The 57,671-nt window shown below is 31.7% G+C and carries 55 protein-coding genes, 2 tRNA genes and 1 other RNA gene (2 of these 58 only partly in view); 30 read left to right on the top strand and 28 right to left on the bottom strand.

The genetic code is table 11. From position 1 onward, the window contains the following. Nucleotides 1–878, bottom strand: the 5' portion of a protein-coding gene (locus GFJ94_RS04615) for an EamA family transporter (RefSeq protein WP_153200411.1). The gene continues 22 nt to the left of window position 1, outside the view; the window shows 878 of its 900 coding nt (coding positions 1–878); it begins with the start codon at nt 876–878; its stop codon lies beyond the left edge, outside the window. Nucleotides 879–1,028: 150 nt separating this feature from the next. Between GFJ94_RS04615 and GFJ94_RS04620 the strand changes: the two genes are divergently transcribed. Continuing rightward, nucleotides 1,029–2,444: an L-serine ammonia-lyase gene (locus GFJ94_RS04620; RefSeq protein WP_153200412.1), complete on the top strand. Its 1,416-nt coding sequence runs from the start codon at nt 1,029–1,031 to the stop codon at nt 2,442–2,444. Then, nucleotides 2,444–2,818, top strand: coding sequence for a DUF2809 domain-containing protein (locus GFJ94_RS04625; RefSeq protein ID WP_153200413.1), 375 nt, complete (start codon nt 2,444–2,446; stop codon nt 2,816–2,818). The genes GFJ94_RS04620 and GFJ94_RS04625 overlap by 1 nt, the downstream gene beginning before the upstream one ends. Here GFJ94_RS04625 and GFJ94_RS04630 read toward each other — a convergent pair. After that, nucleotides 2,792–3,226, bottom strand: a complete 435-nt coding sequence (locus GFJ94_RS04630; protein WP_153200414.1) for a nuclear transport factor 2 family protein — start codon at nt 3,224–3,226, stop codon at nt 2,792–2,794. The two genes, GFJ94_RS04625 and GFJ94_RS04630, sit on opposite strands and share 27 nt — an antisense overlap. Before the next feature lie 59 nt (nt 3,227–3,285). Here GFJ94_RS04630 and panB point away from each other — a divergent pair, with 59 nt between their 5' ends. The 5 genes from panB (at nt 3,286) to GFJ94_RS04655 (ending at nt 7,709) form a co-directional block, all read left to right on the top strand. Continuing rightward, complete coding sequence (gene panB / locus GFJ94_RS04635) at nt 3,286–4,104, top strand: 3-methyl-2-oxobutanoate hydroxymethyltransferase (RefSeq protein ID WP_153200415.1); 819 nt, start codon at nt 3,286–3,288, stop codon at nt 4,102–4,104. Nucleotides 4,105–4,106: 2 nt separating this feature from the next. Then, nucleotides 4,107–4,802: a pseudouridine synthase gene (locus GFJ94_RS04640; protein WP_162523788.1), complete on the top strand. Its 696-nt coding sequence runs from the start codon at nt 4,107–4,109 to the stop codon at nt 4,800–4,802. A 77-nt stretch (nt 4,803–4,879) separates the two neighbouring features. Then, nucleotides 4,880–5,734, top strand: coding sequence for a neutral zinc metallopeptidase (locus GFJ94_RS04645; RefSeq protein ID WP_153200416.1), 855 nt, complete (start codon nt 4,880–4,882; stop codon nt 5,732–5,734). Nucleotides 5,735–5,876: 142 nt separating this feature from the next. Continuing rightward, on the top strand, nt 5,877–7,232 hold the full coding sequence (locus GFJ94_RS04650; protein ID WP_153200417.1) for a hydroxymethylglutaryl-CoA synthase family protein: 1,356 nt from the start codon (nt 5,877–5,879) through the stop codon (nt 7,230–7,232). Between the two features lie 27 nt (nt 7,233–7,259). After that, nucleotides 7,260–7,709: an SET domain-containing protein-lysine N-methyltransferase gene (locus GFJ94_RS04655; RefSeq protein ID WP_238989439.1), complete on the top strand. Its 450-nt coding sequence runs from the start codon at nt 7,260–7,262 to the stop codon at nt 7,707–7,709. A 2-nt stretch (nt 7,710–7,711) separates the two neighbouring features. Here GFJ94_RS04655 and GFJ94_RS04660 read toward each other — a convergent pair whose 3' ends face one another. After that, nucleotides 7,712–9,247 (bottom strand): YifB family Mg chelatase-like AAA ATPase, encoded by a 1,536-nt coding sequence (locus GFJ94_RS04660; RefSeq protein WP_153200418.1) that lies wholly within the window; start codon nt 9,245–9,247, stop codon nt 7,712–7,714. A 299-nt stretch (nt 9,248–9,546) separates the two neighbouring features. Between GFJ94_RS04660 and GFJ94_RS04665 the strand changes: the two genes are divergently transcribed. Both GFJ94_RS04665 and GFJ94_RS04670 read left to right on the top strand, forming a co-directional pair. Next, nucleotides 9,547–9,981, top strand: a complete 435-nt coding sequence (locus GFJ94_RS04665; RefSeq protein WP_153200419.1) for a GNAT family N-acetyltransferase — start codon at nt 9,547–9,549, stop codon at nt 9,979–9,981. 2 nt (nt 9,982–9,983) lie between these two features. Further along, on the top strand, nt 9,984–11,057 hold the full coding sequence (locus GFJ94_RS04670; protein ID WP_153200420.1) for an alanine/ornithine racemase family PLP-dependent enzyme: 1,074 nt from the start codon (nt 9,984–9,986) through the stop codon (nt 11,055–11,057). A 66-nt stretch (nt 11,058–11,123) separates the two neighbouring features. Here the strand turns inward: GFJ94_RS04670 and GFJ94_RS04675 are convergent, their stop codons facing one another. From GFJ94_RS04675 to GFJ94_RS04690, 4 genes are all read right to left on the bottom strand, one after another. Beyond that, on the bottom strand, nt 11,124–13,154 hold the full coding sequence (locus GFJ94_RS04675; protein ID WP_153200421.1) for a protein-disulfide reductase DsbD: 2,031 nt from the start codon (nt 13,152–13,154) through the stop codon (nt 11,124–11,126). Then, nucleotides 13,154–14,416: a tRNA lysidine(34) synthetase TilS gene (gene tilS, locus GFJ94_RS04680; protein ID WP_370513793.1), complete on the bottom strand. Its 1,263-nt coding sequence runs from the start codon at nt 14,414–14,416 to the stop codon at nt 13,154–13,156. The genes GFJ94_RS04675 and tilS overlap by 1 nt, the downstream gene beginning before the upstream one ends. A gap of 61 nt (nt 14,417–14,477) precedes the next feature. Next, nucleotides 14,478–15,374: a hypothetical protein gene (locus GFJ94_RS04685; protein ID WP_153200423.1), complete on the bottom strand. Its 897-nt coding sequence runs from the start codon at nt 15,372–15,374 to the stop codon at nt 14,478–14,480. 6 nt (nt 15,375–15,380) lie between these two features. Continuing rightward, on the bottom strand, nt 15,381–16,667 hold the full coding sequence (locus GFJ94_RS04690) for an anthranilate synthase component I family protein (protein ID WP_153200424.1): 1,287 nt from the start codon (nt 16,665–16,667) through the stop codon (nt 15,381–15,383). A 183-nt stretch (nt 16,668–16,850) separates the two neighbouring features. Between GFJ94_RS04690 and GFJ94_RS04695 the strand changes: the two genes are divergently transcribed. Continuing rightward, nucleotides 16,851–17,744 carry a DUF4349 domain-containing protein gene (locus GFJ94_RS04695; RefSeq protein ID WP_153200425.1) on the top strand — a complete coding sequence of 298 codons (894 nt, stop codon included), beginning with the start codon at nt 16,851–16,853 and terminating at the stop codon, nt 17,742–17,744. 161 nt (nt 17,745–17,905) lie between these two features. Further along, a complete protein-coding gene (locus GFJ94_RS04700) occupies nt 17,906–18,871 on the top strand; it encodes a transglutaminase domain-containing protein (protein WP_153200426.1) in 966 nt (321 codons plus the stop codon). A gap of 112 nt (nt 18,872–18,983) precedes the next feature. Here the strand turns inward: GFJ94_RS04700 and lpdA are convergent, their stop codons facing one another. Both lpdA and GFJ94_RS04710 read right to left on the bottom strand, forming a co-directional pair. Continuing rightward, nucleotides 18,984–20,387: a dihydrolipoyl dehydrogenase gene (gene lpdA / locus GFJ94_RS04705; RefSeq protein WP_153200427.1), complete on the bottom strand. Its 1,404-nt coding sequence runs from the start codon at nt 20,385–20,387 to the stop codon at nt 18,984–18,986. A gap of 100 nt (nt 20,388–20,487) precedes the next feature. Beyond that, nucleotides 20,488–20,940 carry an Lrp/AsnC family transcriptional regulator gene (locus tag GFJ94_RS04710; protein WP_008257670.1) on the bottom strand — a complete coding sequence of 151 codons (453 nt, stop codon included), beginning with the start codon at nt 20,938–20,940 and terminating at the stop codon, nt 20,488–20,490. Nucleotides 20,941–21,125: 185 nt separating this feature from the next. Here GFJ94_RS04710 and GFJ94_RS04715 point away from each other — a divergent pair, with 185 nt between their 5' ends. The 7 genes from GFJ94_RS04715 (at nt 21,126) to GFJ94_RS04745 (ending at nt 29,670) form a co-directional block, all read left to right on the top strand. Continuing rightward, entirely contained in the window at nt 21,126–22,328 is a 1,203-nt protein-coding gene (locus GFJ94_RS04715) for an aminotransferase class I/II-fold pyridoxal phosphate-dependent enzyme (protein ID WP_153200428.1), read from the top strand. Between the two features lie 114 nt (nt 22,329–22,442). Next, nucleotides 22,443–23,882, top strand: a complete 1,440-nt coding sequence (nhaC, locus tag GFJ94_RS04720; RefSeq protein WP_153200429.1) for a Na+/H+ antiporter NhaC — start codon at nt 22,443–22,445, stop codon at nt 23,880–23,882. A 138-nt stretch (nt 23,883–24,020) separates the two neighbouring features. Continuing rightward, the gene (gene katG, locus GFJ94_RS04725; RefSeq protein ID WP_153200430.1) at nt 24,021–26,201 is read left to right on the top strand and encodes a catalase/peroxidase HPI; all 2,181 of its coding nucleotides are present in this window, start codon (nt 24,021–24,023) and stop codon (nt 26,199–26,201) included. A 196-nt stretch (nt 26,202–26,397) separates the two neighbouring features. Beyond that, nucleotides 26,398–27,033 (top strand): peroxiredoxin, encoded by a 636-nt coding sequence (locus GFJ94_RS04730; protein WP_153200431.1) that lies wholly within the window; start codon nt 26,398–26,400, stop codon nt 27,031–27,033. A 94-nt stretch (nt 27,034–27,127) separates the two neighbouring features. Further along, complete coding sequence (locus GFJ94_RS04735) at nt 27,128–27,436, top strand: co-chaperone YbbN (protein ID WP_153200432.1); 309 nt, start codon at nt 27,128–27,130, stop codon at nt 27,434–27,436. A 75-nt stretch (nt 27,437–27,511) separates the two neighbouring features. Continuing rightward, entirely contained in the window at nt 27,512–27,769 is a 258-nt protein-coding gene (locus tag GFJ94_RS04740; protein WP_153200433.1) for a hypothetical protein, read from the top strand. A gap of 155 nt (nt 27,770–27,924) precedes the next feature. Next, on the top strand, nt 27,925–29,670 hold the full coding sequence (locus GFJ94_RS04745; RefSeq protein ID WP_153200434.1) for an alpha/beta fold hydrolase: 1,746 nt from the start codon (nt 27,925–27,927) through the stop codon (nt 29,668–29,670). A gap of 32 nt (nt 29,671–29,702) precedes the next feature. Here GFJ94_RS04745 and arsB read toward each other — a convergent pair whose 3' ends face one another. The 6 genes from arsB to rpsA form a co-directional block, all read right to left on the bottom strand. After that, nucleotides 29,703–30,734 carry an ACR3 family arsenite efflux transporter gene (arsB, locus tag GFJ94_RS04750; RefSeq protein WP_153200435.1) on the bottom strand — a complete coding sequence of 344 codons (1,032 nt, stop codon included), beginning with the start codon at nt 30,732–30,734 and terminating at the stop codon, nt 29,703–29,705. 4 nt (nt 30,735–30,738) lie between these two features. Further along, nucleotides 30,739–31,347, bottom strand: coding sequence for a low molecular weight phosphatase family protein (locus tag GFJ94_RS04755; RefSeq protein WP_153200436.1), 609 nt, complete (start codon nt 31,345–31,347; stop codon nt 30,739–30,741). A 1-nt stretch (nt 31,348) separates the two neighbouring features. Then, entirely contained in the window at nt 31,349–31,963 is a 615-nt protein-coding gene (locus GFJ94_RS04760) for a class I SAM-dependent methyltransferase (protein ID WP_153200437.1), read from the bottom strand. A gap of 58 nt (nt 31,964–32,021) precedes the next feature. Then, a complete protein-coding gene (locus GFJ94_RS04765) occupies nt 32,022–32,498 on the bottom strand; it encodes a DUF6428 family protein (RefSeq protein WP_153200438.1) in 477 nt (158 codons plus the stop codon). Nucleotides 32,499–32,576: 78 nt separating this feature from the next. Next, nucleotides 32,577–32,900, bottom strand: a complete 324-nt coding sequence (locus tag GFJ94_RS04770; RefSeq protein ID WP_153200439.1) for a helix-turn-helix transcriptional regulator — start codon at nt 32,898–32,900, stop codon at nt 32,577–32,579. A gap of 127 nt (nt 32,901–33,027) precedes the next feature. Then, nucleotides 33,028–34,794 (bottom strand): 30S ribosomal protein S1, encoded by a 1,767-nt coding sequence (gene rpsA, locus GFJ94_RS04775; RefSeq protein WP_153200440.1) that lies wholly within the window; start codon nt 34,792–34,794, stop codon nt 33,028–33,030. Between the two features lie 245 nt (nt 34,795–35,039). Between rpsA and GFJ94_RS04780 the strand changes: the two genes are divergently transcribed. Next, a complete protein-coding gene (locus GFJ94_RS04780; protein WP_153200441.1) occupies nt 35,040–36,164 on the top strand; it encodes a TlpA disulfide reductase family protein in 1,125 nt (374 codons plus the stop codon). A 165-nt stretch (nt 36,165–36,329) separates the two neighbouring features. After that, a tRNA-Tyr gene (locus tag GFJ94_RS04785) sits at nt 36,330–36,411 on the top strand. A gap of 72 nt (nt 36,412–36,483) precedes the next feature. On the opposite strand, the gene GFJ94_RS04790 is transcribed toward GFJ94_RS04785, so the two are convergent. From GFJ94_RS04790 to GFJ94_RS04820, 7 genes are all read right to left on the bottom strand, one after another. After that, nucleotides 36,484–37,152: an HAD family phosphatase gene (locus GFJ94_RS04790; RefSeq protein WP_153200442.1), complete on the bottom strand. Its 669-nt coding sequence runs from the start codon at nt 37,150–37,152 to the stop codon at nt 36,484–36,486. 135 nt (nt 37,153–37,287) lie between these two features. Then, nucleotides 37,288–38,193, bottom strand: a complete 906-nt coding sequence (locus GFJ94_RS04795) for a ribonuclease Z (RefSeq protein ID WP_153200443.1) — start codon at nt 38,191–38,193, stop codon at nt 37,288–37,290. Between the two features lie 66 nt (nt 38,194–38,259). Next, nucleotides 38,260–38,592 carry a ribonuclease Z gene (locus tag GFJ94_RS04800; RefSeq protein ID WP_153200444.1) on the bottom strand — a complete coding sequence of 111 codons (333 nt, stop codon included), beginning with the start codon at nt 38,590–38,592 and terminating at the stop codon, nt 38,260–38,262. A gap of 5 nt (nt 38,593–38,597) precedes the next feature. Then, nucleotides 38,598–38,882, bottom strand: a complete 285-nt coding sequence (locus GFJ94_RS04805; protein ID WP_153200445.1) for a hypothetical protein — start codon at nt 38,880–38,882, stop codon at nt 38,598–38,600. A 41-nt stretch (nt 38,883–38,923) separates the two neighbouring features. Further along, nucleotides 38,924–39,853, bottom strand: coding sequence for an aspartate carbamoyltransferase catalytic subunit (locus GFJ94_RS04810; RefSeq protein ID WP_153200446.1), 930 nt, complete (start codon nt 39,851–39,853; stop codon nt 38,924–38,926). A gap of 59 nt (nt 39,854–39,912) precedes the next feature. Continuing rightward, entirely contained in the window at nt 39,913–40,452 is a 540-nt protein-coding gene (gene pyrR / locus GFJ94_RS04815) for a bifunctional pyr operon transcriptional regulator/uracil phosphoribosyltransferase PyrR (RefSeq protein WP_153200447.1), read from the bottom strand. A 94-nt stretch (nt 40,453–40,546) separates the two neighbouring features. Continuing rightward, entirely contained in the window at nt 40,547–42,166 is a 1,620-nt protein-coding gene (locus tag GFJ94_RS04820; protein ID WP_153200448.1) for an ABC-F family ATP-binding cassette domain-containing protein, read from the bottom strand. Nucleotides 42,167–42,321: 155 nt separating this feature from the next. On the opposite strand from GFJ94_RS04820, the gene GFJ94_RS04825 reads away from it, so the two are divergent. Continuing rightward, nucleotides 42,322–43,725: a thioredoxin-like domain-containing protein gene (locus tag GFJ94_RS04825; RefSeq protein ID WP_153200449.1), complete on the top strand. Its 1,404-nt coding sequence runs from the start codon at nt 42,322–42,324 to the stop codon at nt 43,723–43,725. 64 nt (nt 43,726–43,789) lie between these two features. Here GFJ94_RS04825 and fsa read toward each other — a convergent pair whose 3' ends face one another. The 4 genes from fsa to ffs form a co-directional block, all read right to left on the bottom strand. Further along, nucleotides 43,790–44,446, bottom strand: a complete 657-nt coding sequence (fsa, locus tag GFJ94_RS04830; protein ID WP_026726663.1) for a fructose-6-phosphate aldolase — start codon at nt 44,444–44,446, stop codon at nt 43,790–43,792. 152 nt (nt 44,447–44,598) lie between these two features. Continuing rightward, nucleotides 44,599–45,402, bottom strand: coding sequence for an SDR family oxidoreductase (locus tag GFJ94_RS04835; protein WP_153200450.1), 804 nt, complete (start codon nt 45,400–45,402; stop codon nt 44,599–44,601). A 37-nt stretch (nt 45,403–45,439) separates the two neighbouring features. Then, nucleotides 45,440–46,438, bottom strand: coding sequence for an enolase C-terminal domain-like protein (locus tag GFJ94_RS04840; protein ID WP_153200451.1), 999 nt, complete (start codon nt 46,436–46,438; stop codon nt 45,440–45,442). A 67-nt stretch (nt 46,439–46,505) separates the two neighbouring features. Continuing rightward, nucleotides 46,506–46,604, bottom strand: an RNA gene (ffs, locus tag GFJ94_RS04845) — signal recognition particle sRNA small type. An 88-nt stretch (nt 46,605–46,692) separates the two neighbouring features. Between ffs and GFJ94_RS04850 the strand changes: the two genes are divergently transcribed. Together GFJ94_RS04850 and GFJ94_RS04855 are read left to right on the top strand one after the other, a co-directional pair. Further along, nucleotides 46,693–47,760: a glutaminyl-peptide cyclotransferase gene (locus GFJ94_RS04850; RefSeq protein WP_153200452.1), complete on the top strand. Its 1,068-nt coding sequence runs from the start codon at nt 46,693–46,695 to the stop codon at nt 47,758–47,760. A gap of 261 nt (nt 47,761–48,021) precedes the next feature. Continuing rightward, a tRNA-Arg gene (locus GFJ94_RS04855) sits at nt 48,022–48,095 on the top strand. 44 nt (nt 48,096–48,139) lie between these two features. Here GFJ94_RS04855 and GFJ94_RS04860 read toward each other — a convergent pair. Continuing rightward, nucleotides 48,140–48,811 (bottom strand): hypothetical protein, encoded by a 672-nt coding sequence (locus GFJ94_RS04860; RefSeq protein ID WP_153200453.1) that lies wholly within the window; start codon nt 48,809–48,811, stop codon nt 48,140–48,142. A gap of 121 nt (nt 48,812–48,932) precedes the next feature. Here GFJ94_RS04860 and GFJ94_RS04865 point away from each other — a divergent pair, with 121 nt between their 5' ends. From GFJ94_RS04865 to GFJ94_RS04895, 7 genes are all read left to right on the top strand, one after another. Beyond that, nucleotides 48,933–51,305, top strand: a complete 2,373-nt coding sequence (locus GFJ94_RS04865; RefSeq protein WP_153200454.1) for a TonB-dependent receptor — start codon at nt 48,933–48,935, stop codon at nt 51,303–51,305. 4 nt (nt 51,306–51,309) lie between these two features. Next, the gene (locus GFJ94_RS04870; protein ID WP_153200455.1) at nt 51,310–52,137 is read left to right on the top strand and encodes a DUF4249 domain-containing protein; all 828 of its coding nucleotides are present in this window, start codon (nt 51,310–51,312) and stop codon (nt 52,135–52,137) included. A 113-nt stretch (nt 52,138–52,250) separates the two neighbouring features. Continuing rightward, nucleotides 52,251–52,913, top strand: coding sequence for a thiamine diphosphokinase (locus GFJ94_RS04875; protein WP_153200456.1), 663 nt, complete (start codon nt 52,251–52,253; stop codon nt 52,911–52,913). Between the two features lie 53 nt (nt 52,914–52,966). Then, complete coding sequence (locus GFJ94_RS04880; RefSeq protein WP_153200457.1) at nt 52,967–54,532, top strand: murein L,D-transpeptidase; 1,566 nt, start codon at nt 52,967–52,969, stop codon at nt 54,530–54,532. Nucleotides 54,533–54,594: 62 nt separating this feature from the next. Continuing rightward, complete coding sequence (uvrB, locus tag GFJ94_RS04885; RefSeq protein WP_153200458.1) at nt 54,595–56,583, top strand: excinuclease ABC subunit UvrB; 1,989 nt, start codon at nt 54,595–54,597, stop codon at nt 56,581–56,583. A 119-nt stretch (nt 56,584–56,702) separates the two neighbouring features. Beyond that, nucleotides 56,703–57,176, top strand: a complete 474-nt coding sequence (locus GFJ94_RS04890) for a DUF4375 domain-containing protein (RefSeq protein ID WP_153200459.1) — start codon at nt 56,703–56,705, stop codon at nt 57,174–57,176. Nucleotides 57,177–57,228: 52 nt separating this feature from the next. After that, nucleotides 57,229–57,666: a VOC family protein gene (locus tag GFJ94_RS04895; protein WP_153200460.1), complete on the top strand. Its 438-nt coding sequence runs from the start codon at nt 57,229–57,231 to the stop codon at nt 57,664–57,666. Here GFJ94_RS04895 and GFJ94_RS04900 read toward each other — a convergent pair. Then, nucleotides 57,663–57,671, bottom strand: partial view of an excinuclease ABC subunit B gene (locus GFJ94_RS04900; RefSeq protein ID WP_153200461.1) — the final stretch only. It continues 393 nt past the right edge of the window; 9 of the gene's 402 nt are visible here — the last part of the coding sequence; the start codon falls outside the window, past its right edge; its stop codon occupies nt 57,663–57,665. The two genes, GFJ94_RS04895 and GFJ94_RS04900, sit on opposite strands and share 4 nt — an antisense overlap.

Raw genomic sequence — 57,671 nt, forward strand, 5'->3', positions numbered from 1 at the left:
AGGTTTTTAAAATTAGCGACATTAAAAACCACGATAGAAATCAAAATCAAGGAATAAGAAACAATTTGGGCAACCGAAACCGATTCTTTAAAATAGAAAATCGCTAAAAAGAAATGAATCAACGGATTAGTGTACATCAAAATCCCAACAGTTGAAGAATTCAATCCTTTTAATGCATACAAATTCAGGAACAATGGAATAATAGTGAAGACAATTACAATAATTAATAGTAGTAAATAAAATAAAAATTCTGTTGGAACAGCGCCGCCAAAACTTGGATAAAACGGCAATAAAATAACTGAAGAAATAACCATTTGAATAGTTAATATCAAGAATTTATCAAAATCACTATTCTTTCTTTGGGAAACCAAATAGAATCCAAAACTTAAAGCGATGATTACGCTATAAATCAAGTCTTGCAAATTTCCATAAGACAATATAAAACAACTAATTACGCACAATCCTACTGCAATCCATTGCCAAACATCGATTCTTTCTTTCAATAATATAAAAGCTAAAACAGTAGTTAGAATTGGACAAATGATATAAGCAAACGAAGCCGATTGCAAACTCACATGGTTAACTGCATAAATAAACAAAAACCAATTCAAGACTAACAAAAGTCCGCCAACAACCGTCATAATTACTGCTGATTTTTGTTTTTTATTTGAAAGTTCTTTGAATGTTTTCTTCGCTTCAACAACAACTGATTTTCTAAACATTAAATTAATTCCCAATAAAAAAACGGTTGCAATAAAAACTCGAAAGAATAAAATATCTAACGAAGCATAATTAGTAAGTGGTTTCAAAGCCAAACTAAAAAATCCCCAAATAATAAAGGCAGATAAAGCAGATAAAAAATATTTATTTATTGGCATCACTTTTTTTTTGCAAAAGAACTAAAAAAGAAGGAAATCAAATCCCGATTTTATGTTATTAATTCAAACGAATTATAACAATTGAGGCTATTTATGTGTTGTTTATTATTATTTTTTAAGATTATATTTGTAAACTAAATCGTTTGAGTAATGGAATGTATTTCTGTTTTTGATATGTTAAAGATTGGTGTGGGTCCTTCGAGTTCACACACCCTTGGACCATGGCGTGCTGCCGAACAATTTTTAAAGGAATTGCGCGAACGTAATTTAATTGATACCGTAATTGGTGTCAAAGTAGATTTGTATGGTTCTTTATCATTAACTGGAAAAGGTCATGCAACAGATTTAGCTGTAATGTTAGGTTTAAGTGGTGCTGATCCTGAATATATTCCTGTGGAAAGTATTGATGTGATTATTTCGGCTATTAAAAACAAGAAAGAAATTTTCTTGGGAAATGAAATTTTAATTCCGTTTTGCTTTGAAACCGATATTGTTTTCAATAGAAACTTTTTACCTTTTCATGCCAACGGATTAACTTTTACTGCCAAAACTGATACCGAAACTTTTTCGGAAACCTATTATTCTATTGGTGGCGGATTTGTTGTAAAAGAAAAAGAAGACCATCATAAAGAAGAAATTTTACATACTTTTCCATTCCCAGTTGAAAAAGCAGATGAACTTTTAGCTTTCTGTGCTCAAGAAAATAAGAAGATTTCTGAAATCATTTACGAAAACGAGAAAACCATGCGTAGCGAAGAAGAAATTCACAACGAATTACTTCGCATTTGGGATACGATGTTAGAATGTATGTACATTGGTTGTCACTCAGAAGGAATTCTTCCTGGTGGTTTAAATGTACGACGAAGAGCATACGACATGCACAAAAATTTAATTGGCGTTTTACCTTATGAAGACCCATATTCGTGGTTGCAAATCATCAGACAAACCGAAGTTAAATTCCGTCAGATTTTAAAATGGGTAAGTTGTTTTGCATTGGCAGTAAATGAAGTAAACGCTTCGTTAGGTCGTGTAGTTACCGCTCCAACTAATGGAAGTGCGGGAGTAATTCCAGCGGTTTTGATGTATTATTTGGTAATCGAAAATCACGAAGCGAGCGAAAAAGAAATCAAACAATTTTTAATGGTGGCGGGTGAAATTGGTTCTATATTCAAAAAAGGCGCAACTATTTCAGCAGCTATGGGTGGTTGTCAGGCAGAAATTGGTGTTTCCAGTGCTATGGCAGCAGCAGCCTTGTGTGAATTGATGGGCGGAACTCCAGCTCAAGTTACAATGGCAGCCGAAATTGCAATGGAACATCACTTAGGCTTAACTTGCGATCCAATTGGTGGCTTAGTACAAATTCCATGTATTGAAAGAAATACTATGGGTGCAATAAAAGCCATCAACGCAGCCGAATTAGCCTTAGAAACCGATGCTTTAAACGCAAAAGTGCCATTGGACAAAGTAATCAATACAATGTGGCAAACTGCAAAAGACATGAATTCTAAATACAAAGAAACTTCTGAAGGTGGTTTAGCTGTAACGGTAAATATGGCTGATTGTTAATGAAAAGTAATCGATTAAATTATTTTATTCTTACTTTATCGGTTATGATTCTTGGAATACTCTCAAGAAAAATAGCAAATGCTCCTTTATTTATAGGAGATGTTTTGTATGCTGTTTTGATTTATTTTGGATTGCGATTCCTTTTTATAAACTTAAAAACACACAAAACATTCCTAATAAGTTTACTTTTTTGTTTTTGTATTGAAGTCTTACAACTGGTTCAAATCGATTGGTTAATTGCCGTTCGAAAAACTACTTTAGGACATTACGTTTTGGGTCAAGGTTTTCTTTGGTTGGATATACTTTGTTATTTAATTGGAACTTTGGTGGCATATTTTTCAGATAAATTATTTCTTTCTTCGGGTATCAATTAAATGAATAATTTGCCATTTCCCATTGTCGTTATACAAGGTAAAAGCGTTTGCACCAATGTGACTTAGCTTATCATTTACATAAAACTCATATGGTGTCCAAACATGTGCTAAATTGCCGTCGATTTCTACTTTATAATCGATAAGTTTTTCAAAAATCTTCAAATTAGCAGGAATAGTTGCAATTGATTTTAAGAAATCATCAAACTCTTCTGAAACAAGCTTATTTCCTTCTTTAGTATTGGCAATTGTTTTCATTACTATTTCGGGATGACAAAGTAATTTTAATGCGGTAGTATCTTTAGTATGAAAAGAAGCAAAAAAATCATCCACTACTTTTTTTGGACTTGACTCTTGAGACATAATTGGTTGAATAGTCACAAATAATAGAATAAAAAGTAAATTCTTCATAAATTGTTTTTTATTATTAGTATATAAAAACTAATTTTGTTACATAAAACAATATTACCATGTCAGTAGCTAAGAAAGATTACAAAAGAATCACAACAAAAACACTTATTGAAATGAAGGAAAATGGAGAAAAAATCTCCATGCTTACTTCATATGATTTTACAATGGCAAAAATTGTAGATTCAGCTGGTGTTGATGTTATTTTAGTAGGCGATTCGGCAAGTAATGTGATGGCAGGACATGAAACTACACTTCCTATTACACTTGACCAAATGATTTACCACGCATCAAGTGTGGTGAGAGCTTGTGAAAGAGCATTAGTTGTGGTTGATTTGCCTTTCGGGAGTTACCAATCTGACTCCAAAGAAGCTTTACGTTCTTCCATCAGAATTATGAAAGAATCTGGCGGACATGCTGTAAAATTAGAAGGTGGAAGCGAAATTGCAGCTTCTATTAAAAAAATATTAAATGCCGGAATTCCAGTAATGGGACATTTAGGATTAACACCACAATCTATTTATAAATTCGGAACATACACGGTTAGAGCAAAAGAAGATGCAGAAGCAGAAAAGCTGTTAGAAGATGCAAAAATGCTTGAAAAATTGGGTTGCTTTGCTTTAGTTTTAGAAAAAATTCCTGCTGCATTGGCAGAAAAAGTGGCTAAAAGTATTTCAATTCCTGTAATTGGAATTGGTGCTGGTAGTGGCGTTGACGGACAAGTATTGGTAATTCATGATATGTTAGGCATGAATAACGAATTTAGTCCAAGATTCTTACGTCGTTATTTAGATTTATACGATCAAATGACAAATGCGATTGGACAATATGTTAACGATGTGAAATCGAAAGATTTTCCGAATGCTAACGAACAATATTAATTGTGTCTACTAAAGAAATTTCTACAAAAAATAATCTTCAAATTCTTCACGAAGACAATCATATTATTGTAATAAATAAGCGTGTTGGCGATATTGTGCAAGGAGATAAAACAGGAGACAAACCACTTTCAGATGTAGTAAAAGAATACATCAAAGAAAAATATAATAAACCCGGAGATGTTTTTTTAGGAGTGGTACATCGTTTAGACAGACCTACTACTGGAATTGTCATTTTTGCTAAAACATCGAAAGCACTTACTCGTTTGAACGAAACTTTTAAAAATAGAGAAACACAAAAAACATATAGGGCAGTCGTTAAAAATTGTCCACCAAAAGAAAAAGATACTTTAGTTCATTTCTTAAAACGAAATACTAAAAATAATACTTCAAAAGCACATTTAAAAGAAGTTCCTGAAAGCAAAAAAGCCAGTTTAAGTTATCAAATTATTAAAAAATTAGATAATTATTTTGTGTTGGAAATTGATTTGCATACGGGAAGACATCATCAAATTAGAGCGCAATTACAAGCCATTGGTTGCCCAATCAAAGGTGATTTAAAATATGGTTTTGATAGAAGTAATCCAGATGGTGGCATTCATCTTCATGCCAGTAAATTAATTCTAACGCATCCTGTATCAAAAGAAGTTTTAACTTTTGTAGCAAAAACTCCAAAAGATGTTATTTGGAATTCAATTTAAAATTGTACAGAAAAAATCAATTCAATCAATTAAATATTTTTTTTTAATATATTTGATAAAACAAAAAAAAATAGTTTATGAAATGGAAAGGTAGACGTCAAAGTGACAACGTAGAAGACAGAAGAGGAATGTCGGGCGGTGGAAAAGTAATAGCTGGTGGAGGTGCTATTGCAATTGTATTTTTTCTTGTAAAAATGTTTTTCCCGGAAGCAGCTCCATTTGTTGATACCATTCAGCAAAGTCAAGGCGCTCAACAAACAGAACAAGTTGAACAAAGAGAGCTTACCCCTGAAGAAAAAGAAATGGGCGAATTTGTTTCAACCGTTTTTGCAGATACTGAGGATATTTGGACCAAAATATTTGAAGAAAATAATCTTGGAACTTACGAACAACCGAAAATGGTTTTATTCACAGGTTCAGTAGAAACTGCTTGTGGAGGCGCAAGTTCAGCTTCTGGACCCTTTTATTGTCCTGGCGATAAAAAAGTGTATATGGATTTAGCCTTTTTTGAAGAACTTCGCACTCGTTTTGGCGCTAAAGGTGGTGATTTTGCTATAGCTTACGTAGTAGCTCACGAAGTGGGTCATCATGTTCAAACAATTCTGGGAACTTCTGGAAAAGTTAGAAAATTACAACAAACAAAAAGTGAAGCCGAAGCTAATAAATTATCCGTTTGTTTAGAATTACAAGCTGATTTTTACGGTGGATTATGGGCGCATTACAACCAAAAATATTTAGAAGTTGGTGATATTGAAGAAGCCTTAAGTGCTGCTCATGCTGTTGGTGATGATGCTATTCAATCTAAAATGCAAGGTCATGTTGTTCCCGATTCGTTCACTCACGGAACTTCTGAACAACGAATGAAATGGTTTATGAAAGGTTTTAAATCGGGAGATATTAGATTAGGCGATACTTTTGCAGAGGAATTATAACAAATTGTTACACTAAAACGATTTAGAATTTTTAAATACATAATTTAATCATCGTTTTACTTAAATTTTAATAAATCGTTCCTATTGAATTTTATATAAAGTGGAATCAACGTAAATTTGATTTCACTTTTTTATTTTAATTATGTTAGTAGGAATAGATGCCATCCAATTTAGTGTTCCAAATTTATATTTACCCATTCAAACATTAGCAACTCAAAGAAATATTGAACCAGAAAAACTTACAAAAGGTTTAGGTTTACAAAAAATGAGTTTTTTAGATGTTAATCAAGATGTAGTAACATTAGGAACAAATGCAGTTTTAAAGTTAATTGAACAAGAAAAAATTAACCTAAATGAAATTGCAAAAATTTATATTGGTACAGAAAGTGGCATAGATAATTCAAAACCCGTTGCCTCATACATTTTAAGCTTAATTGAAACTAAATTTGGTAAAAGTACTTTACTAAATTGCGATGTTGTAGATTTAACTTTTGCTTGCATAGGCGCTGTAGATGCTTTACAATCTTGTGTCGATTATATTCGATTAAATCCTACCAAAAAAGCAATTGTAGTAGCAACCGATTTTGCAAAATATGACTTAAATTCTACAGGTGAATATACACAAGGTGCCGGAGCAATTGCCATGCTAATTTCTGCCCAACCAAAAATTTTAGCTTTTTCAAAAGAAACGGGTGTTGCAACTTCTGGAGTTTTTGATTTTTTTAAACCAAAACAATCCATCCAAAAAGAAGCGATTACAGGAAACTCTAAAAACGAAAATTGGTTTGATGTTTTAGAAGCTGAAATTACAATTGTTAAAGACCAACCCGTTTTTGATGGCCAATATTCGAACACATGTTATATCAACCGAATTTCAGAAGCCTACGAAAACTTTAAAAAAGAAAGCAATCAACAAACAAAAATCTATTCGAACTGGGAGCAAATTTTTATGCATCTACCCTATTGCTTTCAAGGTAGAAGAACTTTTATTGAAATTTTTGCCAAAGAAAACCAACATTTAATTGAAAATCAAACTGGTTTGGAATTAAAAGATAAAATTAAATCGTTGGCAAAATCGAACGAATATCTTTCACTTGTAGAAAATAAAATTTATCCAAGCGAAATTGCATCTGGCGAAGTTGGCAATATTTACACAGGCTCAATATTCTTAGGATTACTTTCAGGTTTGTATTATTCGGCAAAGGAAAATAAAGAACTAAATCATAAAAAAGTAGGCTTTATTGCTTATGGAAGTGGTTCAAAATCAAAAGTGTTTGAAGCTGAAATTCAACCCAACTGGAAAGAAACAATTTTAAAAACAGCACTTTTTGAAACGTTAAATAGCAGAACTGAAATTGATTTTGAAACGTATGAAAAACTGCATAAAAAAGAAATAAAATCAGCGCTTCTAAACGCAAAAAATGAATTTGTGTTAGATTATATCGAAAATAACAATCCTGTTTTAAAAGGAGCTCGTTATTATAAATTTATCGATTAAATGGTTTATTAGTTTCTTTAATTATATTTGAAGAATTACTTAAATATTTATTTTCTGAAAAAATCAACCAATTCAATAGATGCTCCTGAATCTGATTATTTGTATATTCAAGATTCCCAAATTTCAAATGCTGGAAAAGGTTTATATACAGCAATTGATATTTATCCAAACGAAATTATTTCACTTTTTAAAGGCGAAATTTTAACTGAAAAAGAAGCTCAAAAAAGAGTTTCTGAAAATAATGACCGGTATTTTATAAATAGGTTAGATGGTTCTATTTTAGATTCAATGAACGTTGAATGTTTTGCAAAATATGCAAATGATGCTGAAGCTTTTACTAAATTAGAATTTAAAAATAATTGCAAAATTGCATTAGATGAATATGAAAATATTTGTATCATAGCTACAAAAAAAATCAAATCAGGACAAGAAATTTTCTGTAGCTACGGCAAAAAATATTGGAAAAAACACGGTTAAATTTATCCTAACCAACCTTCTCTATCCAAACTTCTATACTGAATCGCCTCGGCAATATGATGCGATTGAATACGTTCAGAATTTTCTAAATCAGCAATTGTTCTTGCAACTTTTAAAATTCTATCATACGCTCTTGCAGATAAGTTTAATCGTTCCATTGCCGTTTTTAGTAATTGTAACGAAACCTCATCTAAAACACAAAATTCGCGAATAAGTTTGCTACTCATTTGCGCATTGTAATGAATATGCTCAAAGTTTTCAAATCGCTGCGATTGAATTTGTCGTGCTTTAGTTACACGTTCTCTAATAGACACACTACTTTCTGCTTTTCGAGTTTCGGTTAGTTTTTCAAACGGAACTGGTGTAACTTCTATATGAATATCAATTCTATCTAATAAAGGTCCCGAAATTTTACTCAAATAACGTTGCATTTCTTGTGGAGATGAACTCACAGGAGCATTTGGATCGTTAAAATAACCTCCTGGACTCGGATTCATACTTGCCACCAACATAAAAGATGACGGATAAGTAATTGTAAATTTCGCTCTTGAAATCGTCACTTCCCTATCTTCTAATGGTTGACGCATGACTTCTAATACTTCTCGTTTAAATTCAGGCAATTCATCTAAGAATAGAACGCCATTATGCGCTAATGAAATTTCGCCTGGTTGCGGATAACTTCCTCCACCAACTAAAGAAACCGAACTCGCCGTGTGATGCGGACTTCGAAATGGTCGTTGTGCCATCAAACCTACATCTTTAGTTTTTCCAGCTACTGAATGAATTTTTGTGGTTTCCAAGGCTTCTCGAATCGTCATTGGTGGTAAAATACTTGGCAAACGCTTTGCTAACATCGTTTTTCCTGAACCTGGCGGACCAATTAAAATAATATTGTGACCACCTGCTGCCGCAATCTCCATGCAACGTTTAATTCCTTCTTGACCTTTGACATCGGCAAAATCATGTTCAGGAAAATTTAAAGTCTTTGAAAACTCTTCAGTTGTATCAATTCTTGTAGGTTCTAAATTTCCTTTTCCTTCAAAAAAATCGATAACTTCGGTTACATTTGAAATTCCGTAAACATCAATATTTTCAACTATTGCCGCTTCTTTAACGTTTTGAATGGGTATCATAATCCCTTTAAAACCTTCTTCTTTAGCTTTAATAGCGATAGACAACGCTCCTTTAATGGGTTGCAGAGTTCCATCGAGCGATAATTCGCCCATAATGATGTAATTTTCGATTTCTTTAGAGGTAATTTGGGAAGAAGCAGCTAAGATTCCAACCGCAATGGTTAAATCATAGGCAGAACCTTCTTTTCGTAAATCGGCAGGTGCCATATTTACAATGATTTTTTTACCGGGAAAATGATAGGAATTGTTTTTAAGTGCTGCAGCAATACGAAAACTGCTTTCTTTTATGGCCGAATCTGGAAGACCAACTAAATGATAACCGATTCCTTTTTCTGTGTTTACTTCTACTGTGATTGTAGTGGCCTCAACGCCAAAAACGGCGCTTCCGAATACTTTTACTAACATGGCTTATAATTTTTTAAATGGCTTATATAGATGCAAATATATAAAAATATTTAAAAAAATTAATAGCTAACCTAATTTTATAAAATCCATATATCCCTTTAAATTAGGGATTCTACTTTAAAATAAGTAAATTTGTAACTTGTTATTTGATTTCTTTTGTCTAAATCTAGACAATTTAAGGCCTTGCCTTTCTTTTTATCAATCGATATTTTCAGTTTGAACTGAAAGCCTCTTGGAAAATCCAATTTGGTCTATTTATACTAACATTCGTAAAGTTTTACGGATAAATTTATATTGATATGAATTTTACAATTATTAATGCTGCAACCGGAAATTTAGACGAATTTTCAGATGAAAAAATCGTTCATTTTTTATTTATTCATTTAGAAGAATATGGCGATACCAAAGAAGATATTCAAAAGTGTATCGACTATGTTATGCATCCACAAAAAGGAGGTCAAATTATAATTGGAACTGATGAAAATAAAATCGTTGGGATCGTTATATTAAACAACACCGGAATGAAAGATTATATTCCTGAAAACATATTAGTTTATATTGCTGTAGATAACAGCCAAAGAGGAAAAGGATATGGAAAACAGCTGATGCAAAAAGCAATAGCATCTGTTGAAGGAAATATTGCATTACATGTTGAACCAAACAATCCAGCAAAATTGCTTTATGAAAAACTAGGTTTTACAAACAAGTATTTAGAAATGCGTTTAACAAAATAAATATGGCTTTTTTAAAATTATATAAAACCAAATTACAACATAATTATAACTTCTTAAATACACTATTTAAAGAACGAAACATCCAATGGGGAATTGTAACTAAGATTCTGTGCGGAAATACCATTTATTTAAAAGAACTATTAGATCTGGGCGTTACAGAAATGCACGACTCTAGAATTAGTAATTTAAAAAAGATAAAAAAACTAAATCCAGAGATTCAAACCGTATACATAAAACCTCCATCAAAACTAAACATTAAAAAAATAGTTGAATTTGCCGATGTAAGTTTTAATACTGAAATCTATACCATTAAATTATTATCTGAAGAAGCTAAAAGACAAGAAAAAACCCATAAAATAATTATTATGATTGAAATGGGTGATTTGCGTGAAGGCGTATTAGGAGAAGAATTAATATCGTTTTACGAACAAGTTTTTAGTTTGCCAAATATCGAAATAAGAGGCATTGGTACCAATTTAAATTGTTTGAGTGGTGTTATGCCTACTCAGGATAAATTAATTCAATTGAGCTTGTACAAACAATTGATTGAAGCTAAATTTAATGTAAAAATTCCTTGGGTTTCAGGCGGAACTTCAGTTGCTGTTCCTTTACTATTAAAGAATGCCAGACCAATGGCTGTTAATCATTTTAGAATTGGAGAAGCGTTATTTTTTGGAAAAGATTTATTTACAGGTGAAACCATTGAAGGCATGCATCATGATGTTTTTAAACTCTATGCCGAAATCATTGAAATAACTGAAAAACCAAATAACCCAACGGGAGAATTAGGTGAAAATGTTGCTGGAAATACTTTTGAAGTAAATGAAAATGTAGATTTGAGCGAAACTTCGTTGCGTGCTATTTTAGATTTTGGGTTGTTAGACATGCAACCTCAATATCTAATTCCAAATGATCCTAATATTGTAATAATAGATTCAAGTTCAGATATGACTGTTATTGACATAAGCACTTCTAAAAACAAATATAAAGTAGGCGATTTGATTTCGTTTAGCTTACAATATATGGGCGCATTATATCTTTTAAATTCTGATTATATTGAGAAAGTTATAGAGTAAATAAAAAACGTCCTAAATCAATTATTAGATTAGGACGTTTTTTATTAGATTCTTAAATTAGAGCTATTACTTTTTAAAATTAGTAATACCTTCTTGTAACCACGTTTTATATTCTTCAACATTAGGTGTATAACCTACTGGTTTTGAAATATCCTTACCTTCTGTATCTAAAACCACATAATAAGGTTGGGCATTAATGTTATATCGTTCAATTTGATACTCTCTCCATTTTTTACCAATAGTAGTAACTTCACTTCCTGATTTAGAAACGAATTGTTCTTCTTTTGGTAATTCGCGTTGGTCATCACCATACAATGAAATCAATACAATTTCATTTTTTAAAATCTTTAAAATTTCAGCATCAGACCACACATTTTCTTCCATTTTTCTACAATTGGCACATGCATGTCCTGTGAAATCTAATAAAACAGGTTTGTTTACTTTTTTTGCATAAGCTAAACCTTCTTCATAATCATGAAATGCCGTTATGCCTAATGGGCCAATATGCGCATTTTCTGGTAAAGCAGATTCAGATGAAACTCCAGAACTAACTGTATTTTGGTAGCCAACTCCATAAGGACTTTCACTATAAGTCATTGGCGGTGTAAAGCCACTCAATATTTTTAAAGGTGCGCCCCATAATCCAGGAATTAAATAAATGGTAAACGTTGTTACAAATAAAGCAACAAATAATCGTCCCACTGAAATATGTGTCATTGGACTATCATGAGGTAATATAAGTTTTCCAAAAAGATACAATGCCCAAGCTCCAAAAACAGCAATCCAAATTGCTAAAAACACTTCTCTTTCTAATAAATGCGTTTGTAAAACTAAATCGGCATTCGATAAAAACTTAAATGCAAACGCTAATTCTAAAAATCCTAAAGAAACTTTAACAGTGTTTAACCATCCACCCGATTTTGGTAATGAATTCATCCAGCCTGGGAACATAGCAAACAACATAAATGGTAATGCAATTGCAGATGAAAAACCTAACATTCCTACAATTGGTCCTATTCCACCTTGTCTTGCTGATTCTCCTAATAACGAACCTACAATTGGTCCTGTACAAGAAAACGAAACAACTGCTAAAGCTAATGCCATAAAGAAAATTCCGATGATTCCACCTCTATCTGCTTGTCTATCAATTTTATTTAAAAATGAATTTGGTAAAACAATTTCAAATGCGCCTAAAAATGAAGCCGCAAAAACAATTAAAATAACAAAGAAAATAACATTAAACCATACATTAGTTGATAAAGCGTTTAAGGAATCAATTCCAAATAAAGCTGTTATTATCATTCCTAAACCTACGTAAATAACAATTATTGAAATTCCATATATAAAGGCATTTTTTATTCCTGCGGCTTTGGTTTTACTTTGTTTCGTAAAGAAACTTACCGTCATTGGTATCATTGGAAATACACAAGGCGTAAGCAAAGCTGCAAAACCACCTAAAAAGGCTAAAATAAAAATTCCCCACAAGCTTTTTTCTTCTTCTTTTTCTTCCGAATTAGTCTCATTTACAACAACTTCTTTGCTGTCTTCTGAATTTTCAATACTACTATTTTCTTTATTTATAGATGTTGAATCTGTTGTATTTACTTCTGATAAAGGTGTTTCAACTGATTGTGAATCTGCAACAATTGGTTTTATTTCTGGTAATTTAAAAGTAAACGTAGCATCTTGCTGGATACATTGTTCTTTACATACCTGATATTCAACGTATACCTTAACTTCTTTGAGTTGAGCGTTTGTAACTTTTATGATTTGCTTAAACTGAGCCGTATTTGCAAAATAATATTCGTCGACTTCAAAAATATCATTAAATACTTTTTTGTATGCACTTTCCTTAGTTTTTCCAACGAGGGTAAAATTTCCTTTTGCATTTTTATAATCAAAAACAGTTGGAAGTGGTCCGTTTTCTGGAGTAAATTGCGAATACATATGCCACTCGTTTTCGATAGTAGCATCCATTACTAACTCAAATTCGGTTTCCGATTTTTGAACCACTTTGGTTTTCCATTTTACTGGATTTATAATTTGACCTTGAGCAAAAAAGGCGAATAACAATAAAATGTAGGTAAGTTTTCTCATTATTTAACTTCTATTTTAATAATATTTTGTGTTGTTTTTTGTGTTTTAAAGCGATTATCAGCTCGTTTGCCTATAACCCAAACAATTTGGTCTGCAGAACATAAAAGCCATTGATTTTCTTTGTCTAAAAGCGAAAATTTTTCATCTTTAAAATATTTGCTTAATTTCTTTTTTCCTGTCATTCCAAAAGGATAAAAATAATCGCCATCTTGCCATTTTCTAATTGTAAGCGGAAATTTAATTTTATCCTTGTCTACAAATATACAATTTGCATTTACATTTTTACCCCCTGAAAACCTTGTAAAGGAAAGTTTTAAGGGAATATTAACTTTACTTTCAATCGAATCAATAAAATAAACTTCATTATTACTTGCAGCTTTTCTTTCAGAAAGAATCAATTTATTACGATCTTTTAATAAAACATGCGTATTAGAAAACACTTGCTTTCCGGATTGTGCTGTAACTAAATCATAAATATCATTCCACGCTGTAAAATCATATTGTTTTAAAAAGGAATGCAAATAGGTTTTATAATTTGGAATTTGGAGTAATTTATTCAAATCAAAATTAATGGTATCTTCAATTTCAGTTGCCACTTCTTTGTACACAATATACGAAGCATCATCAGCCATTCCTTTTGTATCATTCAAATGACTAATAGTTTTTTGAAATGAAGACAAAAATTCGGGATTTATTTCTTTTAAAATAGGAACAACATCGTGTCGTAATTTGTTTCGCAAATATTTAGTAGTTGCATTGCTAGCATCTTCTCGCCATTGAATATTATTTACTTTTGCATACTGTTCAATTTCTTCTCTTGAAAATGGTAATAATGGTCTTATTATTTGGTCGTTAATTTCTGGAATTCCTGTTAAGCCATCAATTCCTGTTCCTCTTGACAAATTAATTAAAAACGTTTCCAAGCTATCATCTAAATGATGCGCTGTTGCTACAAACTGTACATCATTTTCTACCATTTGCTCATAAAACCAGTTGTATCTTAATTTTCTAGCGGTAACTTGTATGGATTCTTTAAGCTCTTTTGCAATCATTTCCGTTTCAAAAAAACCAATACGCAACTGAATGTTATTTTCTTCACAATAATCATGAATAAAACGCATATCAGCATCGCTTTCTTCGCCACGTAATTTAAAATTACAATGTAAAACACCAAACGAAAACTGAAAATGTTGAAACAAATGCAATAAAACCATGCTATCTATTCCGCCACTTACTGCAATATAAAATTTGTCTCTTTGCAAAAAAGAAAAATGGGATTGAATATGTTTTGTGAATTTTATTAGCATGACCAAAAATAAGGAATTAATTTTTCTCTAATACCCAATTGAGTAAATTCTCTTTATCTACAATAGCCCAAGAATGTGGATGTCTTGTGCCATCAGCTCTATAGCCTTTGTTTTTAGTGTTAATTAATTCGATTTTTTGGAAACCTTTAATTTTTAAATCATTATAAAGTTGTTCAATAAAATAAGAATTAATCTCATCTTTTTGGTTTTTCCGATTTTTTAACCACCAATCAAAATCAGGTTCAGTGTATAGTCTGATTTTTAAATTTTTAAGATTTTCTACATTAGAAATAGTATTGGTTTCTAGAGTGTAAGGCGATAGTTTTTTATATAATGAAATGGAATCTTTTGGATTACCAAACTCTGAATTAAATGTATCAATTATCCAATTTGCTTCCTGAACAGATTCACTAGAAAAACTTGAAATAATATTCTTTTCTGCAACTTTATACAAACCTAATAAATCAACAGGTGAATCAACAATAAAAACTCCTTTTGGTTGAATTGAATTTTCTTCTTTAATCAAATAATTACTTAGTAACAAAGTAACATTTCCACCGCCTGAAAATCCACCAATATAAACATTATCGGTACTTAATTTATTGTTTTTAAAAATTGAATTAAAGCGAATGGACAAATTTTGTAATTCAATATCTTTTAAATAAAGTTTAAAATTATAATTCATTAAAATAACAGAAACTCCTTTCTTATTAGCTTCTTCTATGATAGGAAATTCATTTTTTGTATTTTCAATATTACAAGGAAAACAAGGAAACAATACCAAAGTAGCTTTTGAATTGGCAACTTTATAAATCTCGAATTCTTTATCAATTATATGATTTACTTCTGAAATAGAAGATTTACATGAAAAAAGAATAGTAACAACAATTAAAACAACGAATATTTTTTTCATACTATTTTATTTTAAAACCTCAAACATTGCTTTTGCCTTTAGCAAACACTCTTCATACTCCATTTCTGGAATAGCTTGAGAAGTAATAGCACTTCCAACAGAAAAAGATACATATTGTTTTTCCGAATTATACAAAATACTTCGAATCACCACATTAAAATCGAAATCGCCAGTTGGAGTGAAATAACCTAATGCTCCACTGTATAATCCTCGTTTGGTTTCTTCCAATTCTTCAATGATTTGCATAGCTGAAATTTTGGGTGCACCAGTCATGCTTCCCATTGGAAAAGTAGTTCTCAGAATTTCAATTGGTGAAGTTGTATTTTCTACTTCGGAAACGATTGTTGAAATCATTTGGTGGACTTGCTTAAACGTATAAATTTGGCACAATTCTTCTACTTGAACACTTCCTTTTGTAGCGGTATGCGATAAATCGTTTCGAACTAAATCGACAATCATGATGTTTTCAGAACGCTCTTTTTCGTTTTGAGCTAAATCAGATTTTAATTGTTCGTCTTGTTCTGAATCGAAACTTCTTCTTGCCGTTCCTTTTATAGGTTGGGAAATGACTTTATTTCCTTCTTTTCGCAAATAACGTTCAGGTGAAGCGGAAAGTAAATACTGAAAATTATTTTTGAAATACACTGCAAATGGTGGTTCCGAAATTGCATTTAGTTTTTGATAGATTTCTAAAGGTTCAATTTGAGCATTTTCAGCATAAAATTCCATGCAAAAATTCGCTTCGTAAATGTCGCCACGGTGAATGTGTTCGAGCATTTTGGAAACTTTGGAAAGGTAATTTTCTTTTGAGATTCTCTGATTTATTGTAATTTCTCGCAAAGTCGCAGAGTCGCAAAGTTTTGACAAAACTATATCGTTGAAATCAGTTTCTATTTCGTCATCGCACATTCGTAAATATTGGATTTCAACTTGATTTTCTTTGATTAAAAACAACTTTTTAGGTTGAAAGAAAAACAAATCGGGAAAATCTAATCCATCAAAATTGTTGGAATGTAAATCTTCGGTATCGTTTTTTAAATCGTAAGATAAATAACCAAACAACCAATCTTTCGTTTGACTTTGGTATTGATACAAATCTTGAAACGCATTTTCGTAATCGGTTTTAATCGAAGTAAAAGCATCAACAGCCAAAACCGCATCGTAACTCGAATACTTTTGATGATACTGATTCGAATCTAAAAAAACAACTTCTCTATGTTGGTTGGCCCAATGTAAAAGCTGATTTTTAAAGTCCGTAAAATGTGAAATATCTTTTGTAATTACTGTTCTCAAATTGGAAAATTTACTTTGTAAAAGTACAACAAAAAAATAGTTGTTGGAAAATGGTTCAAATGTTAAAATTTGGCACGGTTTTTATTCTTGCATCTACAACTAACCCATTAAAAATTCATTTGTATCGATTCTAAAACTACACGTATTAAAAACAATTAATCAATAACTTTAAAATGAATTTTTATGAACAAAAACACCAAAATCGTATTGACTTTGCTAGCTCTTGGCATAGTCTTATCTTGTAAAGAATCGGCTTCAAAAGAAAATGCTGCTTACATGGAAGAAGCTGCAACCGATAGCACTATCGTTGTTTCCTCTTCGGCGGCCGTTGAAAACAAAAGCAGTAATCGAAAATTTGTTCGAACAGCCGATGTGAAATTTAAAGTCAAGAATGTCGCCAAATCGACTTATGCGATTGAAGATGCGACAACGAAATTTGGTGGATTTGTAACGTATACCAATCTTCAAAGCAACATTCACAGCGAAGACCGAACCAAAGTGAGTCAGGATAGCACGTTAGTAACAACCAAATATAAAGTAGACAATAACATCACGATTCGTGTTCCGAATACCAAAATGGATATGGTTATTAAAACCATTGCGAAGCAAATTCATTTTTTGGATTATCGCATTATCAAAGCTGATGATGTTTCGTTACAAATGTTATCGAATGAATTAGCTCAAAAAAGAAGTAATTCTTCTGAAAAACGTTTAGAAAATGCAATTGATTCCAGAGGAAAGAAACTAAATCAAGTTGTAAAAGCAGAAGAAACTTTAGATGCTAAAAAAGAGCAAAATGAAACTTCAAAATTGCAGAATTTATCGTTACAAGACCAAGTAAACTTTAGTACTATAACACTAAACATTTACCAAGACGAAAGCATTAAACAAGAAATGGTGGCTAATGAAAAAAGCATCAACGCGTACCGACCAAATATTGGGTTACAAATTTGGGACAGTATAAAAACAGGTTGGTTTATGTTGGAACATATTATTTCGTTTGTTGTAGTGCTTTGGCCATTTGTTTTGATAGGTATTTTCGGATTCATAGGATATAAAAAGTTTTTGAAAAAGTAAGAAATAAACCATCAGGAAACTGATGGTTTTTTGTTTAGAATATTGTATGAGATTTTTTTATTATTTTTGAAAAGATAAAATTGACATTTGTCATATATATACACTCAAATAGGATAGATAAGTCTGATTTTGTCAAGCATATATAATAGTTGCCACCAATTATGAATAAAAAATTTTTTACAACATTTTTCCTTTTAATATTTGTTAATTATGGTTTTTCCCAAAATGAAAAAATTAAATCATTAGTTGAAAAAACGAATGATTTGAATCTTGATATTAATGGCTTAACAGATTATGCAAAAATGCATATTAATGATAAAAATGAACTTGCGAAATTCTTTTATTATTGGATTGGTTCTAACATAGAATATGACAATGAATTATTTGAAAAAATTTTAGCTAAAACTATTACCATTCAAGAATTTTTAGAAAAACAAAACGAATACGATGTTTACAAAAACAGAAAAGGGGTTTGCGCTGGTTATGCTAATCTCTTTAAATGGTTTATGAATGAAATTGACATTGAAGCTGTTGTTATATCTGGACACATTCGGGATGAAATAAACCACTATATTGAATTAGAAACAGATGATGACTTTAGACACGCTTGGAACGCTATCAAACTAAATGATAAATGGATTTTAGTTGACACAACTTGGGGAACTTCGGAGGAAAAAGAAACTTCTGAATTCTATTTCAATATAAAACCTGAGCTATTGATAATTACTCATTATCCAGAAGACATAAAATGGCAACTACTTAAAGAACCTCTTACACTTGAGGAATTTAATAATTCTCCATTTGTAAAGCCAATATGGTTTATGATTGGATTTACGGAAGTTCCTAAATTAATGTTTGACGAGGATTTTTATTATTTCACATTTCAAGACCTACCAAATAACAAATGGTCTGTAGGATTAAAATTGAGTATTGACAATTTGAATTTTGAACCAATAAATAACATTGAAGTAATAGAACAAGATGGAAGGACTTATTTCAGATTTGGTAAAGATCAAGTTCCTAAAACAGCTTATTTCAAAGTTAAAGTAGTGAAATTCGAAAATGATGGAGACAGTATATATACAACTGAACACGAAGATGTCATTAACTTTAGAATTTATAAATAACTCGTAGCAACGTTGGTTAGCTGTTATTATGGCTACTCGCCAATTTTAAAGTATAAACAAAAAATCCCAAACTCAATTGAATTTGGGATTTTCATTTATTGTGAATTATCAATTACACGTGTAATGCTCTATTATCTGTAGCTGCTAATGCTGCTTCTTTGATAGCTTCTGCAAAAGTTGGGTGTGCATGTGACATTCTTGAAATATCTTCTGCACTTGCTCTGAATTCCATTGCTGTAACAGCTTCTGCAATTAAATCAGCACATCTTGCTCCAATCATGTGGACTCCTAAAACTTCATCCGTTTTTGCATCGGCTAAGATTTTTACAAAACCGTCTGTATCTCCTCCTGCTCTAGCTCTTCCTAAGGCTTTGAATGGGAAACTTCCTGCTTTGTAAGCTACACCTTCCGCTTTCAATTGCTCTTCTGTTTTTCCAACAGCGGCAACTTCTGGCCAAGTGTAAACAACACCAGGAATTAAATTATAATCGATATGCGGTTTTTGACCAGCTAAAATTTCAGCTACCATAACTCCTTCTTCTTCCGCTTTGTGTGCTAACATCGCTCCACGAACTACGTCACCAATTGCATAAATATTTGAAGCCGAAGTTTGTAAATGATCGTTTACTTCGATTTGACCTCTTTCTGTAACTTTTACGCCTGCTTTTTCAGCGTTTAAACCATCTGTATAAGGACGACGACCAACAGAAACTAATGAATAATCACCTTCTAATGTGATGATTTCTCCTTTAGCGTTTTCTGCTTTTACCGTTACAACATCTCCAGCTCTTTCAACTGATTGCACTTTATGAGACGTGTAGAATTTCATTCCTTGTTTTTTCAACACTTTAGTCAATTCTTTTGACAAAGCAGCGTCCATTCCTGGAATAATTCTGTCCATAAATTCTACTACAGAAACTTGTGCTCCTAAACGTAAATACACTTGACCTAATTCGATTCCGATTACACCACCACCAATAATTACTAAGTGTTTTGGAACTTCTTTCAGTTTCAATGCTTCAGTAGAAGTGATGATTCTTTCTTTATCTAATTTGATAAATGGTAAGCTAGATGGTTTAGAACCTGTAGCAATAATAATATTTTTTGATTCAATGATTTCCGAAGAACCATCTTCTTTAGTCACTTTTACAGAAGTAGCGCTTTCAAACGAACCTACTCCATTGAAAACAGTGATGTTGTTTTTATCCATTAAGAATTTTACACCACCTGAAGTTTGATCTACCACTGCTTGTTTACGAGCAATCATTTTTTCTAAATTCACTTTAACATCGCCCAAAACTTCAATTCCGTGGTCTGCAAAGTGTTGCAACTCTTCATAATGATGCGAGGAAGCTAATAATGCTTTAGAAGGAATACATCCTACGTTTAAACACGTTCCTCCTAGAGTAGAATATTTTTCAATAATAGCAGTTTTAAAACCTAATTGGGCACAACGGATTGCTGAAACATATCCTCCAGGTCCAGAACCGATAATGGTTACATCAAATTGACTCATGATTTTATATAAAGTTTGTTGTTTGACTTAAATTCGGATACAAAAGTAACGCTTTTTGAATTAATTCTTTGTTAGATTTTTGGTAAATTATTATAGCTTTTTATAAAGTAAAAGCTGTGGTGTTTTTAACTTCACCAATCATAAAGGAACTATGCGTACTTCCAATATGCTGTAAAGCCGTTAATTTAGTAACCATAAATTCTCGATACTCCTCCATATCTTTTACACATACTTTTAAAATATAGTCGTAATCTCCACTCACGTGAAAACATTCTAAAACTTCATTTAATTTTACTACTTCATTTTCAAACGTAGTTACGAAATCTTTAGTGTGCTGTATTAATTTAATATGACAAAAAACGACAAAGGCTTTTTCTACCTTAATTCTGTCTAAAATTGCCACATATTTACTAATAACACCTTCTCTTTCTAGTTTTTTAATTCGTTCATAAACTGCAGTTACAGAAAGATTTAAAACCATAGAAAGTTCCTTCGTTGTCTTCTTGGTGTCGTTTTGGAGTAATCCTAATAATTTTTTATCAATAGCATCCATTGTTAGTTGTGTTGTTTGGTTGTTGTTTGTTGTCGGCAAATGTAAGTAAAATGAAAAAAAAAGTGAAATTAAAACTACACTATAAAAATACAACAGATAAAAAATCTAAAATTTAAACATTTAATTGACTAATAAATTAAATTTATGTAATTTTGATTTTATATTTACAACAAAACTTAAAAATAATGGAAAAATTTAATCCAGCCGATAGAATTCAAGATTTACAATATTTTGGCGAATTTGGAGGAGTCAATCCTTCAATATCTGATAGTTCAACCTATACATTTCTATCTGCTAAAACGATGTTTGACACTTTTGAAGGAAATGCAGAAGGCTGTTATTTATATTCTCGCCATTCTTCTCCGAGCAACTTATATTTAGATAGAGCTTTGGCTGCTATGGAAGGAACAGAATCTGCAAATGTTTCAGCTTCTGGAATGGGTGCTATCACTCCTACTCTTTTACAATTATGCGGAAACGGTGATCATATTGTTTCAAGTAGAACTATTTATGGTGGAACTTATGCTTTCTTGAAAAATTTCGTTCCAAGAATGGGCATCAAAACTACATTTGTTGACATTACAAAATTAGACGTAGTTGAAGCTGCTATTAATCCAAATACAAAAGTTTTATACTGCGAAACCGTAAGTAATCCATTATTAGAAGTTGCTGATATTGCTTCATTAGCAAAAATTGCTAAAAAACACAATATTAAGTTAGTAGTTGATAATACGTTTTCTCCTTTATCAGTTGCTCCAGCGAAATTAGGTGCAGATATCGTAATTCATTCATTAACAAAATACATCAACGGAAGTAGCGATACAGTCGGCGGTGTAACCTGTGCTTCTCAAGAATTCATCAACAGTTTAAAAAATGTAAACGACGGAGCAAGCATGCTTTTGGGTCCAACAATGGATAGTTTGCGTTCGGCTTCTGTGATGAAAAACATGAGAACCTTACACATCAGAATGAAACAACACAGCCACAACGCGATGTATTTGGCTAACAAATTTGAAGCTGACGGAATTAAAACTGTATATCCAGGTTTAGCAAGTCACCCAAGCCATGAAATTTACAAAGCCATGATTAATCCAGAATATGGTTTTGGAGGAATGATGACAATTGACGTGGGAACTTTAGACAAAGCCAACGCTTTAATGGAATTAATGCAAGAGAGAAATTTAGGATATTTAGCGGTAAGTTTAGGTTTTTACAAAACGTTATTCAGTGCTCCTGGAACTTCAACTTCATCAGAAATTCCATTAGAAGAACAAGCAGAAATGGGCTTAACAGATGGATTAATTCGTTTTTCAATTGGTTTAGATAACGATATTGAAAGAACCTATGAAATGATGAAACAATGTATGATAGAATTAGGTATTTTATAATTCACTCCAAATAAATTCAATAGAATCCGATTCATTACTAATCGGATTTTTTTATTCTAACGAGCTTTGTTGTAAAATTTGATTTTTCTATATTGCAAGCTCAAACAAATCTAAATGGATACAAAAATCAATAAAAACAAAGAACTAAACATTTGGGAAGCTCTAATTCCTGTAGTTTTCTTAATGCTTTTTTTAGCTTATAATATATTCTTTGCTGAAGGCGAACTTTTTGGAGCTTACTCAAATCAAATTATATTAGTTGTTTCTGGAATTGTGGCAGCAATAATGGGGTTTTTAAACAAAGTTTCAGCCAATACAATGGTAAAAGAAATTTGGCATAACTTAAAAAGTGTTTTTGTTCCAATTTTAATTCTACTACTTGTTGGAGCTTTAGCCGGAAGTTGGCTAATCAGTGGAATTATTCCAGCCATGGTATATTATGGATTACAAGTTTTGAATCCAACCATTTTTTTACCGGCTACTTTAATTATTTGTTCTATAATTTCAATTGCAACAGGAAGTTCATGGACAACTTCGGCAACCGTTGGTATTGCTCTAATTGGAATTGGAACTGCTTTAGGTATTCCAGTGGGAATGATTGCAGGAGCTGTAATTTCGGGAGCTTATTTTGGAGACAAACTTTCTCCTTTGAGCGATACTACAAATTTAGCACCAGCTATGGCAGGAACAGATTTGTTTACGCACATTAGATACATGACTTTAACAACTGTACCAACCTATTTAGTTACTTTAATAGTTTTTATCATTATAAGTTTAACAATTGAAACAAATGGAAATTCAGATGTTTCCGAAATATTAAATACCATAAAAACAACTTTTAATATTTCTCCGATTCTTTTTATTGTTCCAGGAGTTGTAATTGGTCTAATTTTACTAAAAACAAAACCATTAATTGCTTTAGGAACTGGAATCGTATTAGCACTTATTTTTGCCTTATTTTTTCAACCAGAAATCATAAATTCTTTATCAGATTCAAAAGTAACTGCGCTATTTAACGCTATTTTTAATGAAACTTCAATTTCGACTTCTAATGAAAAATTAAATGAATTATTTAGTTCTAAAGGAATGATTGGAATGTTGTGGACCATATTATTAATCATTTCTGCCATGATTTTTGGCGGAATAATGGACGGCATTGGAGCTTTAGCAAGAATAACTTCGGTATTATTATCGTTTGCTACTTCGGCTTTTGGATTATTCGTAAGTACAGTCGTTAGTTGTTTAGGATTAAACATAGTAGCTTCCGATCAATATTTAGCTCTTGTAATTCCAGGTAAAATGTTTAAAAAAGCATATGAAGATAAAGGGTTAGCTCCCGAAAACTTAAGCCGAACATTAGAAGATTCTGGAACAGTAACTTCTGTTTTAATTCCATGGAATACTTGTGGTGCATACCAAAGTGGTGTTCTTGGTGTAGGTGTTGGAGAATATTTTATTTATGCAATTTTTAATTGGTTGAGCCCAATAACAACTTTACTGTTTGCTGCATTCAATATCAAAATCAAACAATTAGTTTCAAGTATAAAAGAGTAAACAAACTATCAATAAAATCTATTTTTAAATAAAATTTAACCATTACTTAAATCAAGTAATGGTTTTTTTATTTGTAAATTAGCAAGTGTAGGGAATTAGAAATGAAACACTTACAATCATAAATTAAAATTATTGAATATGGAAAACACAAACGACATTAGTAAATGCCCTTTTCATCAAAACCAAAAAGGATTAAGTGATGGTGTAAAAAACCACGATTGGTGGCCAAAATCATTGAATTTGGATATTTTGCACCAACATGACACCAAAACCAATCCATTAGGAGAAAACTTCAATTATGCAGAGAAATTCAAAAAATTAGATTTAGAAGCCTTAAAAACTGATTTAAAACACTTAATGACTGAAAGCCAAGATTGGTGGCCAGCTGATTGGGGTCATTATGGTGGATTATTTATACGTATGGCTTGGCATTCTGCAGGAACTTATCGTATTTCAGATGGTCGTGGTGGTTCTGGAACAGGAAATTTGAGATTTGCTCCATTAAACAGTTGGCCTGATAATGGAAACTTAGATAAAGCACGAAGATTATTATGGCCTATCAAAAAGAAATATGGAAATAAAATTTCTTGGGCAGATTTAATGATTTTAGCCGGAAATATGGCCTACGAATCGATGGGATTAAAAACATTCGGATTCGCTGGTGGTCGCGAAGATATTTGGCATCCTGAAAAAGATATTTATTGGGGAGCAGAAAGAGAATGGTTAGCAAAATCTGGAGGAGAAGGAACTCGCTATTCAGGAGAAAGAGATTTAGAAAATCCGTTAGCAGCCGTAATGATGGGATTAATCTACGTAAACCCAGAAGGTGTTGACGGACAACCTGATCCACTAAAAACCGCTCATGACGTTCGTATCACTTTCCAAAGAATGGCAATGAACGATGAAGAAACTGTTGCTTTAACCGCTGGAGGTCACACCGTAGGAAAAGCTCATGGAAATGGCGATGCTTCAACATTAGGTTCAGAACCAGAGGCAGGTGCTATTGAAAACCAAGGTTTTGGTTGGTTAAACCCAAAAGGTGGTGGTGCAAATGCTATAACAAGTGGTTTAGAAGGTTCTTGGACAACTAACCCTACACGCTGGGACAACGAATATTTCCACTTGTTGTTGAATTATGATTGGGAATTAAAGAAAAGTCCAGCTGGTGCTAATCAATGGGAACCGATTAATATTAAAGAAGAAGACAAACCTATTGATGCTCACAATCCTTCAGTAAAAAGAAATCCGATTATGACAGATGCGGATATGGCAATGAAAATGGATCCTGCTTACCGCGAAATATCAGAGCGTTTTTACAAAGATCCAGCTTATTTTTCAGATGTTTTTGCAAGAGCTTGGTTTAAATTAACGCATAGAGATTTAGGTCCAAGTTCTCGTTATTTAGGTGCTGATGCTCCAAAAGAAGAATTAATTTGGCAAGATCCAATTCCAACAGTAGATTACACGTTATCAGATTCTGAAATCGAAGATTTGAAAGTAAAATTATTAAATTCAGGATTAACAAGAACCGAACTAATAAATACCGCTTGGGACAGTACCAGAACTTTCAGAGGTTCCGATTTTAGAGGTGGTGCAAACGGAGCAAGAATCCGATTAGAACCACAAAAAAATTGGGTAGCCAACGAACCAGAAAGATTACAAAAAGTTTTAAATAAATTAGTAGAAATCCAAGCTGGTTTAGCTAAAAAAGTAAGTTTAGCAGATTTAATCGTTTTAGGAGGAAGTGCCGCAATCGAACAAGCTGCAAAAGAAGGAGGATTTAACGTTAAAGTTCCATTTCATGCAGGAAGAGGTGATGCTTCACAAGAAATGACCGATGCCGAATCATTTGAAGTATTAGAGCCAACAAACGATGCGTTTAGAAACTTCATGAAAGCGAAATATGTTGTGGAACCAGAAGAATTAATGTTAGACAAAGCGCAACTTTTAGGTTTAACCGCCTCAGAAATGACGGCTTTAATTGGAGGAATGCGTGTTTTAGGAACAAACTTTGGAGGAACCAAACATGGTGTTTTCACCGATAAAGAAGGTGTTCTTACAAATGATTTCTTTGTGAATTTAACCGATATGAACTATTCTTGGAAACCTGTTGGAGATAATCTTTACAACATCTTAAACAGAAAAACAGGAGTTACCAAATGGACAGCAACTCGCGTGGATTTAATCTTTGGATCGAATTCCATTCTTCGTGCTTATGCTGAAGTGTATGCACAAGACGATAACAAAGAGAAATTCGTAAATGATTTCATTAACGTTTGGACAAAAGTAATGAATGCTGACCGATTTGATTTAAAATAATCTCAATATAGAACTCACTAAAACCACCTAATTTCAGGTGGTTTTTTTATTTTATTGTTTTAAATTTTGATAGAAAAATCTTCCATAATTTTTATCTATCACAATATTTAAAAATATAATAAATATCATGTTTTTTTGTTGTTACTATTTGTAATTTCGCACTCAGAAAAATAACAATAATTTTAAATACAAAATCATGGCATTAGTTGGAAAAAAATTCCCAAACATTACAGTAGACGCAATCTCTTTCATGGGAGATAATTTAAGAATCAACGTTTTAGAAGAAGCGGTGAACAACAAGAAAAAAGTAGTTTTATTTTGGTATCCAAAAGATTTTACTTTCGTATGCCCAACAGAATTACACGCTTTTCAAGCAGCTTTACAAGAATTTGAAAAAAGAAATACAATGGTAATTGGTGCTTCTTGCGATACAAACGAAGTACACTTTGCTTGGTTAAATACAGCTAAAGACAACGGTGGAATTGAAGGTGTAACTTACCCACTTTTAGCTGACACAACAAGAAACTTAGCTGCTGCTTTAGATATTTTAGATGCAGAATGGGTTTACAATGAAGATGTTAACGATGAAATCTTAGAAGGTTCAAACGTGACTTTTAGAGCTACTTATTTAATTGACGAAGATGGAAAAGTATTCCACGAAAGCGTTAATGATATGCCATTAGGAAGAAACGTAAATGAGTACTTAAGATTAATTGATGCTTATACTCACGTTCAAACTAAAGGTGAAGTTTGTCCAGCTAACTGGGAAGAAGGAAAAGAAGCAATGAGTGCTGATAGAAAATCTACAGCTGCTTATTTAGCTTCTCACTAATTCAATAACAAATTCAAGTTCAAGTTCAAGTTCAAATTTTTACTTATATTAATTTTGAACTTGTTCTTGCCCTTGTAATTGAAATTTATAAACTATGTTTACAGAAATAGAACAAGATAATTTAGCGGAAATTGTTGCTTCAAACGAAACGGTTGTTGTACAATATTCAGCATCATGGTGTGGAAATTGCCGCATTATGAAACCAAAATTCAAAATGATGGCTTCACAAAATGATGCAGTTTCTTTTGTAATGGTAGATGCTGAAAAATTTCCTGAATCAAGAAAATTAGCAAAAGTGGATAATTTACCTACGTTTGCAACTTTTAAAAATGGTGTATTAGTAAATCAAACGCAAACTAATAAAGCGGAAGTTTTAGCGGAATTGGTTAATGAAGTACTTTAATTAAAAGTTTCAGGTTCCAAGTTTATGAATACAACTAAAACAACCTGAAACCTTAAACTTGAAACAAAAATAGAAATGAAATTACCCGTAATAAAACAGTTAACTCAATTTATTGAAGACAACGATCAGGACTATATAATAGAAACTATTGAAGTATTAGAAAATCTATGCGAAGTTTCGTCTCTAAAAGATGAAGAATTAGATGTAATTGCTGAATTAATTTCTAATATGTATGGTGCTTTAGAAGTAAATCAAGCTATCAAAAATGGAGTTGATAAAAAAACAGCTTTAAATGATTTTATGAAACGTGTTTTAGGTTCTATTGACAAATAAAACACTTTTTTGAAAATGATAAATTAACTAGCTTTATATTGTAAACATAGAGCTTTTTTCATTTAAACACATAAATCACGTAAAAATTATATGCATTCATAGTAATTTAACAATTTATTTATATATTGCATATTATTAAATTAAAAATAATGTGTATGAATAAAATTACATCGTTTGCTTTATTTACCTTATTATTGATTTCTTCAATAGGATTTTCTCAAAATGAGAGAATCGAATTCAAACCTAGACCAGCCGAATTTGAATATTTCGAATATAGAAACGATAGTATTTTCCCTTTAAAAACTCCAATTGTCAATACTTTAAATCGAGTTTTTGAAAGCAAGTTACCATATCCTATCATTTTAATTCACGGATTAAATTCGAGTTCGGAAACTTGGAACACATCAACAGATTATTTTGACACACAATATGGCTTTACCTTTGGAGGTCGATTCGATTTTTGTTTGAATGCTGATAACAATAATGCTACTACAAATAAAAACTTTTACCCTACGGTAGGTGCTGATATTGCCGCTTTTGAATCACTTACACAAAACGGTGATTACTATTATGTAAATTTTAATGTAAATCCAAATGGTGTGGTAGGAACAACAGTATTAAGCAACCAAGCTGCTGTAGCGAAACAAGGTGCTGCTGTTAAAGTAGCTGTTCAAAGAGTATTGGAACTTACAGGGAAAGATAAAGTAATTTTAGTAGGCCATAGTATGGGAGGATTAGCCTCAAGAGAATATATCCAAAATTCTTATAATTGGCAAGCAGATAATCAACATCACGTAGCTAAATTATTAACCGTTGGAACTCCTCATGGCGGAAGTAATGCTAGCGATATTGGACTAGGCTGGTTTGCTGGAATTCAGACACGTTCTGAGGCAATACGCGATTTAAAAACTACCTATTACTTCAGCAGTGACCAAGGACGTTTTTTATTTGGCGGTATGGAAGTAAACAATTCGTCAAATATGAACGAACATTTAACTGGTGATGATTTTTACAATTTTGATGTTAACTGTAATGGAGTTATCGGAGAATCAATTCAAGGGTTGAACCAAAAACCAATTGATAACTTAATTGATTTTTCTTGTGTCATTGGAAGAATTACGAATGCATTAGGCGGAAACATTACAACCGATGGTGTTGTGGAAGAGCCTTCATCAAATTTTAATCATTATTATCCGTCTCTTACTTATCCCGCTAAATTATTTTATTTTAATTCCGGATATGATATATTGGAAAATCATACTGAATTACCTGGATATTACTATCAAATTATGCAAGGTTTAGACGAACCAAATGTTAAAGAACTAGCATACGGAATTCTAACAAACAACAATTATATAGGCTATACAACTGTTCAAAATCCAACAGGTGCTGACAATGATTATTTCAAATTCACAATAACTGACAATGTAAATGCAGTAGTTACTATAAATAGTATTGTAACTTCATCTATGAATGGAACCATATTAAATTCTTCAGGAACGGCTGTTGGCACTTCTCAAAATAATAGTGGAAATACTTTAAGTTTTACAAGAACTCTTACGCCTGGAGATTATTTCTTGAGGCTAACGAGTACAAGTCCAACCAGTACAAATTATGAAACTCCATATCAATTTAATATCACTACTACTTTAAGTAATAATGATACTAGTTTTGAGTCATTTGTATTTTATCCAAATCCAGTTAAAGATGTTTTACATTTAGATAATATCAGTTTAACTAATGTTAGTATTTATAGTGTATTAGGACAATTAATTGATACTAAAACTTTTGAAAATGCAACTTCCAATACTTTAGATCTAAGTAATTTAGAAAGCGGAATTTACTTAATTGTATTAGAAAACGATTCGCAACAGAAAACTATAAAAGTGGTTAAAGAATAAAACGAAAAACGCTCTATTTAAGAGCGTTTTTTTTATTTAAAATATTTCTTTCTCAACCAAAATGCCACATTCACTAAAATTATCAAAGCAGGTACTTCCACTAATGGACCAATTACACCTGCAAACGCTTGTCCACTATTAATTCCGAAAACTCCAATTGAAACTGCAATAGCTAATTCAAAATTATTACCTGAAGCGGTAAAGGATAAAGCAACCGCATCTCTATAATCAGCTCCAATTTTTTTAGCTACAAAGAACATTAAGAAAAACATAATTCCGAAGAAAATGACTAATGGAATAGCAATTCTAAACACATCCATTGGTAAATCAACAATCATTTCGCCTTTCAAACTGAACATGACAAGAATGGTAAAAAGCAAAGCAATCAACGTAATTGGCGAAACAAAAGGAATGAATTGCTGATTGAAAAACTTATATCCTATATACTTTTTAATTGCATAACGACTTATTACAGCCATTGCAAAAGGAATTCCTAAATAAATTCCAACCGTTTGAGCGATTTCGGCAATCGTGATATTGAGTTCTAAACCTTTAATTCCGAATAAAGGTAACATTATTTCTAAATAAAAATAGGCATACAAACTAAAGAAAAACACCTGTAACAAACTATTGATTCCGATTAAACCAGCAGTTAATTCGCGATTTCCTTCGGCTAATTCATTCCAAACGATTACCATTGCAATACAAGGTGCAATTCCTATGATGATTAATCCCATCATGTATTCTGGATAGTCTTTCAAAAAGAAAGTCGCCAATAAAAACATTAAAAATGGTCCGACAATCCAAGTGATGAAAAACGAAGCTGATAATAACTTTGGCTTTTCAAACATTTGTGGCACTTTTGAAAAATCAATTTTAGTTAATGGCGGATACATCATCAAAATCAAGCCAATTGCCAACGGAACATTCGTTGTTCCAGATGAAAATGAATTGATAAAATCGGCAGAATTTGGAATAAAATATCCAATTCCTACTCCAATTAACATCGCTAAGAAAATCCATAAAGTTAAATAGCGGTCTAAAAATCCTAATCGTTTTTTCATATTCTTATTTTATTTGTGAAAACACAAAATACATTTCACTTACAATTTGCAAACTACGTTCTGCGTATTTTTCGTTCATTACATCGGTTCCATCAAAGGCTTTTGGATCGTCGTATTTGATTGGAAATCTAGCTTCTGCACCAAAAACCATTGGACAACCTTCGTCGGCATTATTACAAGTCATGATCGCTCCAAAGTTAGTTTTCGGATTAAAATCATCAAAATACGCTTTTGAAAAACAAATAATTGGATGTTGATTGTCATCGAATTTTATTGCGTAAACTGGATTTTCAGCTTCACTTAATTTTTGAATTTGAAATCCTTGATTTACTAACGTTTCGCCTACTTTTGGAAACATAGCAGTAGCTTCTGTTCCACCAGAATAGCAAAATACATTCTTGATTCCGAATTGAAATGCCATCGTTTGCGCCCAAATTTGAGACAAATGACTTCTTCTGGAATTGTGCGTACAAATGAAATTCAATCGAATTTCTTCGTTGGCATTGACTTTGTTTTGAATGTAATCAGCTAATGGTTTTAAAACTTCTTTTCGTTCTTCTGAAACTGAAATATTCTTGATAATTTCGATGGTTCTTGATAAATTTTCTAACATATTATCTCTTTTTATAATGACAAAAAATGAAATTCTGAACGGTATCAAAAGGTGTCTCGTGGTCTTCGGTAAAGCAATTTTCTAATTCGAAATCTTCGCTAAAAACTGCTTCCATTTTTTCAACCGAATATTGTGTTATTGGTAAACCACTACATTTTAAAGGACCGTCTTCCGAGAAAGTTCCGATGATTAAATGCGCATTTTGATTGATGTTTGCAACAACATTATTTCTATATTGCTCGATATCAATTGCTTCAGTAAAAAAATGAAAAGAAGCTCTATCGTGCCAAACATCAAATTTTTCATCTGATTGAAAATGCAAACTATCGGAAACTATAAAAGTGACATTCTTAGCTTTATCTCCTAACCGATTTTTAGCACGCTCAATAGCAGCAGCTGAAATATCTAACAAGAATAAATTTGTGTAACCTAAATCCAACAAACTATCGATTAAATAGCTGTCACCTCCTCCAATATCAATGATTTTGGCCTCTTTAGCTACTTTACAAGCTTGAATTAATTGAATTGAAGTCTTCGGTTCGTTTTGATACCAACTTACTTCGTTTTCTGCTTTTGTTGTAAAAACAGTTTCCCAATGTTGTTTTTTTTCTGACATATTTAATTGAGTAATTAGTGAAAAGTAATTAGTGAATAGCTACTTTTAGAATAAAAAATTAACAACAACCTGAATCTGGTGAACAACAAGATGTTTCTTTTGGTTTCCACTCTCCTATTTTAACTTTCATTTTTTCTGGTGGAATGCCGCAGTTGTCTTTTGCTAAACAATCGGTCAATTTTGACTTTAATTGGAAATTAGTTCCGTCAAAATCTAAACTGAATTTTCCGATGGTTTCTTTCATTTGATATTCGACTTCAATTTCTAAATCTGGAATTTGAAGTTTTTGCTCAGATAATTCAATAATATGTACCAATTTTTCAGGATGTAATCTATGATCATAATCATTGGCTTCCCAAAGTTGAAAATTCGCTACTTCTTCTGTACGAACAACTCCACCGCAATCGATGAAATGTTTAGTGATTTTACCAACTTCGGTTACATGAAAATGATTTGGTACTAAATCGCCATTTGGCAATTGAAAAGCTATTTGAGAAAGCTTTTTTAATTCGGATTTGATTTCTGATAGTTTCATTTTTTTTTGTTTTAAGATTGTAGAATTAAGTATTAAGACTAAAGTTCCTTCGACTTCGCTCAGGGTGACAACCGAAAATTAGCAACATTTATTTTTTAGCTTATGACGAATCATACCAAAGTGATTTTCTATTTTATCAATAGTATCTGGATTAATACAATAACAGATTGCAGTTCCTTCGATAGTTCCTTTGATGATATTAGCGTTTTTTAATTCTTTTAGATGTTGCGAAATCGTAGGTTGCGCTAATGGTAATTCGTTTACAATATCGCTACAAATACAAGTATCAACAGTCAATAGATAATCCACAATTGCAATTCGAGCCGGATGTGACAAGGCTTTGAATAATGTTGCCATTTCGTTTTGTTCCATTGAAAAGGATTCTGATTTAGATGCTCCCATAATTTTATAAATTATTATATTGCAATATTACGATAAACAAATATAATACACAATAAAAAATCCCGAAATTTCTTTCGGGATTAGTTTTATAACACTTCGACAAGCTCAGTGTGACAAAAAAGTGAGATTATTTACCTCCTTTTTCCATTTTAGCTTTTAATTCAGCAAGAATATCGTTGTTATCACCTAATGTAGATGTCTGAGCTGTATTATTTGATGTAGTTTCAACTGCAGTTTTAACGTTTTTCTCTTCTTCTTCTCTGAAGATAGCTGTATGAGAAGCTACTACTCTTTTGAATTCTTTATTGAACTCAATAACTTTGAAGTCAGCAGTATCTCCTTTTTTCAATTTTTTACCGTCTTCTTTTTCTAAGTGACGTGTAGGAATGAAAGCAACGATATCATCACCAAATTCTACAGTAGCTCCTTTGTCAACGATTTCAGAAATTGCTCCGTTGTGGATTGTTCCAACAGCGAATGCATCTTCATATTTATCCCATGGATTAGCAGTAGTTTGTTTGTGACCTAAAGATAATTTACGTCCTTCAACATCTAATTCTAACACAACAACGTCTAATTTTTCACCAACGTTAACAAATTCAGATGGGTGTTTGATTTTCTTAGTCCAAGATAAATCTGAAATATATACTAAACCGTCGATACCTTCTTCTAACTCTACGAAAATTCCGAAGTTAGTAAAGTTTCTAACAATTCCAGTGTGTTTAGAACCTACTGGGTATTTAGCCGTGATATCAGTCCATGGATCTTGCGTCATTTGTTTGATACCTAAAGACATTTTTCTTTCGTCTCTGTCTAAAGTTAAAACAACTGCTTCAACTACATCACCAATTTTCATAAAATCTTGAGCACTTCTTAAGTGAGTTGACCAAGACATTTCAGAAACGTGGATTAAACCTTCTACACCTTCAGCAACTTCGATGAAAGCACCGTAATCAGCTAAAACAACAACTTTTCCTTTAACTTTATCACCAACTTTTAATTCAGTTCCTAAAGCATCCCAAGGATGAGCATTTAATTGTTTTAAACCTAATTGGATTCTTGTTTTCTCATCATCGAAATCAAGGATTACAACGTTTAATTTTTGGTCTAATTCAAGAACTTCGCTTGGGTGATTAATTCTTGACCAAGATAAGTCTGTAATATGGATTAATCCATCTACACCACCTAAATCAATAAACACACCATAAGAAGTAATGTTTTTAACAACACCTTCTAATACTTGTCCTTTTTCTAATTGACCAATGATTTCTTTTTTCTGTACTTCAATATCAGCTTCAATAAGAGCTTTGTGAGATACTACTACGTTTTTGAATTCGTGGTTGATTTTCACAACTTTAAATTCCATAGTTTTGTTCACATATTGATCGTAATCACGGATAGGTTTCACATCAATTTGTGATCCTGGTAAGAATGCTTCAATTCCAAAAACATCTACAATCATACCACCTTTAGTTCTACATTTAACGAAACCGTTAACGATTTCTCCTGTTTCGTTAGCAGAAATAACTCTATCCCATGCTTTGATAGTTCTAGCTTTTCTGTGAGATAATACTAACTGACCTGTTTTGTCTTCACGAACGTCGATTAATACTTCTACTTTATCACCAACTTTTAAGTTAGGATTGTAACGGAATTCGTTTAAAGAAATAACACCTTCAGATTTAGCGTTGATATCAACGATTGCGTCTCTTTCAGTAATTCTAACTACAACTCCTTCTACAACTTCTTCTTGATCAGTAGCGATGAATGTTTTAGTTACTAATTCTTCGAATTCTTGTAAGTTTTTTTCATCTACTGGATCAATTCCTTCTTGGAAGTTATGCCAGTTAAAATTCGCTAAAAACTCTTCTTGTGTTTTGTTAATTTCAGACATGCTGATTAAAAAATTTGTATGCCGTGTCTCCAGCGTTTCTTAATGCGAATAGAAAACAACAGCAGTGTTTTACATAAATGATTGATACCTAATGGAAACGCTATCCGCCAAAAGGTGCGCAAAATTACAACTATATTTTTGATTTACAAAACTTAAAAACCATGTTTTTATAACTATTCTAACATTTATTTATGTTTTGTAACTGATTTATTTTAAATACATTTGCGAAAATTAAATTTAATAAAATGAAAAAAATAGTATTTATACTTACAGCAGCTATATTAACTATCGCTTGTAATAATTTAAACAATAACGAATATCTTTTGTCTGGAATCGCTAATGGAGTTGAAAACGGTAAGAAAGTTTATATTGAAATTCAAACTAATAATGGGCAAAAAAGCATTGATACAGGTGTAATTGAAAATGGTAAATTTGAATTGAAGGGAAAAGTTATTGACAAAGATTTAGGATTTCTTCGAATTGAAAACGAAAAATTTTCAATTCCATTTATTTTAGAGAATGGAACTATAAATTTTACAATTTTTATTGATTCAATACAGAACAACAAAATCGGGGGCACTTTAAACAATGATAAATTTCAAGAATTTAACGATAAATCTTTAGTTATTGTAAAGAAAAGAAATAATTATGAAAAAAATAATTTAGCAAGAATGAATGCTGCTAAAAAAAATAATGATACCGCAACAGTAAATATGCTTATTAAAGAACACGGTAGTTTTCAGAATGAAATGAATAATATATCAAAAAACTTTATCAAAGAAAATCCTAATGCATTTTTGTCATTATTATTACTTGAAAATCTCTTAATGAGACAATATCTAACTACAAATGAAATAATGGCTTTTTTTGAAAGTCTAAGTCTAGAATTAAAACAATCTAAAAAAGGAAAAGAAATTAAAGAAAACCTAATAGGCTTATCTGATATTTCAGTTGGAAAACAAGCACCAAACTTCTCTGCTACATCTCCTGACGGGAAATCAATTTCTTTAAAAGAATCTTTAGGAAAAGTTACGATTATTGATTTTTGGGCTTCTTGGTGTGGACCATGTAGAAAAGAAAATCCAAGTGTTGTAGCTTTATACAATGAATTTCATGCGCAAGGATTAAATATTATTGGAGTTTCTTTAGATAAAGACGCAACAAAATGGAAAGAAGCTATTGTAAAAGATAAATTAACTTGGTCACATGTATCAAATCTTAAATTTTGGGATGAACCAATTGCAAAACAATACAACGTGCAATCAATTCCAGCAACTTTTATTTTAGATGCTAAAGGAAATATTGTTGCAAAAGATCTTAGAGGTGATGCCTTAAAAGTAAAAGTAAAAGAACTTTTAGGAGTTAAATAATCCCAACACAAAATATATTTTAAAAAATCTTCTTCGGAAGATTTTTTTATGTTTTTCATTTACAGAAAGTTATAAAATAGTCTGTAAAATAGTAGAAAATATCTTTGCAGGAACAAAAAACAATTCTATATTTGCAACCGCTTAGTCAAATAAGCAAGATGGCTTGGGGAGATACTCAAGCGGCCAACGAGGGCGGACTGTAAATCCGCTGATTACATCTTCGCAGGTTCGAATCCTGCTCTCCCCACAAAAGCACCTCCAAGGAGGTGTTTTTTTTTTACTTATAAAGAACACTTTTTAAAAAAAATTACAAAAGAAGTTATTTACATACAGATTTAAAATCTCGAACTTTCTCAAAATTCAATTCGTTAAAGTGCTGAATCACCACATTTGCTTTTGATAAATCTTGGTCTTTTGAATGAAAACTATTGTAACCCACACAAAAAATTCCAGCTGAAACTGCGGCTTGAATTCCGTTGGTGCTGTCTTCAATTACGATACAATTTTCTTTTGGAGCAATCGATAAACTCGCAGCATGCTCAAAAATAGCTGGATGTGGTTTTGACTTCGGAAAATCTTCACCCGAAACAATGTGCGTAAAATATTGATGCAAATTAAAACGAGTAAAAACACGATGAATCGTAACGTTTGACGCCGAAGAAGCCACAATCAATTGGATTCCATTTGCATGTAAATCCTTAATTAAATCCTCAACTCCATCGATTAAATACAAATCTTCTTTGGTGTCAAAAGATTCGTTAAAAATAGAACGCTTCCGTTGAATTAAATCTTCCACCTCATGCGATAAGCCGAAATATTCTTTTATTCTTTGGAACACATTTCGTGTTGAATTCCCCGTAAAAGTAGTATACATTTCATCCGTTACTTCAATATTTAATTCTTTAAAATGCTGATGATACGCATAATGATGTACCGGTTCAGTATCTACAATTACGCCATCCATATCGAAAATTACTGTTTGTATCATAAGTTTAATCTAAAAAATTAAGAAAACACAAATTTCACGAATTATCACGAATTATTCTATGTTTGCTTTGTAAAGTGAAACGTTCTAAGTTTTCTATAATTAATACTTTTCTAATGTGTCTATGTGTTTAAAAAATTAGAACTCAAATTCTCTCCCATCGTCTGCCAAAAGCACATTTTCGAAAATAGTTTGCGCTTCTGTTTTAAAAGGTTCAATGGAACCATATCTTGTGGAATAATGTCCTAAAATCAGTTGTTTTACGTTAGCTAATTTCGCAATTTGAGCAGCTTCTTTTGCTGTTGCGTGCTTCGTTTTCTCAGTATATTGCATTTCCGAATCTAAAAAAGTAGATTCATGATATAAAACATCTACATCTTTAATTATCGGAACAATGGATTCGTCATACAAAGTATCGCTACAAAAAGCATAACTCATAGGAGCATCTGGCGGAAACGAAAGTAATTCATTAGCAATCACTTCACCCGAATCTAAGGTTACATTACCACCGGATTTAATTTTATCGAAATACACTTTTTCAATTTTGTATTTGGCAACTGCTTCGATATTCAAATGGCGTTTTCCTAACTTTTCTTGAAACAAAAATCCATTCGTATATACACGATGATTTAACGGAATAGTTTTTACAATTACGGTTTCATCTTCAAAAATCACTTCACTTTCTTTGGATTCTAATTCGTGGAAATACAAATTATAACCCGTAAACGAACCCGAAGCACGCAATTGCAACAAAATAATTTCTTTGATTCCTTTTGGTCCATAAACATGCAAATCATTTTCACGATTTAATAACATAAATGTCGAAATCAAACCGATTAATCCATAAAAATGATCGCCATGTAAATGCGAAATAAAAATATGATTAATGCGAGAAAACTTGATTTTGTGTTTTCGTAATTGCACTTGTGTTCCTTCTCCACAATCGATTAGAAATAAATGGTTTTTTATGTCTAAAACTTGTGATGTAGGATTTGTTATAGTTCTTGGAGTAGCTGCGTAACAGCCGAGAATTTGTAGTTTCAAGGTTAAAAAGTTTCAAGTTTCAGGTTTCAAGTTTTTCTTTCAACTTCCATCACCAAGCATCCATCATTAAAATCCTAAATCGCGTTCAATTTCGTCCATTTCAATCATGTCGTGGGCTTCTAAAAGGGAAGGAACTACGTTTAAATAATTGGGAACTTTATCAAAATCAACTTCGTCAGAAACAATAATCATTGATTTTTTTGCTTTTTTATGCGTTTTTGCCAACTCTTTAAAATAAGCTAAATCGGCATTGGAAATGGCTTTATCTTGCGTAACATCTAAAATCAAGTTTTGATTTTGAAACGCGTGATATTCATTTGTTATTTTTTCCACAAAAGCCTCCACATTGTTATGTGTATCTTTAATTATTGTAGTATGTCCTTTTTGATCGACTTTCATTTTGGTTAGGATTTTCTATTTGGTTTTGAATTTATTATGTAACTCTCACCTAATTCAATTGCTCTTAAATATTGTTCTTTAAGCAAATCGTTTTCAATTTCGTTAAAAATTAATACTTTTTCATCAATACAATTTCCAAGTTTCCAATTATAATCTTTAACTGATTTTTCTACTATAAATTTTGCTTCTTTGAAAGTTTTACAATTTATTAAACATTCAATATTTGAATTTATATCTTCATATTCAGAAAAATCATCATGAATTTTTATTTCAAATTTTAAATACTTCATTTCAACCATTTCAAATGATTTTCTGATTTTATGCTAAGATACTAATTTTTAATCTTACTCGCCAATAAATAAATCACCGCCATACGAACCGCTACTCCATTTTCCACCTGATTCAAAATCACGGATTGCTGTGAATCGGCTACATCTGAAGTGATTTCAACTCCTCTGTTGATTGGTCCTGGGTGCATGATTACGATTTCTTTATTTAGCGAATCTAATAATTCTTTGGTAACACCGAATTGTTGTGTATATTCTCTTGTAGTTGGAAAATAACTCACATCTAAACGTTCGTTTTGAACACGTAACATATTGGCTACATCACACCATTCTAAGGCTTTACGAAGATTAGGTTCAACCGTTACTCCAAGAGATTCAATGTATTTAGGAATCAACGTTTTTGGTCCGCAAACTTTAACTTCCGCACCTTGCATTTGTAAAGCGAAGATATTGGATAATGCTACTCTTGAATGTAAAATATCACCCACAATTACGATTTTCTTTCCGCCTACATCTCCAAATTTTTCTCTAATCGTAAAACTATCTAATAAGGCTTGTGTTGGGTGTTCATGTGCTCCATCTCCAGCATTTACAATACTTGCACTAACGTTTTGAGATAAAAAGTGAGCCGCTCCAGGACTGCTGTGACGCATTACTACCATATCTACTTTCATAGATAAAATGTTGTTCACCGTATCTATCAAAGTTTCTCCTTTTTTAACCGAAGATTGTGCTGCCGAAAAACTAATAACATCTGCTGAAAGTCGTTTTTGAGCTAATTCGAAAGATAATTTAGTTCTCGTACTGTTTTCGAAGAAAATATTGGCAATCGTAACATCACGTAATGAGGGTACTTTTTTAATTGGTCGATTGATTACTTCTTTGAAATGGTCAGCCGTTTTGAAGATTAAATCGATATCTTGTTTGGTAATGTGTTTTATTCCGATTAAATGATTTACTGATAATTCTTTCATTTATATGTAGTTGTGTTTGTTGTTGCTGGGTGTTAGTTGATTGATGATGGATGAAAAACTTATTTTGTGATTAGGTAAATAGCATCTTCTCCATCGTTTTCAAGCCATTTTACTAATACTTTTTCATTATTTATAGCATCTACTTGTCTACCTCTATAATCAGGTTGAATAGGTAAATGGCGGCTAAATCTTCTATCAATTAAAGTCAGTAATTCTACTTCTGATGGTCTTCCAAAAGATTGAATAGCTGTTAAAGCAGCATTGATACTTCTTCCGGTATATAAAACATCATCAATAAAAACTACTTTTTTATCTTCTACTAAAAAATCAATTTGGGTTTTATTGGCTTCTAATGGTTTTTCGCCTCTTCTAAAATCATCGCGAAAGAAAGTAATGTCCAAAAATCCCAATTGAATGTTGGAAACTTGGTATTCTGATTCTAAAATTTGTTTGATTCTTTCGGCTAAAAATTTACCTCGAGGTTGTAAACCGATTAAGATGGTATTTGAGAAATCTAAATGATTTTCAATTAGTTGACAAGCTAATCGATGCAAGATGATGTGTACTTCTTTTGAAGTGAGCAAAACTTTTTGACCCATGATGTGTTGTTTGTACAAATTTAGAATTTATATTTCTAATAGCAATCGTATTGTAAAAAAAATCCCGTTACTAAAACTAGCAACGGGAATGATATTAAGAATACATTTTTTGTCTTAATTCTTTGATTTTATCATCTTCTAAATATTCATCAAATGTCATGTATCTGTCGATGGCGCCATTTGGTGTTAATTCTAAGATTCTGTTTCCTACGGTTTGCGCAAATTCGTGGTCATGCGTAGTAAATAATACTGAACCTTTGAAATTATTCAATGAATTATTAAAAGCGGTAATCGATTCTAGGTCTAAGTGATTCGTTGGCTCGTCTAACATTAAAACGTTAGCTCTTATCATCATCATACGCGACAACATACAACGCACTTTTTCTCCTCCTGATAAAACGTTACATTTTTTCAATGCTTCTTCTCCAGAAAAAATCATTTTTCCTAAGAATCCACGAACATAAACTTCATCGCGTTCTTCTTCGGTTTTTACCCATTGACGTAACCAATCTACCAAGTTTAAATCTACACCATCAAAAAACTCATGGTTTTCAACTGGTAAATACGATTGTGTTGTAGTGATTCCCCAATCAAATGTTCCTGAATCTGGAGTCATTTTATTGTTTAGGATTTCATAAAAAGCAGTTGTTGCTCTCGAATCTTTAGAAAAAACTACAATTTTATCACCTTTTGCCATGTTTAAATCTACATTTTTAAACAAAGTTTCTCCATCAACTGAAGCTGCTAAATTTTGCACGTTTAAAATTTGGTCTCCTGCTTCTCTTTCTACATCGAATATAATGGCTGGATATCTTCTGCTTGAAGGTTTAATCTCGTCTAAATTTAATTTTTCAATCATTTTTTTACGAGAAGTAGCTTGTTTCGATTTTGCCACATTCGCACTAAAACGACGGATAAATTCTTCTAATTCAGCTTTTTTCTCTTCAGCTTTCTTATTTTGTTGTGCTTTTTGACGAGCCGCTAATTGCGAAGATTCGTACCAAAACGTATAATTTCCAGAGTAGTGTGTAATTTTTCCGAAATCAATATCTGAAACGTGCGTACAAACCGCATCTAAAAAGTGACGGTCATGCGAAACTACTAAAACCGTATTTTCATAATTTGCTAAGAAATTCTCTAACCAACCAATGGTTTCAAAATCCAAGTCGTTGGTAGGCTCATCCATAATTAACACATCTGGATTTCCAAATAAAGCTTGTGCTAATAAGACACGAACTTTCAGTTTTCCATCCAAATCGCCCATTAAAGTATAATGATGTTCAGCACCAATTTCTAAGTTAGATAGCATAGTTGCAGCATCGCTTTCTGCATTCCAACCGTTCATTTCGTCAAACTGCAATTGCAATTCTCCAATTCTATTGGCATTTTCGTCGGTATAATCGGCATACAAACCATCCATTTCTGTTTTAATAGCATGCAATACTTTATTTCCCATTAAAACTGTTTCCAAAACAGTGTGTTCGTCAAATAAATTGTGATTTTGGTTTAAAACCGACATACGTTTTCCTGGCTCAAGAATAACTCTACCAGACGTTGGTTCCATTTCACCTGCAATAATTTTCATGAAGGTAGATTTCCCAGCACCATTGGCTCCAATGATTCCGTAGCAGTTACCTTGTGTGAACGTTGTATTTACTTCATCGAATAAAATTCGTTTCCCAAATTGAACCGATAAATTTGAAACTGTTAACATTTTTGTATTTTTTTTTAAAACTGTTGCAAAAGTACTAAAAATAGTAGATTTTTGAACACATTATTTATAATTAATATAGGTTTATTTTAACTGTACCTTAACAACAAAATTTGAATATAACTGATACATTTGTTCAGAAATCAATAATCAATTGAATGATTAAGAATTACATAAAATATTTTTTGCCTCTGTCTATCGTCCTTTTCTCTACTTTAACTTCTTGTAAAAGAGTCTTTAAGGAAGATAATTATGTGGCTTATTTTGGAGGGGAAGTCTTAAATCCTCAAGAGAAATTTGTTTTGTTTTTAAAAGATGATGAAGTGATTGACACTATTTATTTGGACAAAAACAATCGCTTTATCCATAAATTTGATTCGTTAGCTCCTGGTTTATACACTTTTAAACACAATCCAGAATATCAATATGTCTATTTTGATAAGAATGATAGTTTAATGATGCGAGTAAATACACTTGATTTTGATAATTCAGTAGTGTTTTGTGGTCGTGGAGATGAAAAGAATAATTTTTTAATGGAATTGTATCTAAAAAATGAAGCTGATCGTTCATTAATGTATGATAATTTTGATAATGATGTTAGAAGTTTTATTAAAAATATCGATTCGAGTTTTGCCATTCGTAAGTCATTTTATTTAAAACGCAAAGCAGAAATTGGATGGGATGAAAATTTTGATTTAGTAGCGAAAGCAAGTTTAGATTTTCATCACATTACTAAAAAAGAAATTTATCCTTATGCTCACCAATTTAGAACAGGGGAAAATATAAGAGCTAAATTGCCATCTAATTATTACAATCATAGAAAAGAAGTAGATTTTGAAAATGACCTTTTAACTAACTATTCCCCATTCATTAAATATGTTAGTGTTATGCTAAATAATGTAGCACTTCAAAAAGATCATTTAGATTTAAATGAAAATTCATTAGAAAATAATATTGAAAAATTAAACATTACTGATACATTAATTAAAAATCAAAAAGTTAAAAATGTAGTATTGAATAATGTAGCGATGATGTACTTGTTAGAAGATCAAAACATGTACAACAACCAAAAGTTCATTGAGCGTTATTTAAAATTAACAAATGATGCTAAAGACAAAAAAGAAATTTCCGAAATTTATAATTCGGTTCAAAATTTAAAAGTGGGTAATCGTTTACCTAAAATTGAATTAGTTGATATTGTTTATAAGGCTTTAGATATTAATACTTTAATTAAGAAACCAACTGTTTTATTCTTTTGGACAAGTCATGCAGAGTCCCATTTTTCAGCTTCTCACAGAAAAGTAATGGAATTACAAGTAAAATATCCAAACTATGAATTTATAGCCATTAATATGAATGACAATATTGCCAACTGGAAAAACGCTTTAAAAAAATACAATTTTGAAGGTGTAAAAGAATTACACGCTGTTGACTTTGAAACGATAAGAAAACAATGGGTAATTACTAAAATTCACAGAATCATCATATTAAATGCAGATGGAACCATTAAAAACGGCTTTGCCAATTTATTTGATGTGAATTTTGAACAAAATTTGAATTAACAAAAATACAATCAAAAAGCGTTCTGAAATTCAGAACGCTTTTTGATTGTATCTAGTTAAGAAATTATTTATTTCCTTTTTCGTAATCTGCAATAAACTGAGCAATTCCGATATCTGTTAAAGGATGTTTTAATAATCCTGTAATTGATGATAAAGGTCCCGTCATAACATCAGCACCAATTTTAGCACAGTTAATCACATGCATTGTATGACGCACAGAAGCAGCTAAAATTTGAGTTTCAAATCCGTAGTTATCATAAATTTGACGAATTTCATCAATTAAATTTAAACCGTCTGTAGAAACATCATCTAATCTTCCTAAGAAAGGCGAACAATACGTTGCTCCCGCTTTTGCAGCTAATAAAGCTTGTCCAGCAGAGAAAATTAAGGTTACATTAGTTTTGATTCCTTTATCAGAGAAATATTTACATGCTTTAACACCTTCTTTAGTCATAGGTAATTTCACTACGATTTGTTCGTGTAAGTCAGCTAACTCCTCACCTTCTCTAATCATACCTTCTAAATCCATTGCATTTACTTCTGCACTTACATCTCCGTCAACAATGTTACAAATGTCTACGTAATGTTTTAGGATATTGTTTTTTCCTGTAATGCCTTCTTTAGCCATTAACGATGGGTTTGTAGTAACGCCATCTAAAATTCCTAATTCTTGTGCTTCTTTAATTTGCTCTAAATTAGCTGTGTCAATAAAAAATTTCATCTTTTTAAATTTTAAAGTATTGTGTGTTGTTTTGAAATGCAAAAGTAAGAAATCAAAATGCAATGGCAATGACAATTTCAAAAATCAATTTCAAAAACAAAATAATTCAGTTAAACAATTGATATTGAACTTGATATTGAATTTTGATGCTGTTAAAGCTTATAATGATTCATCAACATTTTTTCATAAACCGTATCAGGCAAAATACGTTTTAAAACAATAGAAAACTTTTGCATGAAAGCCCCAATTGTATAATGTATTTTTGGTTTATCGGTTTGAATAATAGCAAAAATAGCTTCTGCCATTTCGTTTGGATTGCTACCACTGTCAACGTGCGAATCCATTTCTTTTAAGGTGTTTCCGTAAGGAACTTCGTAAGCTGAACCTTTCACAACCGGCGCATGATAACGTCCTGCAGCAATATTCGTCGCAAAATCACCAGGTGCGACATTCGTAATTTGGATTCCGAAGGATTTTACTTCCATTCGTAACGCTTCCGTAATTAATTCTAAAGCGCCTTTTGAAGCCGAATAAATCCCACGATAAGGCAATCCCATATAACCTGCAATCGAAGTAATATTAATGATTAAACCTGATTTTTGTTCGCGCATTTGAGGCAAAACCGCTTTCATAACTTCGATTGGTCCAAATAAATTCGTTTCGAAATTATTTCTTATTTCTTCGGTTGGGATTTCTTCAATTGGACCTGTAATTCCAACTCCCGCATTATTAATTACAACATCTAATCTTCCAGATTTTTGAATCACTTCAGCAACACAATTCACAATACTTTGTTTATTGCGAACATCCAAAGCTACTAATGGAAATATCGAATTCGTGATTTTTTCAGGATTTCGGCTTGTGCCATACACTACAAAACCTTTTTGATGCAAAAACTCGCCAATTGATTTTCCAATTCCTGATGAACCACCTGTAATTAATACTACTTTACTCATTTTAATGTGAATTATACTGCGAAAATACGGCTTTAAATTATTTCAAGGAAATTCCTAGCCCAACTTTCTCCGAAAGCAACACTTTTCCTTTTTCAATGGTGCTTCCATAAGCGATATCGTTGGCAATTAAATTCGCGCCATCTAAATCTACATAATCTACTAACTGAACCAAAACAGAACCAGCTGAAATTCCTACGGTAGATTCGGTCATACAACCTATCATGATTTTGAAATCGTTTGCTCTCGCTTCTTTAATTAGTTCCAAAGCTGGAGTTAATCCGCCTGTTTTGACTAGTTTGATGTTGATGGTTTTATAATGTGATTTTAAATCGGAAAGTTTTGTTTGTTCTTGGCAATCCTCATCAGCCATCCAATTCGCAAATTTGGAAGCATTCAAATGACTGTAATTTGAAATCCCAGTTTTCATGGGTTGTTCAATATAAGTAAATTGAGCTGATAACGGATTTTCTTCCAATTGTTGACATTCGGAAATAGAGAAACTTCCGTTGGCGTCTAAAGCAATTTCTTTATCGCAATTCAGCAGTAAATTCAATGCTTTTTCATCGTAATGATTCCATTTTACTTTGAATTTATTCCAATCTGATTTTACAATTTTTTGTAATTGTTCTTTAATTGGTGCAACACTTATGGTGATGGAAGATTCGGGTAATTGTTGTATTTCAATCGAATTTAATTCTAAGAAACTCTTATTTTCTAACTTCCCAAATAAATCCCAATACGCACAATCTAAAGCCGAACGTAAGAAAGAATGCAATTGTAAACTTTCCAAAAATGCATAAAATTCGGTTGGATGTTTTATATTTTGCTTTTCAATTTGAGCCTGAATTTCGGCTAATTTCTGAGTGAAATCATTCAAGTTAATTCCGTAGTAATCAATAGCTGTGCATTCGCCATAACCTGTTTTTCCGTTTTTGGAAAGCGAAACAATTAAGGCTTCTCTAAACGAGTAGCTTCCATAACTAATTGAAAACGTTTCTTTTAGTTGTAAACGAACAATTTGCCAAGTGATGTGCATAGGAATTAGAATTGGTGTAAAAATAAAAAATCCCGAACAAACGGGACCACAATTCAAAAGAAATAAAAAATGGCAAGCGACCTACATCGCACCGCTACAACCACATACCTTTGCTGTGTTCCCACCCTGGAGGAGTCTGCAGGAGCTGGTCGTGTAGGACTTGCCGCTGCAAATATACAATCTTTTTATATTTTTGCAAGGCAATTGTGAGTATAAAAAATCATTGTATATTTACGTAATTAAATATTTCAACCATGTTAAAAGTTAAGCTATTCGCTTTCATTGTTTTAGGTTTAATTTCTACTTCATGTAAAGACGATGAAAATGCATTAAAAAATTTATTTTCGATTGAAAATCCTACTATAAAACCAATTCTTAAGCTAGAAGAAAGTATTGATTTGGTGCTTCAAAACAAAGAAAACAAAACAATTGATTCTGTAGTATATTACATTAACGAAGTTAAAATTGGTTCGGTAAAAGGAAACGAAAAATTACCTTTTGCTTTAAATAATCAAAAACTAGGTAACCAAACAATTAAAGCATTAGTTTATTTTGAAGGAAAAAATATTGATGTTACTTCTGGTTTTTCCATTTTTTCTAGTGTAGAAGCAAAAGTTTTAAACTTTAAAATTCTAAATACCTATCCACATGATATAAAAGCCTATACACAAGGTTTTGAATTTTATCGCGATACTTTGTTTGAAGGAACAGGAAATGGCGCTGGAAATTCAACAGGAATAAAAGGAAAATCAAGTTTAAGAAAAACCGATTACAAAACAGGGAAAGTACTTAAATTAATTGAACTTGAAGATCGTTTTTTTGGAGAAGGAATAACGATTTTAAATAATAAGGTGTATCAATTGACTTGGAGAAATAAAGAAGGCTGTGTGTACAATGCTGATACTTTTAAAAAGGAAAAAACATTTACTTATGAAATGGAAGGTTGGGGACTTACAAATGATGGCGAAAAGTTATATATGAGTGATGGAACTGAAAAAATCTACATTTTAAATCCAGAAACCTTAAAAGTGGAAGATTATTTTAATGTGTACACAAATGGTTCAAAAATTGAATCGGTTAATGAATTAGAATGGATAAATGGAAAAATTTGGGCAAACATTTATCAAAAAGACGCAATAGCAATAATTGACCCAAAAACAGGAAGTGTAGAAAATGTAATTAATTGTGCCGAGTTAAAAGGAAAAGTTACACAACATCCCGACTTAGATTACTTTAATGGAATTGCATACAACCCAAAAACAAAAACAGTTTTTGTAACAGGTAAAAATTGGGATAAAACTTTTGAGATTGTAGTTGAGTAAAAATTTATATTTTAAAAAGACATTATATATTTATGCAAGTACTCAACCTACATTTTTTTCAAACAATTATTAATTGAATATAATAAATAAGATGTGCTTTTGATAAATTCAAAAGGTTTTTTTCAATTTAAATGCAAATCTTTCCTTTTTAAAAATATTGAATATCAACAACATAGTTTTTAAATATATTTTTATTTATATTTTTTCTATTTAAGATTTGTGATTTACATTAATATCCCTATATTTGCACTCACAAAAAATGGCCTCGTGGCGCAACTGAATAGCGCATCTGATTACGGCTCAGAAGGTTACTGGTTTGAATCCAGTCGAGGTCACAAAGCTCTGCAATGCAGAGCTTTATTTATTTTAAATATATAATTTATTTAGCTTGTTCAGTCTCCTCTTTAATAAGTACTATCGAAGCTTTTATACCTGTAGTTAAATTCCATTCGTTTGAAGTAATCAGGTTTCCTGCATCATCAAAAACACTAAATGCAGCAGTATTTGGACCAGAAGAACCCTGATTTAAAGCGACAAAGTCTAATTTATTGAATCCTTCCGATATATCAATATATATTTCTTTTGAAGCAGCTTCTAGTAATATTTCAGAAATTAAAGTCTTATCATTTACTAATAATCTAACCCTATCTCCATCTGGATATTCATGATCACGACAAACAACCTTAACAAATTTAGTCATTACACGAAATTCTCCTAAAAACTGATTAGCTCTATATTCCGGCTTTATTTGTTTATCTTGATTATTTAATTTTCTTTTAATCTCATCACCTGGATTCTTAAATTCGTTTTTTTTAACTAAAAGACTTTCTTCACCTTTTTTCTGATTCAAAATCGAGTATTTTTTTAAATAATCATCATTTTTATCAAAAATACTTTTATAAGGTAACGATTTAGTATTAGAAGGAGATTCAACTTTTGCAGGTTCATCCCAATTCAATTTTAACTTAGAAGTTTTAAACGGAGAATCCTTTTGCGCTGAAACCAACACAAATTGAAATATAAAAAGTAAAGTAAATAATTTGGTCTTCATTGAGATATCATTGAATTTTGTAAAATTAAAACAATAATTGATTTTTGATTACAAATTAACATTTGTTTTAAACTAATATGCTTTTTTTTTGTGAAATTTGTAGTACAAAATCTATACCGAAATGATACTACAACAAAAACTTTATTGGTTTTTATTCTTTTTTTCACTTTTGGGATTTGGACAAGAAAAGGTAACCTTAAGTGGAGTTGTTTCTGATGCCAATAATAATGAAACTTTAATTGGTGTTTCGGTTTATGTTTCTGAGCTTAATATTGGAACGTATACAAATGAATACGGCTTCTATTCTATTACATTACCTAAAGCAAATTACACGCTTCAAATTAGCTATATTGGATTTGAAACCTTTTCTGAAAAACTGGAAATCAATCAAAATGTAAAGAAAAATTTCAGTTTAAAAGAAAGTAAACAAGAACTTAAAGAAGTTGTCATTACAGAAAACGCCTATAAGACCAATATCAAAAAACCAGAAATGAGTGTTAATAAATTAGCTATTAGCACCATTAAGCAGATGCCAGTTTTAATGGGTGAAGTTGATATTATTAAATCGCTTTTGTTTTTGCCAGGTGTTACTAATGCTGGGGAAGGTCAATCAGGATTCAATGTTCGTGGTGGTGGAGCCGATCAAAATTTAGTACTTTTAGATGAAGCTACTCTTTATAATACTTCACACGTTTTTGGATTATTTTCAGTTTTTAATGCGGATGCGATTAAAGATTTGAAATTGTATAAAGGTGGAATTCCGTCTCGTTTTGGAGGAAGAGCTGCATCAGTTTTAGATGTGTACCAAAAAGACGGAAATAGCAATAAATTCAGCATGAATGGTGGAATTGGATTAATTTCGAGCCGATTATTAGCTGAAGGTCCAATTGTAAAAGACAAAGGCTCTTTTCTTATTGCGGGAAGAGGTTCGTATGCTCACTTATTTTTAAAATTAACTGATAATAAGAACTCGGCTTACTTTTATGATTTGAACACCAAGCTGAATTACAAACTCAACGAAAACAACAACTTATACTTATCTGGATATTTTGGTCGTGATATTTTCAACTTAAATGAATCATTCCGAAACATCTATGGAAATTCAACCCTTAACATGCGTTGGAATCACTTATTTTCGGATAAACTATTTTCTAATTTATCACTTATTTACAGTAACTATTTTTACGGATTAGAATTAAATTTCATTGGATTCAATTGGGAATCAACCATTCAAAACTATAATTTGAAATACGATTTTAAATACTATGCATCCGATAAAGTGAAATTTAATTTTGGTATCAATGTAACAAAATTTGATATTAATCCCGGAACCATTGAACCTTTAGATGAAAATTCATCTATCAACTTTAAACAATTGGATAAAAAATACGCTTTTGAAAACGCACTATATGCCGAAGTTGAGCAAAATTTAACCGATAAACTTTCCGTTATGTACGGAATTCGTTTTAGTTCTTTTTATCGAGTTGGAGCTTCAACAATCAACTATTACGACGACAATCAGCCAGTTTTGTATGATGAAGAATTGAAAATTTATGAAAAAGCAACTCCAACTTCCACAAAATATTTTGGTTCGAATGAAAAAATAGCTGATTATTCTAATTTTGAACCTCGTTTTACGATTTCCTATGAAATTGATAAAGATCAATCGGTAAAAGCGGGTTATAATCGAATGGTGCAATACATGCAATTAGTATCTAACACTGCTTCACCAACTCCATTAGACGTTTGGACACCAAGTGATAATTACATTAAACCTCAATTAGCAGATCAAGTTGCCATTGGCTATTTCAAAAATTTTAAAGATGGAGATTATACTTTAGAAGTAGAAACCTACTACAAAAAAGTAAAAAACCGCATCGATTATATTGATGGTGCCGATTTAATTGCCAATGAAGCCATAGAACAAGTAATTCTAAACGGAAGAATGCGTTCGTATGGTTTAGAAATGATGTTTCGTAAAAACGAAGGTCGCTTAAACGGATGGATTTCATATACGTTATCTCGTTCAGAACAACAAACCCCTGGAAGAACACCAACAGAAATTGGTATTAACAATGGAAAATGGTATCGATCTGCATATGACAAAACTCATAACTTAGCTGTTACAGGAAGTTATAAATTGAATAAAAAATGGAGTTTTGGAGCGAATTTTACGCTTCAATCAGGACAACCTGTGACATATCCTACAGGAAAATATGTGTTTCAAGGCGTAACTGTTCCTAGTTATAATTCAAGAAACGAAGACAGACTACCAGCCTATCACCGAATGGATATTTCGGCAACTTTAACCCCTAAGAAGTTTGAAAACAGAAAATTCAAAGGCGAATGGGTTTTTGGAATTTACAATATATACAGCCGCTATAACGCTGCTTCAATAACTTTTAGACAAAATGCTGAAACTGGAGTAAATGAAGCGGTGAAGCTTTCTATTTTCGGAATTGTGCCTTCAGTTTCTTATAATTTTAAATTTTAAAACCATGAAAAAAATTCTTTTATATAACATTTTATTTTTCACAACAATTTTATCAATAAGTTGCGAAGAAGTTGTAGATATTGATTTGAACAACTCAGAACCTAAATTAGTTATTGATGCTATAATTAAATGGCAAAAAGGAACCACAGGCGAAAATCAAACCATAAAATTAAGTCTGACGAATGATTTTTATACCAATGATATTCTTCCTGCAAATGGAGCAATCGTTACCGTTACGAATAGTTCTGATGTAGTATTCAACTTTGTTGAAGTTCCTACAACAGGAGATTATGTTTGTGATAATTTTCTGCCAGTAATTGGAGAAGTATATCGATTAGAAATTCTTTACGAAGAAGCTGTTTATACAGCTTCGAGTGCATTATTTGCTACTCCGGACATCATTAATATAGAACAAGAAACTGTTGTTGGCATTAGTGGTGAAGACGAAATTCAAATTAAATACTTTTACCAAGATAATGGTTCTGAAGATAATTATTATTTGCTAGGTGTTAAAAATCCAAACAAACAAATTCCTGAATTTGGTGTTGTCAGCGACGAATTTTTCCAAGGCAACATTATGTTTGGGTTTTACGGAAGTAGCGAAACTGAACCTGGAATTACATTAGATTTAAGTGTTCAAGGCATTTCAAAAAGCTACCACAATTACATGAATAAATTAATAGCAATTGCCGGAAGCGGTTCTGGAAATCCATTTGCAACTCCACCTGCAACAGTTAGAGGAAACATATCGAATAGTACAAATAACAATAATTACCCTTTAGGGTATTTTCATTTATCTGAAATTGATACGGTAAATTACTTAGTACAATAATTCATTAAAAAAAATTAAGTGCAAGAACAAATATCAAAATTGAAAATTGAAGTTGCACTTGTTCTTGCACTTAATTTTTTTTAACGATATATTTACGGCAATAAATCTAAAAAATGTCATCACATCACATTGTTCGCGACGACCAAGAACCTGCTTTAATTATTGCTAACGGAGCTTCTTGTAGTGAAGAATTATTAGGTCAGTTATTAGAATGGTCGCCATTAGTGATTGTTTTAGACTCGGCAATTGAACGTGTTTTAGAACTGGGAATCAAAGTTGACGTGTTATTGGGTGATTTCGACAGAGGTTTTAATCCAGAATATTTTTTAGAAAAACAATATCCGTTAGAAATTGTTCACACACCAAATCAAGACAAAACCGATTTAGAAAAAGCCTTTGATTATCTTATTGAAAAAGGTCATACAGCGGTAAATGTTATTTGGGCAACCGGAAAACGCGCCGATCATACTATTACCAATATCACAAGTATTGCTAAATTCAGAAAACAGTTAAAAATAGTGTTACTAGATGATCATTCTAAGATTTTTTTATTGCCGAATAACTTTGAAAAATGGTATACTAAAAACACCACAATATCATTAATTCCTATTGGAGAAGTAACTGGAATTTATTCAAAAAATCTTTTTTATCCTTTAGAAAATCATTCACTAACCATTGGATACAAAACCGGAAGCAGCAATCATGTTACCGAAGACGGAATTGTTTCCATTTCTCACGCTAAAGGCGATTTGTTGTTAATGGAATGTTGTGACTAGTAATACTATTAAAATAATTACTTAAATTTGAATTTTATTAATAATTAATTTCTATGAAAAATTTCTTTAGCCTAATTCTTTTTTCAGCATTTTTATGCTTTTCTTCATGTAAAAAAGAGTCTAATCCTATTGTCAGTAAAGAGCCTTTTAAAATTATTTCAATTGACAGTACTGATTTACCTAATTTCTTTTTAAAATTTCCTGATTTAAAAAAATACCAATCCGAATTAGAGAATATTTATGCAAAACATAATAATAATATTATTTGGAAAAATGAACATGGTATAAAAGAATTTGCGAATGTTTTACATCATAAAATTCAAAATTTAAATGAAGATGGCATTAATATCGAAATTCCTCATTTTAAAGAATTTGACCAAATTTTTTCACACGATGATGAATCTAAATTATCAGATGTTGAAAAAGACATTTTAATTTCTTCAATGTATTTTCACTACGTTGAAGAAGCCTTCAAAGGAATTGATGAAAAAATTACTGAAAAAATAGGTTGGCTTTTACCCCGAAAAAAGACTGATTTCACAAATTTCTTAGACAGTTTAATAGTCAATCCAAAACTATTAGATGAAGACAAACATACCGTAATTCCTCAATATCATAAACTTAAATTTCAATTACATAGATTAAATGAAATTGACAAAAATGGAAACTGGGCAATATTACCAAAAGAAGATAAAAAATTAACTAACCTTAAATTTGGTGATTCTTCAAAATTTGTTCTTGATATTAAGAATAACCTTCATTTACTTGGTGATTTAAAATTGAATAATAAAACCCCATTTTTTGATGACGATTTAAAAAAAGCTCTTATTTCTTTTCAGAAAAGACATAATCGAATAATTGATAGTACAAAAATTTCACAAAAAACAATTAACGACCTTAATGTTTCTCCAAAAGAACGAATAAAAAAAATATTATTAAATATGGAGCGTTGTAGATGGTTAGATCCAGAATTAATGAATGGAAAAGAATATGTTTTTGTTAATATACCAGCGTACCATTTAAATTATGTAAAAAATAACAAAACTGCTTTTGATTGCAATGTTGTAGTAGGAAAAAGCGCCTCTAAAACAGTTATTTTTAGTGGTAATATGAGTTATATAGTATTTAGTCCTTACTGGAATGTTCCGCAAAGTATTATCAATAAAGAGGTAAAACCTGGAATGAAAAAAGAAGGGCAAAATTACCTTACAAGACACCATATGGAATGGAATAATGGTCGTGTAAGACAAACACCTGGAGATCACAACTCATTAGGATTAGTTAAATTTATTTTTCCAAATTCAAATAATATTTATTTACATGACACTCCATCTAAAAGTCTATTTAACAAAGAAAGTAGAGCATTTAGCCATGGATGTATTAGAGTAGGAAAACCAAAAGATTTAGCTGTTGCAATTTTAAAAGATGATAAAAATTGGACCGAAGAAAAAATCAATAAAGCAATGCATACTGGAAAAGAAAACTCGTATGTTTTAAAAAATAAAATCCCTGTAATTATTGGATATTTTACTGCATGGGTAAACGAAAACAACGAATTAATTATGTATGAGGACATTTACGAAAGAGATGATAAACTTTCAAATTTAATTTTACATTAATAACGTTTTAATTTCTGATTTTACTTAGCGCATTTCTAATATAAAATCAACTAAAGTAATAAATGAAATTCCAAGTCGTATCCGAATACAAACCTACTGGTGACCAACCGCAAGCCATTGAAAAACTTTCAAAAGGCATTTTAAATGGTGAAAAGTACCAAACATTGTTGGGTGTAACCGGTTCAGGAAAAACATTTACAGTGGCAAATGTGGTGCAAGAAGTGCAACGACCAACTTTAGTTTTAGCGCATAATAAAACATTGGCGGCACAGTTATATTCTGAATTCAAGCAGTTTTTTCCCAATAATTCGGTGCAGTATTTTGTATCGTATTACGATTATTATCAGCCTGAAGCTTTCATTCCAGTTACTGGAACGTATATTGAGAAAGATTTGTCCATTAACGAAGAATTAGAAAAACTGCGTTTAAGTACTACTTCTGCCCTACTTTCAGGTCGTAGAGATATTATAGTAATTTCTTCCGTTTCTTGTTTGTACGGAATTGGAAATCCAGTTGAGTTTCAAAAAAACGTAATCAATTTAGAATCTGGTCAGCAAATTTCTCGTACCAAATTATTACATCAATTAGTCCAAAGTTTATATTCAAGAACCGAAGCTGATTTTGCCGCAGGAAATTTCAGAATCAAAGGCGATATTGTGGAAATCTTCCCAAGTTATGGAGATGAACCATTTCGAATCCACTTCTTTGGTGATGAAATCGAAGAAATTGAAGCCTATGATCCAAAAACATCGCAAGTCATTGAAAAGTATGAAAAACTAACGATTTATCCTGCGAATATGTTTGTGACTTCGCCTGATGTGTTGCAAAATGCGATTTGGGCTATCCAACAAGATTTGGTAAAACAAGTGGATTATTTCAAAGAAATTGGTAAACACTTAGAAGCAAAACGATTAGAAGAACGTACCAATTTCGATTTAGAAATGATTCGTGAATTAGGCTATTGTTCTGGAATTGAAAACTATTCTCGTTATTTAGATGGAAGAGAACCTGGAACCAGACCATTCTGTTTATTGGACTATTTTCCAGATGATTTCTTAATGGTGGTCGATGAAAGTCACGTTACGATTTCCCAAGTACATGCCATGTATGGTGGCGATAGAAGTCGTAAGGAAAACTTAGTAGAATATGGTTTTAGATTACCCGCTGCGATGGACAATCGCCCACTAAAATTTGAAGAATTTGAAGCCTTACAAAATCAAGTAATTTATGTGTCGGCAACACCTGCTGATTATGAATTACAGAAAACCGAAGGCGTTTATGTTGAACAAGTTATTCGCCCAACTGGTTTGTTAGATCCAATTATTGAAATTCGTCCGAGTGCGAATCAAATTGACGATTTAATTGAAGAAATTCAATTGCGTTGCGAAGCCGACGAACGTGTTTTAGTTACCACTTTAACCAAACGTATGGCAGAAGAATTAGCGAAATATTTAACTAAAGTTGCGATTCGTTGTCGTTATATTCACTCGGATGTAGATACGTTAGAACGTGTGGAAATCATGCAAGATTTACGTAAAGGTATTTTTGATGTACTAATTGGTGTCAACTTATTGCGTGAAGGTTTAGATTTACCTGAAGTTTCATTAGTTGCGATTTTAGATGCCGATAAAGAAGGTTTCCTAAGAAGCCATCGTTCGTTAACGCAAACTGTAGGTCGAGCTGCGCGTAACGTAAATGGAAAAGCCATTATGTATGCGGATAAAATTACGAATTCGATGCAAAAAACGATTGACGAAACCAACTACAGAAGACAAAAACAAATTGATTACAATACCAAACACGGATTAGCGCCAAAAGCGTTGAATAAAAGTTTAGGAAGCGCCTTAGGAAACAATTCGGTATCGACACAATATTATGAAAATCAAGCTTTAAAAGCCGCTGAGCCAGAAAGTTTGTATTTATCAAAACCCGAAATAGAAAAGAAAATAAGAGACATGCGTAAAATGATGGAGAAAGCCGCTAAAGAATTAGACTTTATGCAAGCCGCCAAATTACGTGATGATATAAAAGCATTACAAGAAAAATTGTAATTTTTTCTCTAAAAATTTGTCAAGCTGAACTCGTTTCAGCTTCTCAGTTAATAAACTAGGAGTTTAGATTCTGAAACAAGTTCAGAATGACAAGAATATAAAACGTTAATCAAGAAATTATGAGCAAAATTGCAAACATTCTAAAATTAGAAGACGAAATCAAAATCATTGAAGCTATTGGAGAAATCATTTGGCAGAAAAAGGAAGAAACAGAAGATTTTTCATCTTTAACCGATGAAGAAAAAGTATTCGTTTTTGTAGATTTATTTGAAGGTGCTATGGGAGAAGGCGGTTTTCAATTCTTTTTCAGTTCAGAAGCGGGAGATTTTGCAGAAGAAGTTATCACATCATACAAAGAAATTAAAGCAGTTAAAACAGCTGAATTGATTTCAAAAGCATTGGGTTTATTTCCTGCAAAAGCCTATTCTCTTGATGTAGAAAAAAGAATCGAATTCATTGAAAAAGCAGACGAAAACATCATTTCTGGCTGGGAAGACTTAGATGAATTATTCTTTGAAGACGAAACCGAAGAAGACATCGTAACTTTAATCGTAGATTACATTAAAGCCAACGAAAATCAGTTTGGGGCATAATTGTTTTAAAATAAATTTTGTACTTTTAAGTAATCAATCTAAAACAAAAAGTATGGCAACAGTAAACGTATATCTTACCTTTAATGGTAATACAGAAGAAGCTTTTAATTTTTACAAATCGGTTTTTGGTGGCGAATTTACCTATATGGGAAGATTTAAAGACATGCCAGCCGATGAAAATTGTTCTCCGCCAAGTGAAGAAGAAAGCAATCGTATTATGCACGTCAGCTTACCTATTAGTAAAGAAACTATTTTAATGGCAAGTGATAGTACTTCGTTTAGTGGCGATGTTACATTTGGAAACAATTTCTCGGTATCAATAAATGCCGGCAGCAAAGAAGAAGCCGATAAATTATTCAACGGACTTTCTGTAGGCGGAACCATTATTATGCCAATGGAAAAAACATTTTGGGGTGCTTATTTTGGAATGTTTACCGATAAATTTGGTGTAAACTGGATGGTAAATTTCGACGAAGTTCCAGCAAATTAATTATG

It is taken from the genome of Flavobacterium sp. LMO8 (assembly GCF_009495755.1).
GTDB lineage: Bacteria > Bacteroidota > Bacteroidia > Flavobacteriales > Flavobacteriaceae > Flavobacterium.

Excerpts from the sequence above, each read along its gene's own strand:
- GFJ94_RS04620 (WP_153200412.1), top strand. The coding sequence starts at position 1,029 with ATGGAATGTATTTCTGTTTTTGATATGTTAAAGATTGGTGTGGGTCCT.
- GFJ94_RS04625 (WP_153200413.1), top strand. The coding sequence starts at position 2,444 with ATGAAAAGTAATCGATTAAATTATTTTATTCTTACTTTATCGGTTATG.
- GFJ94_RS04630 (WP_153200414.1), bottom strand. The coding sequence starts at position 3,226 with ATGAAGAATTTACTTTTTATTCTATTATTTGTGACTATTCAACCAATT.
- panB (WP_153200415.1), top strand. The coding sequence starts at position 3,286 with ATGTCAGTAGCTAAGAAAGATTACAAAAGAATCACAACAAAAACACTT.
- GFJ94_RS04645 (WP_153200416.1), top strand. The coding sequence starts at position 4,880 with ATGAAATGGAAAGGTAGACGTCAAAGTGACAACGTAGAAGACAGAAGA.
- GFJ94_RS04650 (WP_153200417.1), top strand. The coding sequence starts at position 5,877 with ATGTTAGTAGGAATAGATGCCATCCAATTTAGTGTTCCAAATTTATAT.
- GFJ94_RS04660 (WP_153200418.1), bottom strand. The coding sequence starts at position 9,247 with ATGTTAGTAAAAGTATTCGGAAGCGCCGTTTTTGGCGTTGAGGCCACT.
- GFJ94_RS04665 (WP_153200419.1), top strand. The coding sequence starts at position 9,547 with ATGAATTTTACAATTATTAATGCTGCAACCGGAAATTTAGACGAATTT.
- GFJ94_RS04670 (WP_153200420.1), top strand. The coding sequence starts at position 9,984 with ATGGCTTTTTTAAAATTATATAAAACCAAATTACAACATAATTATAAC.
- GFJ94_RS04675 (WP_153200421.1), bottom strand. The coding sequence starts at position 13,154 with ATGAGAAAACTTACCTACATTTTATTGTTATTCGCCTTTTTTGCTCAA.
- GFJ94_RS04685 (WP_153200423.1), bottom strand. The coding sequence starts at position 15,374 with ATGAAAAAAATATTCGTTGTTTTAATTGTTGTTACTATTCTTTTTTCA.
- GFJ94_RS04695 (WP_153200425.1), top strand. The coding sequence starts at position 16,851 with ATGAACAAAAACACCAAAATCGTATTGACTTTGCTAGCTCTTGGCATA.
- GFJ94_RS04700 (WP_153200426.1), top strand. The coding sequence starts at position 17,906 with ATGAATAAAAAATTTTTTACAACATTTTTCCTTTTAATATTTGTTAAT.
- lpdA (WP_153200427.1), bottom strand. The coding sequence starts at position 20,387 with ATGAGTCAATTTGATGTAACCATTATCGGTTCTGGACCTGGAGGATAT.
- GFJ94_RS04710 (WP_008257670.1), bottom strand. The coding sequence starts at position 20,940 with ATGGATGCTATTGATAAAAAATTATTAGGATTACTCCAAAACGACACC.
- GFJ94_RS04715 (WP_153200428.1), top strand. The coding sequence starts at position 21,126 with ATGGAAAAATTTAATCCAGCCGATAGAATTCAAGATTTACAATATTTT.
- nhaC (WP_153200429.1), top strand. The coding sequence starts at position 22,443 with ATGGATACAAAAATCAATAAAAACAAAGAACTAAACATTTGGGAAGCT.
- katG (WP_153200430.1), top strand. The coding sequence starts at position 24,021 with ATGGAAAACACAAACGACATTAGTAAATGCCCTTTTCATCAAAACCAA.
- GFJ94_RS04730 (WP_153200431.1), top strand. The coding sequence starts at position 26,398 with ATGGCATTAGTTGGAAAAAAATTCCCAAACATTACAGTAGACGCAATC.
- GFJ94_RS04735 (WP_153200432.1), top strand. The coding sequence starts at position 27,128 with ATGTTTACAGAAATAGAACAAGATAATTTAGCGGAAATTGTTGCTTCA.
- GFJ94_RS04740 (WP_153200433.1), top strand. The coding sequence starts at position 27,512 with ATGAAATTACCCGTAATAAAACAGTTAACTCAATTTATTGAAGACAAC.
- GFJ94_RS04745 (WP_153200434.1), top strand. The coding sequence starts at position 27,925 with ATGAATAAAATTACATCGTTTGCTTTATTTACCTTATTATTGATTTCT.
- arsB (WP_153200435.1), bottom strand. The coding sequence starts at position 30,734 with ATGAAAAAACGATTAGGATTTTTAGACCGCTATTTAACTTTATGGATT.
- GFJ94_RS04755 (WP_153200436.1), bottom strand. The coding sequence starts at position 31,347 with ATGTTAGAAAATTTATCAAGAACCATCGAAATTATCAAGAATATTTCA.
- GFJ94_RS04760 (WP_153200437.1), bottom strand. The coding sequence starts at position 31,963 with ATGTCAGAAAAAAAACAACATTGGGAAACTGTTTTTACAACAAAAGCA.
- GFJ94_RS04765 (WP_153200438.1), bottom strand. The coding sequence starts at position 32,498 with ATGAAACTATCAGAAATCAAATCCGAATTAAAAAAGCTTTCTCAAATA.
- GFJ94_RS04770 (WP_153200439.1), bottom strand. The coding sequence starts at position 32,900 with ATGGGAGCATCTAAATCAGAATCCTTTTCAATGGAACAAAACGAAATG.
- rpsA (WP_153200440.1), bottom strand. The coding sequence starts at position 34,794 with ATGTCTGAAATTAACAAAACACAAGAAGAGTTTTTAGCGAATTTTAAC.
- GFJ94_RS04780 (WP_153200441.1), top strand. The coding sequence starts at position 35,040 with ATGAAAAAAATAGTATTTATACTTACAGCAGCTATATTAACTATCGCT.
- GFJ94_RS04790 (WP_153200442.1), bottom strand. The coding sequence starts at position 37,152 with ATGATACAAACAGTAATTTTCGATATGGATGGCGTAATTGTAGATACT.
- GFJ94_RS04800 (WP_153200444.1), bottom strand. The coding sequence starts at position 38,592 with ATGAAAGTCGATCAAAAAGGACATACTACAATAATTAAAGATACACAT.
- GFJ94_RS04805 (WP_153200445.1), bottom strand. The coding sequence starts at position 38,882 with ATGAAGTATTTAAAATTTGAAATAAAAATTCATGATGATTTTTCTGAA.
- GFJ94_RS04810 (WP_153200446.1), bottom strand. The coding sequence starts at position 39,853 with ATGAAAGAATTATCAGTAAATCATTTAATCGGAATAAAACACATTACC.
- pyrR (WP_153200447.1), bottom strand. The coding sequence starts at position 40,452 with ATGGGTCAAAAAGTTTTGCTCACTTCAAAAGAAGTACACATCATCTTG.
- GFJ94_RS04820 (WP_153200448.1), bottom strand. The coding sequence starts at position 42,166 with ATGTTAACAGTTTCAAATTTATCGGTTCAATTTGGGAAACGAATTTTA.
- GFJ94_RS04825 (WP_153200449.1), top strand. The coding sequence starts at position 42,322 with ATGATTAAGAATTACATAAAATATTTTTTGCCTCTGTCTATCGTCCTT.
- fsa (WP_026726663.1), bottom strand. The coding sequence starts at position 44,446 with ATGAAATTTTTTATTGACACAGCTAATTTAGAGCAAATTAAAGAAGCA.
- GFJ94_RS04835 (WP_153200450.1), bottom strand. The coding sequence starts at position 45,402 with ATGAGTAAAGTAGTATTAATTACAGGTGGTTCATCAGGAATTGGAAAA.
- GFJ94_RS04840 (WP_153200451.1), bottom strand. The coding sequence starts at position 46,438 with ATGCACATCACTTGGCAAATTGTTCGTTTACAACTAAAAGAAACGTTT.
- GFJ94_RS04850 (WP_153200452.1), top strand. The coding sequence starts at position 46,693 with ATGTTAAAAGTTAAGCTATTCGCTTTCATTGTTTTAGGTTTAATTTCT.
- GFJ94_RS04860 (WP_153200453.1), bottom strand. The coding sequence starts at position 48,811 with ATGAAGACCAAATTATTTACTTTACTTTTTATATTTCAATTTGTGTTG.
- GFJ94_RS04865 (WP_153200454.1), top strand. The coding sequence starts at position 48,933 with ATGATACTACAACAAAAACTTTATTGGTTTTTATTCTTTTTTTCACTT.
- GFJ94_RS04870 (WP_153200455.1), top strand. The coding sequence starts at position 51,310 with ATGAAAAAAATTCTTTTATATAACATTTTATTTTTCACAACAATTTTA.
- GFJ94_RS04875 (WP_153200456.1), top strand. The coding sequence starts at position 52,251 with ATGTCATCACATCACATTGTTCGCGACGACCAAGAACCTGCTTTAATT.
- GFJ94_RS04880 (WP_153200457.1), top strand. The coding sequence starts at position 52,967 with ATGAAAAATTTCTTTAGCCTAATTCTTTTTTCAGCATTTTTATGCTTT.
- uvrB (WP_153200458.1), top strand. The coding sequence starts at position 54,595 with ATGAAATTCCAAGTCGTATCCGAATACAAACCTACTGGTGACCAACCG.
- GFJ94_RS04890 (WP_153200459.1), top strand. The coding sequence starts at position 56,703 with ATGAGCAAAATTGCAAACATTCTAAAATTAGAAGACGAAATCAAAATC.
- GFJ94_RS04895 (WP_153200460.1), top strand. The coding sequence starts at position 57,229 with ATGGCAACAGTAAACGTATATCTTACCTTTAATGGTAATACAGAAGAA.